The sequence below is a fragment of the Mycobacterium sp. SP-6446 genome (assembly GCF_001954045.1).
Taxonomy (GTDB): Bacteria; Actinomycetota; Actinomycetes; order Mycobacteriales; family Mycobacteriaceae; genus Mycobacterium.
This window is the reverse complement of sequence record NZ_MBEM01000259.1, coordinates 1-50,427: the sequence shown is the minus strand read 5'-3', so window position 1 is coordinate 50,427 and position 50,427 is coordinate 1. Positions and strand designations below refer to the sequence as shown.

Annotated in this window: 53 protein-coding genes and 1 pseudogene; 36 read left to right on the top strand and 18 right to left on the bottom strand. The window is 64.9% G+C overall.

Annotation, left to right across the window (positions count from 1 at the left end; genetic code table 11):
- Together A5736_RS23455 and A5736_RS27145 are read right to left on the bottom strand one after the other, a co-directional pair.
- Positions 1-231 (bottom strand): DUF1942 domain-containing protein (locus A5736_RS23455; protein ID WP_254848444.1); only part of this gene is annotated, 231 nt, incomplete at its 3' end.
- Positions 232-455: 224 nt separating this feature from the next.
- Positions 456-2,174, bottom strand: coding sequence for a serine/threonine-protein kinase (locus A5736_RS27145; protein WP_076248925.1), 1,719 nt, complete (start codon positions 2,172-2,174; stop codon positions 456-458).
- 576 nt (positions 2,175-2,750) lie between these two features.
- On the opposite strand from A5736_RS27145, the gene A5736_RS23445 reads away from it, so the two are divergent.
- From A5736_RS23445 to A5736_RS23435, 3 genes are all read left to right on the top strand, one after another.
- Entirely contained in the window at positions 2,751-3,029 is a 279-nt protein-coding gene (locus A5736_RS23445) for a hypothetical protein (protein ID WP_217695775.1), read from the top strand.
- Positions 3,030-3,399: 370 nt separating this feature from the next.
- Positions 3,400-4,626: an amidohydrolase family protein gene (locus tag A5736_RS23440; protein WP_076248931.1), complete on the top strand. Its 1,227-nt coding sequence runs from the start codon at positions 3,400-3,402 to the stop codon at positions 4,624-4,626.
- Positions 4,627-4,685: 59 nt separating this feature from the next.
- On the top strand, positions 4,686-5,453 hold the full coding sequence (locus A5736_RS23435) for a class II aldolase/adducin family protein (RefSeq protein WP_076248921.1): 768 nt from the start codon (positions 4,686-4,688) through the stop codon (positions 5,451-5,453).
- A 288-nt stretch (positions 5,454-5,741) separates the two neighbouring features.
- Here the strand turns inward: A5736_RS23435 and A5736_RS23430 are convergent, their stop codons facing one another.
- Positions 5,742-6,344, bottom strand: coding sequence for a TetR family transcriptional regulator (locus tag A5736_RS23430; protein ID WP_076248919.1), 603 nt, complete (start codon positions 6,342-6,344; stop codon positions 5,742-5,744).
- A gap of 79 nt (positions 6,345-6,423) precedes the next feature.
- Here A5736_RS23430 and A5736_RS23425 point away from each other — a divergent pair, with 79 nt between their 5' ends.
- The 4 genes from A5736_RS23425 to A5736_RS23410 are packed head-to-tail and all read left to right on the top strand — an operon-like array spanning position 6,424 to position 10,357.
- A complete protein-coding gene (locus A5736_RS23425) occupies positions 6,424-7,254 on the top strand; it encodes a mycofactocin-coupled SDR family oxidoreductase (RefSeq protein ID WP_076248917.1) in 831 nt (276 codons plus the stop codon).
- Complete coding sequence (locus A5736_RS23420) at positions 7,251-8,072, top strand: mycofactocin-coupled SDR family oxidoreductase (protein ID WP_076248915.1); 822 nt, start codon at positions 7,251-7,253, stop codon at positions 8,070-8,072. Before A5736_RS23425 ends, A5736_RS23420 begins: the two co-directional genes overlap by 4 nt.
- Positions 8,073-8,082: 10 nt before the next feature.
- On the top strand, positions 8,083-8,880 hold the full coding sequence (locus A5736_RS23415) for a carboxymuconolactone decarboxylase family protein (protein WP_076248913.1): 798 nt from the start codon (positions 8,083-8,085) through the stop codon (positions 8,878-8,880).
- Positions 8,873-10,357, top strand: coding sequence for an aldehyde dehydrogenase (locus tag A5736_RS23410; RefSeq protein ID WP_371328407.1), 1,485 nt, complete (start codon positions 8,873-8,875; stop codon positions 10,355-10,357). The genes A5736_RS23415 and A5736_RS23410 overlap by 8 nt, the downstream gene beginning before the upstream one ends.
- 32 nt (positions 10,358-10,389) lie before the next feature.
- On the opposite strand, the pseudogene A5736_RS25755 reads toward A5736_RS23410, so the two are convergent.
- A pseudogene (locus A5736_RS25755) lies at positions 10,390-10,594 on the bottom strand (SDR family NAD(P)-dependent oxidoreductase); the annotation flags it as partial.
- Positions 10,595-10,691: 97 nt separating this feature from the next.
- On the opposite strand from A5736_RS25755, the gene A5736_RS23400 reads away from it, so the two are divergent.
- Positions 10,692-11,393, top strand: coding sequence for a M15 family metallopeptidase (locus tag A5736_RS23400; protein ID WP_371328406.1), 702 nt, complete (start codon positions 10,692-10,694; stop codon positions 11,391-11,393).
- Positions 11,394-11,453: 60 nt separating this feature from the next.
- A complete protein-coding gene (locus tag A5736_RS23395) occupies positions 11,454-12,263 on the top strand; it encodes a class I SAM-dependent methyltransferase (protein WP_076248910.1) in 810 nt (269 codons plus the stop codon).
- Positions 12,264-12,266: 3 nt separating this feature from the next.
- Here the strand turns inward: A5736_RS23395 and A5736_RS23390 are convergent, their stop codons facing one another.
- Entirely contained in the window at positions 12,267-13,799 is a 1,533-nt protein-coding gene (locus A5736_RS23390) for an amidase (protein WP_076248908.1), read from the bottom strand.
- 105 nt (positions 13,800-13,904) lie between these two features.
- On the opposite strand from A5736_RS23390, the gene A5736_RS23385 reads away from it, so the two are divergent.
- From A5736_RS23385 to A5736_RS23370, 4 genes are read left to right on the top strand one after another with little or no spacing between them, the layout of a single operon-like run.
- Complete coding sequence (locus tag A5736_RS23385; RefSeq protein WP_076248906.1) at positions 13,905-15,482, top strand: methylmalonyl-CoA mutase family protein; 1,578 nt, start codon at positions 13,905-13,907, stop codon at positions 15,480-15,482.
- Positions 15,483-15,908, top strand: coding sequence for a cobalamin-dependent protein (locus A5736_RS23380; RefSeq protein ID WP_076248903.1), 426 nt, complete (start codon positions 15,483-15,485; stop codon positions 15,906-15,908). It abuts the gene before it with no gap.
- Positions 15,893-16,849, top strand: coding sequence for an LLM class F420-dependent oxidoreductase (locus A5736_RS23375; protein WP_076248901.1), 957 nt, complete (start codon positions 15,893-15,895; stop codon positions 16,847-16,849). The genes A5736_RS23380 and A5736_RS23375 overlap by 16 nt, the downstream gene beginning before the upstream one ends.
- Positions 16,846-17,871: a CaiB/BaiF CoA-transferase family protein gene (locus tag A5736_RS23370; RefSeq protein ID WP_076248895.1), complete on the top strand. Its 1,026-nt coding sequence runs from the start codon at positions 16,846-16,848 to the stop codon at positions 17,869-17,871. The genes A5736_RS23375 and A5736_RS23370 overlap by 4 nt, the downstream gene beginning before the upstream one ends.
- Positions 17,872-17,945: 74 nt before the next feature.
- On the opposite strand, the gene A5736_RS23365 is transcribed toward A5736_RS23370, so the two are convergent.
- Both A5736_RS23365 and A5736_RS23360 read right to left on the bottom strand, forming a co-directional pair.
- Complete coding sequence (locus tag A5736_RS23365; protein ID WP_076248893.1) at positions 17,946-18,248, bottom strand: DUF4286 family protein; 303 nt, start codon at positions 18,246-18,248, stop codon at positions 17,946-17,948.
- A gap of 20 nt (positions 18,249-18,268) precedes the next feature.
- Entirely contained in the window at positions 18,269-18,601 is a 333-nt protein-coding gene (locus A5736_RS23360; RefSeq protein ID WP_076248891.1) for a 2Fe-2S iron-sulfur cluster-binding protein, read from the bottom strand.
- A gap of 101 nt (positions 18,602-18,702) precedes the next feature.
- Between A5736_RS23360 and A5736_RS23355 the strand changes: the two genes are divergently transcribed.
- From A5736_RS23355 to A5736_RS23340, 4 genes are read left to right on the top strand one after another with little or no spacing between them, the layout of a single operon-like run.
- Complete coding sequence (locus A5736_RS23355; RefSeq protein WP_076248888.1) at positions 18,703-20,109, top strand: class I adenylate-forming enzyme family protein; 1,407 nt, start codon at positions 18,703-18,705, stop codon at positions 20,107-20,109.
- Positions 20,087-20,992: an acyl-CoA dehydrogenase family protein gene (locus A5736_RS23350; RefSeq protein WP_076122592.1), complete on the top strand. Its 906-nt coding sequence runs from the start codon at positions 20,087-20,089 to the stop codon at positions 20,990-20,992. The genes A5736_RS23355 and A5736_RS23350 overlap by 23 nt, the downstream gene beginning before the upstream one ends.
- Entirely contained in the window at positions 20,979-22,067 is a 1,089-nt protein-coding gene (locus tag A5736_RS23345) for an acyl-CoA dehydrogenase family protein (protein ID WP_076248886.1), read from the top strand. Before A5736_RS23350 ends, A5736_RS23345 begins: the two co-directional genes overlap by 14 nt.
- Positions 22,068-22,835: an enoyl-CoA hydratase/isomerase family protein gene (locus tag A5736_RS23340; RefSeq protein ID WP_076248885.1), complete on the top strand. Its 768-nt coding sequence runs from the start codon at positions 22,068-22,070 to the stop codon at positions 22,833-22,835.
- A 17-nt stretch (positions 22,836-22,852) separates the two neighbouring features.
- On the opposite strand, the gene A5736_RS23335 is transcribed toward A5736_RS23340, so the two are convergent.
- Positions 22,853-23,701, bottom strand: a complete 849-nt coding sequence (locus A5736_RS23335) for a proline iminopeptidase-family hydrolase (RefSeq protein ID WP_083667690.1) — start codon at positions 23,699-23,701, stop codon at positions 22,853-22,855.
- Positions 23,702-23,789: 88 nt separating this feature from the next.
- On the opposite strand from A5736_RS23335, the gene A5736_RS23330 reads away from it, so the two are divergent.
- The 4 genes from A5736_RS23330 to A5736_RS23315 all read left to right on the top strand — a co-directional run bounded on the left by A5736_RS23330 (position 23,790) and on the right by A5736_RS23315 (position 27,474).
- Positions 23,790-24,308, top strand: coding sequence for a phenolic acid decarboxylase (locus tag A5736_RS23330; RefSeq protein WP_076122588.1), 519 nt, complete (start codon positions 23,790-23,792; stop codon positions 24,306-24,308).
- A gap of 89 nt (positions 24,309-24,397) precedes the next feature.
- The gene (locus A5736_RS23325; RefSeq protein ID WP_076248927.1) at positions 24,398-25,537 is read left to right on the top strand and encodes a thiolase family protein; all 1,140 of its coding nucleotides are present in this window, start codon (positions 24,398-24,400) and stop codon (positions 25,535-25,537) included.
- Between the two features lie 7 nt (positions 25,538-25,544).
- On the top strand, positions 25,545-26,432 hold the full coding sequence (meaB, locus tag A5736_RS23320) for a methylmalonyl Co-A mutase-associated GTPase MeaB (RefSeq protein WP_076122586.1): 888 nt from the start codon (positions 25,545-25,547) through the stop codon (positions 26,430-26,432).
- A 148-nt stretch (positions 26,433-26,580) separates the two neighbouring features.
- Positions 26,581-27,474 carry a thiamine pyrophosphate-dependent enzyme gene (locus tag A5736_RS23315; protein ID WP_076248881.1) on the top strand — a complete coding sequence of 298 codons (894 nt, stop codon included), beginning with the start codon at positions 26,581-26,583 and terminating at the stop codon, positions 27,472-27,474.
- A 24-nt stretch (positions 27,475-27,498) separates the two neighbouring features.
- Here A5736_RS23315 and A5736_RS23310 read toward each other — a convergent pair whose 3' ends face one another.
- Complete coding sequence (locus tag A5736_RS23310) at positions 27,499-28,152, bottom strand: response regulator transcription factor (RefSeq protein ID WP_076122584.1); 654 nt, start codon at positions 28,150-28,152, stop codon at positions 27,499-27,501.
- Between the two features lie 112 nt (positions 28,153-28,264).
- Between A5736_RS23310 and A5736_RS23305 the strand changes: the two genes are divergently transcribed.
- Positions 28,265-29,485 carry a sensor histidine kinase gene (locus tag A5736_RS23305; RefSeq protein ID WP_217695774.1) on the top strand — a complete coding sequence of 407 codons (1,221 nt, stop codon included), beginning with the start codon at positions 28,265-28,267 and terminating at the stop codon, positions 29,483-29,485.
- 11 nt (positions 29,486-29,496) lie between these two features.
- Here A5736_RS23305 and A5736_RS23300 read toward each other — a convergent pair whose 3' ends face one another.
- Complete coding sequence (locus tag A5736_RS23300) at positions 29,497-29,913, bottom strand: PPOX class F420-dependent oxidoreductase (protein ID WP_076248877.1); 417 nt, start codon at positions 29,911-29,913, stop codon at positions 29,497-29,499.
- Complete coding sequence (locus A5736_RS23295) at positions 29,910-30,323, bottom strand: helix-turn-helix domain-containing protein (protein WP_076248875.1); 414 nt, start codon at positions 30,321-30,323, stop codon at positions 29,910-29,912. Before A5736_RS23295 ends, A5736_RS23300 begins: the two co-directional genes overlap by 4 nt.
- Before the next feature lie 194 nt (positions 30,324-30,517).
- Between A5736_RS23295 and A5736_RS23290 the strand changes: the two genes are divergently transcribed.
- Complete coding sequence (locus A5736_RS23290) at positions 30,518-31,189, top strand: enoyl-CoA hydratase-related protein (protein WP_076248874.1); 672 nt, start codon at positions 30,518-30,520, stop codon at positions 31,187-31,189.
- 53 nt (positions 31,190-31,242) lie between these two features.
- The gene (locus A5736_RS23285) at positions 31,243-31,671 is read left to right on the top strand and encodes a PaaI family thioesterase (RefSeq protein WP_175611370.1); all 429 of its coding nucleotides are present in this window, start codon (positions 31,243-31,245) and stop codon (positions 31,669-31,671) included.
- Here A5736_RS23285 and A5736_RS27300 read toward each other — a convergent pair.
- Positions 31,668-32,297: a TetR/AcrR family transcriptional regulator gene (locus A5736_RS27300; protein WP_076248870.1), complete on the bottom strand. Its 630-nt coding sequence runs from the start codon at positions 32,295-32,297 to the stop codon at positions 31,668-31,670. The genes A5736_RS23285 and A5736_RS27300 overlap by 4 nt on opposite strands.
- Positions 32,298-32,383: 86 nt before the next feature.
- On the opposite strand from A5736_RS27300, the gene A5736_RS23275 reads away from it, so the two are divergent.
- Positions 32,384-32,857 carry a hypothetical protein gene (locus tag A5736_RS23275; protein WP_076122578.1) on the top strand — a complete coding sequence of 158 codons (474 nt, stop codon included), beginning with the start codon at positions 32,384-32,386 and terminating at the stop codon, positions 32,855-32,857.
- Between the two features lie 13 nt (positions 32,858-32,870).
- On the opposite strand, the gene A5736_RS23270 is transcribed toward A5736_RS23275, so the two are convergent.
- On the bottom strand, positions 32,871-33,515 hold the full coding sequence (locus A5736_RS23270; protein WP_076122577.1) for an NUDIX hydrolase N-terminal domain-containing protein: 645 nt from the start codon (positions 33,513-33,515) through the stop codon (positions 32,871-32,873).
- Between the two features lie 218 nt (positions 33,516-33,733).
- Between A5736_RS23270 and A5736_RS23265 the strand changes: the two genes are divergently transcribed.
- Together A5736_RS23265 and A5736_RS23260 are read left to right on the top strand one after the other, a co-directional pair.
- Complete coding sequence (locus A5736_RS23265) at positions 33,734-34,090, top strand: nuclear transport factor 2 family protein (RefSeq protein ID WP_076248868.1); 357 nt, start codon at positions 33,734-33,736, stop codon at positions 34,088-34,090.
- Between the two features lie 36 nt (positions 34,091-34,126).
- Entirely contained in the window at positions 34,127-34,828 is a 702-nt protein-coding gene (locus tag A5736_RS23260) for a CTP synthase (RefSeq protein WP_076248867.1), read from the top strand.
- A gap of 83 nt (positions 34,829-34,911) precedes the next feature.
- On the opposite strand, the gene A5736_RS23255 is transcribed toward A5736_RS23260, so the two are convergent.
- Together A5736_RS23255 and A5736_RS23250 are read right to left on the bottom strand one after the other, a co-directional pair.
- A complete protein-coding gene (locus tag A5736_RS23255) occupies positions 34,912-36,525 on the bottom strand; it encodes an FAD-dependent oxidoreductase (RefSeq protein WP_076248865.1) in 1,614 nt (537 codons plus the stop codon).
- 14 nt (positions 36,526-36,539) lie between these two features.
- A complete protein-coding gene (locus A5736_RS23250) occupies positions 36,540-37,217 on the bottom strand; it encodes an IclR family transcriptional regulator (protein ID WP_076248863.1) in 678 nt (225 codons plus the stop codon).
- 127 nt (positions 37,218-37,344) lie between these two features.
- Here A5736_RS23250 and A5736_RS23245 point away from each other — a divergent pair, with 127 nt between their 5' ends.
- From A5736_RS23245 to A5736_RS23210, 8 genes are read left to right on the top strand one after another with little or no spacing between them, the layout of a single operon-like run.
- Positions 37,345-38,208: an alpha/beta fold hydrolase gene (locus A5736_RS23245; protein ID WP_076248861.1), complete on the top strand. Its 864-nt coding sequence runs from the start codon at positions 37,345-37,347 to the stop codon at positions 38,206-38,208.
- Positions 38,208-39,932 (top strand): bifunctional 3-(3-hydroxy-phenyl)propionate/3-hydroxycinnamic acid hydroxylase, encoded by a 1,725-nt coding sequence (locus tag A5736_RS23240; RefSeq protein WP_076248859.1) that lies wholly within the window; start codon positions 38,208-38,210, stop codon positions 39,930-39,932. Before A5736_RS23245 ends, A5736_RS23240 begins: the two co-directional genes overlap by 1 nt.
- Positions 39,880-40,797, top strand: a complete 918-nt coding sequence (locus tag A5736_RS23235; RefSeq protein ID WP_254848442.1) for a 3-carboxyethylcatechol 2,3-dioxygenase — start codon at positions 39,880-39,882, stop codon at positions 40,795-40,797. The genes A5736_RS23240 and A5736_RS23235 overlap by 53 nt, the downstream gene beginning before the upstream one ends.
- Positions 40,794-42,527: an FAD-binding protein gene (locus tag A5736_RS23230; RefSeq protein ID WP_076248855.1), complete on the top strand. Its 1,734-nt coding sequence runs from the start codon at positions 40,794-40,796 to the stop codon at positions 42,525-42,527. The genes A5736_RS23235 and A5736_RS23230 overlap by 4 nt, the downstream gene beginning before the upstream one ends.
- A gap of 2 nt (positions 42,528-42,529) precedes the next feature.
- Positions 42,530-43,837: an LLM class flavin-dependent oxidoreductase gene (locus A5736_RS23225; RefSeq protein ID WP_076122568.1), complete on the top strand. Its 1,308-nt coding sequence runs from the start codon at positions 42,530-42,532 to the stop codon at positions 43,835-43,837.
- Positions 43,834-44,664 (top strand): coniferyl-alcohol dehydrogenase, encoded by an 831-nt coding sequence (locus A5736_RS23220; RefSeq protein ID WP_076248853.1) that lies wholly within the window; start codon positions 43,834-43,836, stop codon positions 44,662-44,664. The genes A5736_RS23225 and A5736_RS23220 overlap by 4 nt, the downstream gene beginning before the upstream one ends.
- A complete protein-coding gene (locus A5736_RS23215; protein WP_076248851.1) occupies positions 44,652-45,641 on the top strand; it encodes a cyclase family protein in 990 nt (329 codons plus the stop codon). Before A5736_RS23220 ends, A5736_RS23215 begins: the two co-directional genes overlap by 13 nt.
- Positions 45,641-46,471: an alpha/beta fold hydrolase gene (locus A5736_RS23210; protein WP_076248849.1), complete on the top strand. Its 831-nt coding sequence runs from the start codon at positions 45,641-45,643 to the stop codon at positions 46,469-46,471. The genes A5736_RS23215 and A5736_RS23210 overlap by 1 nt, the downstream gene beginning before the upstream one ends.
- Here the strand turns inward: A5736_RS23210 and A5736_RS23205 are convergent.
- Positions 46,459-48,123: a multicopper oxidase family protein gene (locus A5736_RS23205; RefSeq protein ID WP_076248847.1), complete on the bottom strand. Its 1,665-nt coding sequence runs from the start codon at positions 48,121-48,123 to the stop codon at positions 46,459-46,461. The genes A5736_RS23210 and A5736_RS23205 overlap by 13 nt on opposite strands.
- 14 nt (positions 48,124-48,137) lie before the next feature.
- The gene (locus A5736_RS23200; RefSeq protein WP_076248845.1) at positions 48,138-48,905 is read right to left on the bottom strand and encodes an SDR family oxidoreductase; all 768 of its coding nucleotides are present in this window, start codon (positions 48,903-48,905) and stop codon (positions 48,138-48,140) included.
- Between the two features lie 139 nt (positions 48,906-49,044).
- Here A5736_RS23200 and A5736_RS23195 point away from each other — a divergent pair, with 139 nt between their 5' ends.
- Complete coding sequence (locus A5736_RS23195; RefSeq protein WP_076248843.1) at positions 49,045-49,851, top strand: SDR family NAD(P)-dependent oxidoreductase; 807 nt, start codon at positions 49,045-49,047, stop codon at positions 49,849-49,851.
- 2 nt (positions 49,852-49,853) lie between these two features.
- Here the strand turns inward: A5736_RS23195 and A5736_RS23190 are convergent, their stop codons facing one another.
- Positions 49,854-50,279, bottom strand: coding sequence for a PPOX class F420-dependent oxidoreductase (locus tag A5736_RS23190; RefSeq protein WP_076122559.1), 426 nt, complete (start codon positions 50,277-50,279; stop codon positions 49,854-49,856).
- Between the last annotated feature and the right edge of the window lie 148 nt (positions 50,280-50,427).

Below are 50,427 nucleotides of genomic sequence, written 5' to 3'. Positions count from 1 at the left end.
GCCCTGTACCAGATAGGGGATGGCGTCGGTGCTTGACTTAAGGTCGCTGACAGTCCACCCCTGAACGACGTCGCCGTTGATCAGGGTCGCCTGGGTGCCCAATCCGGACGTACCCGCGTCAGTGGTCAGGTCGGCAGAAGCGGTCGAAGCGCTGTCGATGCCGAAGAATCCTGCGGCAGCGAAGGCAGCAGTGGCGATTGCGGTAGTTCTGGTCGGAGAGCAGATCTTCACCGTCTTGGCTCCTTGCGGCTGTATCACCCAGTGGGCCTGAGGCTCACGCGATACAGACTGTATCACACCGCTGCCGATTTCGGGGCGGAATGCGTAGCGGACTTAGCGGCGTGTAGCCGTGCAAGCGCCATGCCGGCCGCAGCAACTTCGAATGCCTGGTGTCGACCATTGATCCATCTAACTTCAGATCGCTTGGCCGACGCCGTGATGCTGCGGCCGAACCGTCATGAGTGGGACATCCACCACGCGTATAGCTGCTCGATGGTGGGTCCGGTTGGTTCTACTGTGACGAGGCCGATCAACAATTCGGCGTCATTGGTCCACGCCACGGTTGGGTTTGCCTGTCGGGTCGAGCAAAGCAGCGTGCCGCTGGTCCTGTCCGGGGAGGCGTTGCGGTGCCATGGACCGGGTGATTGGATTCGCCCTGGGCATTCAATGATGGTGGATTCCTGAACTATTCGGGTGAAGGCGCTGCGCAGTGAGTTTGCATCCGGAAATAGTAGGTAGGCCGCAGAGGTCGGACCGCCGGGGTCCGAGCTGTTGCCGCACGAGACATACGCCACCGCATCGGTTGGCGGGGTAAGCAGTTGGCATGTGCCAGGCGGGTATCCGGGTGGCAGCAGGCTGAGCAGTCGGGCCCCGGTTTGCGGTGTCGGCGTTGATGCGGCTGGTGTGGTGCTCTGGGCGGCGATATTGGTAGGTGCCCGGTGTGACGAATGCTGCAGCCAGACAGCCATCCCGGTAAGGGCGAGCGAGGCGACCACGGCAGCCGCGCCCAGGAGTATGCGCCGGCTAGGTTTGCGAAGCGTTGACGATGGCGGGTCGGGTGCTGGCGGGGATATGCGAAATTCACAGGGTCCGCCACTGTTCAGGCCAAACCGGGGAATGGCTCGCGGCGTCTGCAGGGGGGCGGCGGGTGATGACGGTTCGGGTACTAGCGCTACGACGCTGGGCTGATGGCACGGCGGGTCAGCTATCGGGGGCGATCCACGCACTAATCGTTTGGAGGGCACTGGAGTGGCGGACGGCGGTTCGGATCCGGTCGTGGTCCCGGCGGGTTGCAGGCTTAGTTCGGGCCGCTCAGTCGCGGCATTGCGGTTGGCTGCATTGAGTGCCTGGTGGGCGGCCAGCGCCAGGTCACCGGCGCTGGCATAGCGTTGCGCGGGGTCTTTGGCCATACCGCGCGCGATCACGTCGTCGAATGCATGTGGGATTGCTTGTTGCGACTGGCTGGGCCCTGGGACCGGCTCGATTAGGTGGGCGCTGATCAATTCCCCGACGCTATCGGCGCAATATGGTGGCGATCCGGTCAAGCATTCATACAGCACGCACGTCAACGCATAGATGTCGACTTTGTGGTTTACCACGGTGGTGGTGAATCGCTCTGGCGCTGCGTATTTCCAGGTCGCAACGGCGCTTCCTATCACCCGGCTCACACCTTTGTGGGGTGCTGCGTCGCTGATGCCGAAATCAACTAGGTACGCGACATCATCGCCACTGATCAGAATGTTCTCGGGTTTGACGTCGGCATGGATGATTCCGACGGCATGGGCCGCGTCCAATGCCGACGCGATCTGACGCACGATAGTGACCGCACGAGATGTCGCCAGCGGCCCCACCCGTTTGAGCCGCTTGGCCAAGTCGATCCCGTCAACCAAGCGCATGTCCACAAATTGCTGCCCATCGATCTCGCCGTAGTCGTGGATCTGCACGATGTGCGGCTCGTCGAGTTGACCGATGATGCGCGCTACTCGCTGCAAGCGTGCGCAAAACACCAAGTCGTGGCTAAACACTGGCGGTAACACCTTCAGCGCGACCATCCGCCGCCTGGCAGTGTCCTGGGCCTCGTATACGTCGCCCATGCCGCCACGGCCCAATCTCCGCTTGAGCTCATAGGGCCCGAAGCGGGATCCTTCCCGCGAACTCCGCGGGGTGTCGTTCATCGCGGACTCCTTTTTCAACCCTTATCCCGCGTCGGCCGGTTCACACGCCGTAACCCGCAGTGATGTGGTGGCCGTTAGGGTAGGTATGCTTGGACTCGATGATACGCTCTGTATCATCATCTGGTTGGGTTCGCATATCGCGGTATTCGCGTGGTCGGGTCAACGCAAACGCGCTGACGCCAGATTTCCACGAGAATGCCCCAACCTCAGTCAGGTACGGATACGCGCGGCATCGGCTCCCCGTTACAGCTCGAACTTGCTATGTGATACACTGTGTATCACATAGCAAGTCACACGGGGGCAAAGCAGATGAGGCAGGTTTGGGTAACCGTGCAGCTGGCAATCGGGTTACTGATCTACTGGCTCGCTTCAGTGATTAGCTGGGCGATACTACGTCCCCGCAGAAACCGCATGAAATGCTCTACCTGCCAACGATTCCGCGGCAGGATCGACCGAGGCGCGACGTAATTTTGGTGGAAGTTTCGACCTAGGTATCCCAGAACAAGTGCCTTACCCGAATTGTCTCGACGTAACCGGGTTCCTGCGGCGATCGCAGCGACGACGGGCGGCCCTGTGTTGATCAACACCGCCACCCTGGTCAACATGTTGCGGAGGCCGATGACCGCGGTGGACCGGCTGCCTGCCACCGACAGGCGGACCATAGTCACGGAATTATTGGCGGCCTGTACGCGGTTGTTGCTGCTGTTCGTGTTGACTGTGGTGGCGATTCTGACCGATGCCAACGCTGCCCGCGGCTACTGGCCGCTTCAGGTCGTCACCATCGCGACTGCACTTGCCGCTCTGCTGGCTAACGTCCGGGTGATTTCGATCCTGCGGCGATTGCTAAGCGAGTAGGGGCCGGCAGGTCCTGTGGGACGACGTGGCCCGACGAAACGCCATCTGCAGCATCCGTTGTGGAACTCGCGGCGAAGGTCTCCGGTTAACATCTCGTGCACCGCGTCGGCAGGCCGTTGATACCACGGGACCTTTTGCCGCGCAGGGTAATTCCGGCCGTCGGCAGCCAGAATTCGACGTCGTCCGTCACTACAAACCATCCACCTGGGCGGGCAGCTGTGGAACAGGTGCAACGGCGCGACCGTCTTTGGCACGTGCGCCGAGATTCTGCCCCAAACAGCACCGATGACTTCGAGAACCCGTGAGAGCGTTGCGACCCGTGGATACGGCCTGTATCGTCCCAGTCACAGAATCCGACGGGGGCCTACTCATGTCATCGCTGCCCAAGATCATCTCCGTTGACGACCACGTCGTCGAGCCGCCAGACCTCTGGACCGCGCGTATGGCAGGTCGGCACCATGAGTGGGTGCCCCACGTTGTCCGCCAGAAGGGCATCATTGACGTCGACGCGACGGGTAGACTCCGCCTCCTCGAGGGAGACACGCCAAACGCGCGCTGGTGCGACATCTGGGTCTATGACGATATGGTGTGGCCGTTTACGGTTGGTTACGCCAATGTGGGCAGATCCCGCGAAGAACGCCGCACGGTCACCGAGTTGACCAATTATGACGAGATGCTTCCCGGGTGCTACGACCAGGCCGCCCGACTTGCGGACATGGACGCCAACCACACCGAGGCCTCGATGTGCTTCCCGACTGTGCCTCGGTTCTGTGGGCAGGCCTTCTTGGAGCGCAAGGATAAGCATCTCGCGCTCGAATGTTTAAAGGTCTACAACGACTGGATCATCGATGAGTGGTGCGGGGGACAAGCGCATGGTCGACTCATTCCAAATACGGTGATCCCGCTGTGGGACGCCGGGCTGGCCGCCGAAGAGGTAAAGCGTTGCGCGAGCAAGGGCTCCCATGCCGTGGCCTTCTCCGAAGCCCCTTACGCGTTGGGCCTCCCCAGCATTCACTCGGGAGCCTGGGAGCCACTCTTTCGCGCGTGCGACGAGACTGAGACGGTCATAAATATGCACATCGGGTCTTCATCCAAGCTGCCGAGCACGTCGTCGGACGCGCCGTTTTCCGTTACTGCCGCGCTGATCTGGAGTAACGCTATGCTGTCGGTTACCGACTGGCTACTTTCCGGCGTGCTCGCGCGCCACCCGACGTTGAAGATCGCAATGAGCGAGGGTCAGATCGGCTGGATGCCATTCCTGCTACAGCGTATTGATGACGTGTGGGAGCGTGGCGAGATGTTTGAATCGGACGTGCACGACCGCGTGCGCGACCTGCCCAGCTCCTACATCAAGGGCCGGGTTTACGGCTGTATTTTTGATGACGTGATCGGTCTGAAGGACCGTGGCGCGGTAGGGATAGATCAGATCATGTTCGAGGTTGATTACCCCCATGGCGACTCCACATTTCCGAACTCGGCCAAAGTCGTCGAGAAGCTGGCGGCGGCTGCTGAACTTAGTGAGCACGAGACCTGGAAGGTCGTGCGCGGCAACGCCATCGAGTGTTACGGCCTGACTCGCTACGGCATCAGCGATTAGAGCCGATTGCTGTCCGCCGATTCGCGCTCAGGGTTTCACGGTGACATAGGGAGGGCCCGATGACAGCAACTATCCGCACGCCGTCGAAATTGGTGTTGCAGACCCCACCGCAGCCATTCGCTCCGGCACTGAAACTAACACCAGCACAGGAACTGGCGCTGCTTGCCCGCGTGCTGTTCCGCGAAGGTTATGACGACCATCTGGCCGGCCATATTACGTATAAGCAGCAGGATGGAACATTCCTGGTGAACCCATTCGGCCTGCCGTGGGACGAGGTGTGTGCCAGCGATGTGATGCGGATGGACGCCGAGGGAACCCGCCTCGACGGGCCGTGGACCATCACGCAGGCCATCCCGTTGCACGTCGAGTTGCACCGCGCAAGGCCCGACGTGACCGTCGCGGTCCATAACCATCCGAGGTGGTCAACTGTTTGGGCTGGCCTGGCTAGGGTGCCGGCGATCTACGATCAGACAAGCGCCTTCTATACCGGAGAGGTTGCCGTCCTCAAGGAATACTGGGGAGCCGTGGACGCGATCGACAATGCTCGCGACGTGGTCGGCGCAATGGGCTCGGCCGGTGTGGCGCTGCTGTCTAACCACGGCATCCTCGTTGTGGCCAAGGACATCGACCAAGCGTATCTACGTGCGATGTCGTTCGAGTGGAGGGCACGACAGGCCTGGCACATCGAAGCTCTGGGCGGAGGCCAAGCAGTGCATCCCGACGTGGTCGAGGCCTTCGGGGGCTCCTTCAATACCAATACATTTCCTGGTTTGTTCCCAGCCATGGTGCGGCGCGAGATACGCCGCGATCCATCCGTCCTGAGCTGAGGCGAAGCCTGACCACAACGCCGATGGCGAGATTTCGCGGTGCGCGCTGTGCCGATGGCGTGTGTTCGGCGGCGGGATGGCGTGAAAAGTCATGGGGCCAAAATGGGGCCAACGAGTCAGACGAACTGATCCAAGGGGTCTGAATGCCGGCTACGAGTCCAGCCTGACCAGCGCATACAACTTCTGCACGAGTGCAAGTCCGCCTGAAAAGCGGAAGGTCGGCGGTTCGATCCCGCTCCTGGCCACCAGCCATCGAACGAAAAACGCTGTGCCGAAACCGGTTTCGGGCTACCGGTCGCCGTAGACGTTTTCGTGGGCCTTGGTGAGCCAGTACACGGTGCGTTCGATCGTGGGCACGATGTCGGTGATCGCGATGGCGCCGGAGGCGAACTGGCCCAATGTTCCATAGACGATGCCCGTCAGGATGACGCCCACGTCCTCGGCGAACCGGTCGTCGCAGTTGCTCAGCACGGCCAATGCGGCGGGCACGACGACGTCGAACCCATGCTGCGTGAGCGCGGCACCGCCCGGGCCGGCCTTGGCCCGCACGTAGGCCTGCAGCATGTTCGGGTGCTTTTCCCAGGGTTCGAAGATCTCCCGGAAGATCCACATGAGGCCGTCGTAGATCGATTCCTCGGCCGACGGGGAGCGGTCGGAGGTCAAGGCGGCATAGCGATGGGTGTCCATCCACCATCGCAGGGCGGCGACGATGAGTTCGTCTCGCGTCGGGTACCGCTTGTAGATCGTGGTGAGCGACATCCGCGCTCGACGTGCGACTTCGCGGAGCTGGACCGCGTCATAGCCTTGCGTGTCGATCAGGTCGACCACGATATCGATGAGGGGATCGGACGCGACCTCCGACGCCGCTGGTGATGCCTCGCTGTCTCGCATTGCCGCTTTACCGACCACGATAACGATGTTACTGTCCTAGGCAGAGTAACGCGGTTACTCACGGCGAAGCGAGGGGCTAGTGGGTGGTCTAGACGGCAAGGTGGCATTCGTCACCGGGGCGGCGCGTGGGCAGGGCCGCAGTCATGCGGTGCGGTTGGCCCGGGAGGGTGCCGACATCATCGGGATCGACATCTGCGCCGACATTCCGGCGAACGGATACGCGATGGCCACTCGCGATGAGCTCGAGGAAACGATCGGTCTCGTGGAAGCCGAGGGCGGCAAGATGGTCGGCACGGTGGCCGATGTGCGTGATTTTCTGCAGGTCAAGAGTGCGCTGAACGCCGGGGTCGAGCATTTCGGGCGGCTCGACATCGTATGTGCCAACGCGGGGATCGCGCCGGTCGCGTTTCGTCAGCTGAGCATCGAGGAGGAGCTGGCGCAGTGGCGGGCGGCGATCGGGGTCAACCTGGACGGCGCCTATCACACCGCGTGGGCCGCGATCCCGCACCTGCTCGCCGGGCAACGGGGCGGGGCGATGGTGTTCACCAGTTCGACGGCCGGGCTGCGGGGCTTCGGCGGCCTGCAGGGCGGCGGGCTGGGGTATGCCGCGTCGAAGCACGGGGTAGTGGGATTGATGCGGGTGCTGGCGAACACGTTGGCGCCCTTCAACATTCGGGTCAACACCGTTCATCCCACGGCGGTACGGACGATGATGTCCGTCAATCCGGCGATGACCGAATTCTTGGCGAGCTTCCCCGAAGGCGGTGCGCACCTGCAGAATCCGATGCCGGTCGAGATGCTCGAGCCGGAAGACATCAGCGCGGCGATCGCGTACCTCGTCTCCGACGAGGCCAAATACGTCACCGGGGTGACCTTCCCCGTGGACGCCGGGTTCTGCAACAAGCTATGACCTCCGCCGTCACGCCGGGCCGGGTGGCCGGTAAGCGAGTTTTGATCACCGGCGCGGCCCGCGGAATGGGCCGCAGCCACGCGGTGCGGTTGGCCGAAGAGGGCGCGGACTGCCTGCTGGTAGACATCTGCGCTACTCCCGACGGTTTGGAATATGTGTTATCGACTGAGGACGACCTGCGCCAGACGGCGAAACTCGTTGCCCAATTTGGTCGATCGGTTATCACGAACGTCGTCGACGTGCGGGACGCGGCGGCGCTCAAGGCGGCCGTCGACGAGGGGGCCGCCGAACTCGGTGGGCTGGACGCCGCGGTGGCCAATGCCGGCGTGTTGACCGTGGGCACCTGGGACACCACCACGCCCGAGCAGTGGCGGCTGGTGGTGGACATCAACCTCATCGGCGCGTGGAACACGTGCGCGGCGGCGCTGCCGCATCTAGTCGCCGCGGGTGGCGGCAGCTTGGTCAACATCAGTTCGTCGGCCGGCATCAAGGGCACTCCGCTCCACACGCCGTACACCGCCGCCAAGCACGGCATCGTCGGGATGAGTCTGGCATTGGCCAACGAGCTTGCCGCACAGAGCATTCGGGTCAACACTGTGCATCCGACCGGTGTGCCCACCGGAATGGCGCCGCCGTCGATGCACCGGCTCATCGTCGAACAGCGACCCGATCTGGGTCCGCTGTTCATGAACGCGCTACCGGTATTGATGACGGAAGCTATCGACGTCAGCAACGCGGTGTTGTTCCTCGTCTCCGACGAGGCTCGCCACGTGACGGGGTTACAGTTCACCGTCGATGCCGGCGTGACGATCAGATAGCGGAGCGCAGATGAGCAGCCAAAGTCAGCGGCGCGAGCGAGGACGCCGTGAATTCGCCGAGGTGATGACGGTCGACGTACCCGACGACACCAGCCCGGCGATCGTCGGCGGGCTGATCGATTTCGTGTTCGCCGAGGTCTGGACCCGCCCGGGCCTGAGTCGCCGCGACCGCCGGTTCGTCACGCTGGCCTGCGTCGCCGGCGCCGACGTCACTTCCGTGCTGGAGCAGCACGTGTATGCCGCGCTACGAAGCGGTGATCTCACGATCACCGAAATGCGGGAAGCGGTGCTGCATTTCGCGGTATATGCGGGGTGGCCGAAAGCCTCGCTGTTCAACATGGTCGTTGATACGCAGTGGGAACGGATTGTGCGCGAGCGCGGCGATGACGTCCCGTCGCCGCCACCGTTACTCCCGCTGGTTACCTCCAGCGACCCCGAGGCGCGCCTGGCCGGCGGCGAGGACGCGTTTCGCCAGATCAACTGCTTGCCGTTCGCGCCGTCGCGGGACAACCCGTATTCGGGCGCGGGGATCCTCAATTTTGTCTTCGGGGAGATGTGGCTGCGGCCGGGCCTTGGCATGAAGGAGCGGCGCCTGATCACGTTGGCGTGTGTGGGTTTTCAGGACGCCCAATACCCGATCATGTCGCATGTCTACGCCGCCTTGAAGAGCGGCGACGTTTCGTTCGACGAGATGGACGAATTCGCATTGCATTTCGCCGCCTACTACGGATGGCCGAAAGCTTCCTACCTGAGCCAGGTCGTCGCCGAGCAGAAACAACGTGTTCTCGATGAGGCATCCCATGGGTGATATGGCGACCAACGTCATCGATGCCGAGGCGCTGCCGTCCGGCGCACTGCTGATCGCGGACGAGCGGGTCACGGGCGCCTCCGGCGGGATTCACGAGCACATCTATCCGGGAAGCGGCCAACCGAACGCCGCCATCGAGCTTGCCGGCCGCGCCGAGATCGATCGAGCAATCGGCGCCGCCCGCGATGCGCAACGCCAATGGGCCGGCTTTCCGGTCGACCGGCGCCGCGACCTGCTGATGGGGTTGGCGGACTTGGTGGCGCAGCACGCCGCCGAGCTGGCGGCCATCAACGCCTGCGACTATGGGGTGCCGCTGGCAATGGCCGCAAACTCGATACTCACGGAGCGATTTCTGCGCTACTACGCCGGTTATGTGGACAAAGCCCACGGGCTGAGCACTCCCGTCAGCGGCAGCTTCGACGTCAACCTCGTCGAACGCGAACCCTACGGGGTAGTCGCGGTGATCACGCCATGGAATGGCCCGCTGGTGGTCATCGGCTTAGCCGTCGCGCCGGCATTGGCCGCCGGCAACGCCGTCATCCTCAAGCCCTCCGAGCTAGCTCCGTTGGCGCCGTTGCGATTCGGCGAGCTGTGCCTCGAGGCCGGACTCCCACCGGGACTGGTCAACGTGCTGCCGGCGAAGGCGGATGGCGGACAAGCGTTGGTCGCGCATCCGGGGATTGCAAAGATCCATTTCACTGGCGGCCACGCGACGGCTCGCGAGGTATTGCGCACCGCCGCGGGCAATCTGACGCCGGTGATCGCCGAACTCGGCGGAAAATCCGCGAACATCGTGTTCGCCGACGCCGATCTCGATGCCGCGGCCACCTTGGCCGCCTTCCAGGGGCCGTTGACTCAGTCCGGCCAAAGCTGCGCCTGCGCGAGCCGAATCCTTGTGCAGGACAGCATCTACGACGCCTTCCTCGACAAATTCCTGGCTGCCGTCCGATCCGCTCCGGTCGGTGATCCGTTGCGGTCCGACGTCTTATTCGGTCCGGTGATCAGCCAAAGCGCAACGGACCGGATCATGGCCGTCATAGACGACACGATCGCCACCAAGAGTGGAGAACTTATTCTGGGTGGGCACCGGATCGGCGGCGAACTCGCCGACGGTTTCTACATCGAACCCACCGTTTTCGCCGAGGTTGACAACGCTGCCGCAGTCGCCCAACACGAGACGTTCGGCCCGGTGGTCTCCGTGATGCGGTTCCGCGACGAAGACCATGCCGTCAGCCTGGCCAACGACACTCAGTTCGGGCTCAACGCTTTCCTACAGACAACCGACCTGCAGCGCGCGCACCGCGTCGCCCGCAATCTCGACGCCGGTTCGGTGTGGATCAACACCCACAGCGACATCGAACCTCAGGGGCCCTACGGCGGCTACAAGCACAGCGGCTTCGGCCGCAGCGGCGGCCCCGACGGGCTCTACGAATTCCTCCAAGCCAAAAACATCCGCATCGGCATGCCCGCGCGTTGAAATTGCCGCGAGGCTACTTGATCATGCTTCCCGGGCCGAAAAAGTTTAATCGTCCCCTCATTCATGAACATTTGGGTGTTCACGTTGGTGGGATGGACGGAGTTGACCCGGATGAAGTGCTGGCCAAGTTCGGCGGCGAAGGTGCGCATCAAGCCGACGACACCCGTGTTTGGCGGCGATGTAGTGACCGGTGTGCGTGTAGGCCTTGAGCCCGCCGACCGAGCTTGTCAGCATGACACATTCCTGCTGTGTGGACTTACCGAGCTGCACGTCGAGTTCGCCCAGGCGGACTGATAGCGGCGATATCGCCTCGCGGACGCGCGACAATGGCTGCGTGTCTCCTACGTCGCGTGCGTTTGGGCTCCTGCTAACCGCTGGACTGCTTCCGGTTTTCCCTGCGACGACGGCGCACGCCGGCCCTGACGTGCCGCCCGTCAGCGACGCGGCGCGTGCGGCCGGATTCGTCGACGTCCGGACCGTGGTTCCCGACGCCGTAATCAACCTGCGCTACGCGACCACCAACAATTTCACCGGCACCCAGCTGTACCCGTCCGACGCCCGGTGCCTGGTGCACCAATCCATGGCTCAGGGCCTCGCGACGGCCGCGTCGGCGCTGCGCCCACAGGGCCACCTGATGGTGTTCTGGGACTGCTACCGGCCACACGACGTTCAGGTCAGGATGTTCAACGTGGTCCCCAACCCGGCCTGGGTGGCCCGCCCCGGGCAGTACGCGCGCAGCCATGAGTCCGGACGTTCCGTCGACGTGACCTTCACCAGCGTGCAGTCGCAATGTCCGCCCGAACGGCAGGCCGACGGGCTTTGCCTGGCCGATATGGGCACCGACTTCGACGACTTCTCGCCGCGCGCAACGGCATTCGCCACCCAGGGAGTTAGCGCCGACGCCCAGGCGAACCGGGCCCGACTGCGGGACGCCATGAAATACGGCGGGCTGACGCCGTACTCCGGGGAGTGGTGGCATTTCGACGGTCCGGGCGCCGATGTTGACCGGCCGATCCTCAATGTGCCGGTGGACTGAGCTCTCATATATTGAGACGATTATTTCATGATGTGAGTGACAGTCGTAAGCTTTCACCCCATGGGCGAACGTTCGGCCACCTACACGCATGGCCACCACGAATCGGTGCTGCGCAGCCACCAGCGGCGCACCGCGGAAGACTCGGCGGCCTACCTGCTGCCGCACCTGGCGCCCGGGGCGTCGGTGCTCGACATCGGATGCGGGCCAGGGACGATCACCGCCGATCTCGCCGCCCGGGTCGCGCCAGGAGGAGTGAGGGCCGTCGACCAATCCGCCGACGTTCTCGACGTGGCGCGCGCTGAGGTCGAGCGGCGCAACCTGTCCAACGTCTCGTTCGCCACCGCCGACGTGCACAACCTCAACATCGCCGACGACACATTCGACGTCGTCCACGCCCACCAGGTGCTGCAGCATGTGGCCGATCCGGTGCGGGCGATGCGCGAGATGCGCCGCGTGTGCCGCCCGGGTGGAATCGTGGCGGCCCGAGATGCGGCCTACGCGGGGTTCATCTGGTTCCCGCGGCTCCCGGAACTCGATCTTTGGCGCGACCTCTACCAACGCGCGGCCCGCGCCAACGGCGGCGAACCCGATGCGGGCAGGCGCCTGCTCTCGTGGGCGCTTGAGGCGGGATTCGACGACGTCACGCCGACGGGCAGCCTGTGGTGCTACGCCACGGCCGAGATCCGCGAATGGTGGGGCGGGATGTGGGCGGACCGGATACTTCACTCCGATGTGGCGCGTGACCTGTTGCGCCTAGGCCTGGCCACTTCGGGACAGCTTGCGGAGATCTCCGCGGCGTGGCGGGCCTGGGCCGCCGCCCCGGACGGCTGGCTGGCGATCCCGCACGGCGAAATCCTGTGCCGGGCATAACTTTCAAGCCCTGGGGGCGGCGGGAAAACCGCCGCAGAGGGATTCGAACGCGTCGGCGACTTTGAGCACGGTAGCGTCGTCGAATCGCTTGCCCACGACCATCATTCCCGCGGGCAGGCCATCGATCAGGCCGGCGGGCACCGAGATCGCGGGGTGGCCGGTGATGTCAATGGGTGCGACGTTGAAAGCCTTGCCGACCGCTCGTCCGTACAGCGCGACATCCTGAGGGCTGCCCGTCGGCAGCGTATCGGCCGTGCCGGGCACGGTCGGCATCACAAGCACGTCGTATTGCGCGAGCGCCGCGTCGTAGGCGGCGCGCACGTGCGGCACCAGATTGCGTGCCTTGGCATAAGACGCACCACCAAGCGTGCTCAGCCCGTAGTGTCCGCACAGCGCCGTCGCCTTGATGATGCTGGCGAGTTGGTCGGCCTCGACTGCTCGCTGTCTTGCGAAGTGCGCCATGAGCTCTGGGTCGTAGCGTCCTTCCACGCCGAGTCCGTATCCGTTGCCGCCCAACATCTGATACGTGGCACCGTCGGTGAAAAGAACGGCAAACACATGAATGGCGGTGCGGTGCCACGGCACGCTGATTTCGCCTACGGTGCAGCCGATTTCGGTGAACTGTCGCGCCGCCGACCGGACCAGGTCGTCGACCTCCGGCCGTGCGCCGGGTTGCCCGAAGCCCTCGACGACAATGCCTACCCGAAGACCGGCCACGTCGCCCGTCAGCGCGGCGCTGTAGTCGACCGCCGCTATCTCCTCGGGCTGGCGCGGGTCCCGGCCGTCGGGTCCGGCGAGCAGTGTGAGCAGAAGCGCGGCGTCGGCGACCGTCCGCGTCATAGGACCGAGGTGATCGAGCGTCCGCTCGATCGGGAACGCACCCGTGTAAGGAATTAGTCCATACGTCGGCTTGTGCCCGACAACGCCGCACAGCGATGCCGGGATCCGAATCGATCCGCCTTGGTCGCCGCCGAGGGCCAGATCGACCGCACCGGCGGCGACGAGTGCGGCACTGCCACTGGATGATCCGCCCGCTTCGCGAGTGGTGTCCCACGGGTTGCGCACCGGGCCGGAGGCGGAGGTGAAACTCGACCCCGAAGCGCAAAGGTCCTCGCACACGCTTTTGCCCGCGATCGTTGCCCCGGCGGCAAGCAACCGCTCGACAACGGTCGCATCGCGGCCGGGGATGAAGCCCTCCACCGCGCGTGAGCCGTTCATCATCGGAATGCCGGCGACGGCGATGTTGTCCTTGATGGCCACCGTCCGGCCCGATAGCGGTCCCTGGGCGCCGGACGAGATTTCAGCCCGGACATACCAGGCGCCCAGTGGGTTGGCGTCAGGGGTTGGGAACTTGTAGCCGCGTTCGGGGGGCCGCGGGCGCGCGAACTCGTCGTACAGCTTGTCGACGATGTCGTAAGACCTCAGCGTGTACTCCGCGATCGCCCGGTAGGCCCGCTTGTCGTCCCCGTCGAGGTGGAAGCCGAAATGGTTCGCCGCGGCCTCGATATCGGCCGCCGATGGCCTGGAAACCGTCATGTCGACCTCCGTTGTCGTTTCCCCTCGCGCCCAGCAGCTTAGTGTTTGCCCAGGTCAACACTGTGGTATTGGCATTCTCTTTTTTTGCAAGTACGTTATTCATCGATGGATAACGAGTCCCAGACCCCATCGGGCATCCCGCTGCAACCCGTCTACGGACCAGCGGATAGAAGCGCGGAACCTCCGCCGCCCGGGGAGTTTCCGTTCACGCGGGGCAACTTCGCGTCCGGGTACCGCGGCAAGTTGTGGACGTTTCGGCAATACTCCGGCTTCGGCACGGCCGAGGAATCCAATCGGCGATACCGCTACCTGCTGGATCAGGGCGGGACGGGCCTGTCGGTTGCGCTCGATCTGCCGACTCAGTGTGGATACGACTCCGACGATCCCGAGTTCGGTGAAGAGGTCGGCCGGGTCGGCGTCGCGGTGGACACGCTGGCCGACTTCGAGATCCTGTTCGACGGCATCCCGCTGGACAAGCTCAGCACCAGCATGACGATCAACGGCACCGCGGCGATCCTGCTGGCCTTCTACGTCGCCGCCGCCGAGAAAAAGGGGATACCGCGGGCCAAGCTCACCGGGACCATCCAGAACGACATCCTCAAGGAGTACGCGTCGCGCGGAACGTGGATCTGGCCGCCGGAGCCGTCATTGCGGCTGATCGCCGACACCATCGAGTTCTGCGCCGCGGAGGTCCCAAGATTCAACGCGATCTCGGTGGCCGGGGCGCACTTCCGTGATGCCGGGGCCAACGCGGTGCAGGAGATGGCATTCACCCTGGCCGACGGGGTGACCTACTGCGACACGGTGGTGGAGCGGGGCCGGATGACCATCGACCAGTTCGCGCCGCAGATCTCGTTCTTCTTCTACACCCATGGCGACTTCTTCGAAGAGATCGCCAAATACCGTGCGGGACGGCGCCGTTGGGCGACCATCGTGCGGGAACGCTACGGGGCGACGACGGAGAAGGCGTCGATGTTCCGCTTCGGCTGCGTCTGCGGTGGCGCGTCGCTGTACGCGCCGCAGGCCCACAACAACATCGTCCGGGTGGCCTACGAGGCGATGGCGGCGGTGCTGGGCGGCGTCCAGTCGATGTTCACCGCGGCCTGGGACGAACCGTTTGCCCTGCCGACGGAGGAAACCACCACGCTGGCGCTGCGCACTCAGCAGATCCTGGCGCACGAAACCGGCGTCGCCAGCGTCGCCGACCCGCTCGGCGGCTCGTACTTCGTCGAGGCGCTCACCGATTCCACCGAAGCCCGCATCATCGAGATCATGGATGACCTCGAGCGGCACGGCGGTATGGTTCATGCCATCGAGGACGGCTATCTGCAGGGCCTGATCGCCGACGAAGCCTTCCGGGTGCACCAGGACATCGAGGCCGGCACCCGACCCGTCGTCGGGGTCAACCGCTTCGTGACCGAGGAGCCGGAACACGATGTCGTTACCTACGAGCTTGACGCCGAGGGCCGCGATCTGCAGCTCAAGCGGCTCGCTAAGGTCAAGGCCGAAAGGGATTCGGCCGCAGTGAAATCCAGCCTCGCGGCCCTGTCGCATGCGGCCGAAGGAACCGACAACCTGATGCACAAGCTAGTCGACTGCGCCAACGCCTACTGCACGGTCGGTGAGATGGTCTCCGCGCTCAAAGCGGTGTGGGGCGAATTCCAGCAACCGGTGGTGTTCTAGATGGCCGTTCGGATTCTCGTTGCCAAACCCGGCCTTGACGGGCACGACCGAGGAGCCAAGATCGTTGCCCGCACTCTGCGCGATGCAGGCTTCGAGGTCATCTACACCGGCATCCGGCAGCGCATCGAAGACATCGCGTCGATCGCGGTCCAGGAGGACGTCGCCGTCGTTGGTCTGAGCATCCTGTCCGGTGCGCACCTGGCGCTGACCACACGCACTGTCGAGGCGTTGCGCGCCGCCGACGCCGCCGACATCGCCGTGGTCGTCGGTGGAACGATTCCACACGCGGACGTACCCAAACTGCTATCGGCCGGCGCCGCGGCCGTATTCCCCACTGGGACACCGCTCGACACGCTGGTGCGCGAGATCCGCGCGCTGACTGGGACCCCGCAGCCCGCCGTGGAGGAACCGTGCGCATCGGAGTAATGATCGGCGCCGAGCGCGGCGATATGGCCCGCAAGGTGGGCAAGCTGGCCTCCGATATCGAATGGGCCGAATCCGCCGGCCTGGACACCGCCTGGATGCCGCAGGTGCCCGACGACTTCGACTGCCTGACCATGGTGTCGCTGATGGCCGCGCACAGCTCGCGCATCGAGCTGGGCACCGCGGTGGTGCCGCTGCAGGCCCAGCATCCGATTGCCCTTGCCCGCCAAGCGCTTTCGACGCACGCGGTGACCGGTGGGCGGCTGGCGCTGGGCATCGGGCCGTCACACCACTGGATCATCCGAGACATGCTCGGCTTGTCCTATGAGAAGCCGGCCGCCTACACCCGCGACTACCTGCAGGTGCTCAACGCCGCGATTGCCGGGCCGGGTCATGTTGACGTCGAGAATGATTCGTTCGCGGTGCACAATCCGATGGCGATCGGGGCCGACACCCCGATGCCGGTCCTGGTCGCCGCTCTCGGCCCGGTGATGCTGCAGCTTGCCGGTGAACTCGCCGACGGCACCGTGTTGTGGATGGCCGACGAGCGCGCGATCGGTGATCACATCGCGCCCAAGATCACCAAGGCCGCCGCGGATGCCGGGCGGAACGCCCCGCGGATCGTCGCGGGTATTCCCGTATGCCTGTGTGCGCCTGCACAAGTCGACCAGGCCAAGGAGCGCGCCAACCGCATCCTGGGCGAGGCCGAGGTGTCGCCGAACTACCAGCGCCTGCTCGAACGCGGCGATGCCCGCGACGTCGGCGATCTGTGCGCGGCCGGCGACGAGAATGCCATCCTGGCGCGGATGCGGCGATTCGCCGACGCGGGAGTGACGGACCTGTCGGTGCGCCTGTTGCCGATCGGCGAGAACCGGGACGAGCTCGTCGCCTCCAAGCGCCGCACCCGCGAGATGATCGCCGCGCTCGCAACGGAGTTGCAGTGACGGCCGGCGGGCCGCTGGCGGGGATTCGGATCCTCGAAGTTGGCACCATGCTCGCCGGTCCCTATGCCACCATGCTGCTCGCCGACCTGGGCGCCGAAGTCACCAAGATCGAACCGAGCGGCGGCGAGATCTCCCGCGGCGTCGGACCCACCTACTTCGCCAGCCTGAACCGCAACAAGTCCAGCCTCTGTTTAGACCTGAATTCCGAAGCGGGACAGCAGCATTTGGGCGAACTCGTGTCGCAGTCGCACGCGCTGCTGGTGAACCTGAAACCGTCGGCCATCCGCCGCCTGGGCCTCACCTACGAACATCTGCGCCGGCACAACGAGCGCATCGTCTGCGTGGCGATCACCGGCTTCGGCCTGCACGGCGGTGACGACCCGGCCTTCGACTATGTGGTTCAGGCGGGCGTCGGCACTGCAGCGCTGACCGGCGATCCCGACGGCCCGCCGACGCTGCCGGGGTACTCGTCGGCCGACAACTCGACCGGTATGTGTGCGGCGCTCGGGCTGCTGGCCAAGATCATCTCCGGCACCGGGGGGCAAGTGGACGTGTCGCTGCGCGACGTGATGCTGTCGCAGCTCAACTATCACGCCTCCGCTTACCTCAACGACGGCATCGAGCCGCAGCGACGGCCGCACGGCGCTCACTCGTATTACGTTCCGGCGCAGCTGTTTCCGACGTCAGATGGGTATCTGGCGCTGTTCATCACCCACGATGGCTTCTGGAAATCCTTCGCCGCCGAGGCGGGTATCGGCGGTTTCGAAACCATGGCCGAACGGGTGGCCCGCCGCGACGAGGTGCTGGCCGTCGTCACGGCGATGCTGGCGACCGACTCTGCGGCCGGTTGGGAACGGCGGCTGCGCCCCCTCGGAGTTCCCGTGGCGGCCGTCAGGACGCTTCCCGAAGCACTCGAAGCGACTCCGGAAGTCGTCGTGTCGGCGGGCGATTTCCGCCTCGTCGGAAGCCCGATCAACGTCACGGGTTACCAACCCGAGTACCGCCCGCCGCCGGAGCTCTAGCCGGGGCCGGCCGAACGTGACGGTGCAGTCACGCTGGAGGCCGAATGTGACTGCACCGTCACGTTCGAGGCCGGCTAGGGAAGGTACTCGAGCAGTCGCGGGATCGGCGCCGGGTCGAGCTGCAGCGCGTCGGACATGTGTAGCTGACCGGCGTTGGCGATCATGTTGTCCAGGATGGCCTGCAGGTCATCGCCCTCGAGTTCGTAGATGGCGACATACGGGCCCTGTCCGTCGACCGGACGCAGCCGGCGCGCCGCGACAATTCCGTCGAGCGCCAGCAGCTCTGGGATATGCACTTCGTCGTACCAGGTGTTGTACTCGTCCTCGCGATCGGGCGCACTGGGCACACTCTCCACGAGCATGATTCCCTTGGCCATCGTCGCCGCCTCTCCTGTGACTACTCGTAGCGCACCGTAATCGAGTCCGTGTCGGGCACGCCCTGGCACGTCAGAATGTAGCCCTCGGCCACTTCGTCCTCTTCGAGAGCGTCGTTGACCCGCATGGTCGCGCGGCCCGCCTCGAGCTTGGCCATGCAGGTTCCGCAGTTGCCGGCCTCACAGCTGAACGGCGGCTCCAGGCCGGCCCGCCGCGCGGTTTCCAGCAGCGTCTCGCCCGGGACCAGCGGTACCGACACCTTCTTGCGATCGAGATAGATCGTCACTGTGCCGGCCTCGGCGCCGTTTGAATCGGGATCTGACACAGTCTCCTCGATGATGCGGGCCGTCACCATGGCCGCCCTCCCATATTTGCATTCTTCAGTATAGAGAATACTATTCTCCCTAAGCGATAGGATCTTCTCAAGTCGGGCTGGACAGCTGGAAGGAACGAGACGTGACCGAGCCGGCCGCGCTCGTGTTCGAGGAACGGCGATTCACCCTGCCCCAGCTCGATGCGCTGGCCAACGGGCTGGTCCGGGCCCTGGCCACAAGCAATGTCGCCGCGGGTCAGCGGGTCGCGCTCATGGCCTCCAATCGGCCGGAATTCGTCGCCGCCCTGCTCGCGATCTGGCGTCTTGGTGCCGCCGCGGTGCTGCTCAGTCCGGCGTGGAAGCGCCAGGAGGTCGACCACGCGCTGGCGCTGACCAATCCGGGCCACGCCGTCGGGGACCATCCCGTGCTGGCCGAGTTGATGCCGATGTTGCATCTGGACGAACCGATCACCCCCGCGGAACTGACGTCCTCATGTTCGCTGCCGCCGGAGGGCGACGCGGTGCTTGCCTTCAGTTCGGGTACCACCGGCCTGCCGAAGGCGGTCCGGCACACTCACGCTTCGTTGAGTATGGCCGTTCAGCACTGGCGCGAAGCGCTGCAGCTGACACAGCGTGACCGCATTCAAATCGCCACGCCCCCTTCACATATCCTCGGCCTGCTCAATATCCTGACGGCGCTGCAGATCCGAGCGTGGACGCGGCTGCATCGCCGCTTCGACATCGACCAGATGCTGCGTCATATCGAAAACGACCGCATCACAGTCGAGATGGCGGTGGCCCCCATCGCGCTGGCCATCGCCTCGCACCCAGACCTCGAGTCCTACGACCTATCGTCGCTGCGCTTCATCATGTGGGGCGCGACGCCGGTCAGCGCCGACATCGCCGAAACGGTGACCCGACGTACCGGCGTCGGTTGGGTGCCCGCGTACGGCACCACGGAACTGCCCGTCATCGCGTGCAATCCACTCGACGGGCCCCGACTGGACGCGGTCGGTCGCCCCGTGCCGGGTGTGGACCTGCGGGTGGTCTCGCTCGAGACCGGCCAACCGGTCAACCCGGGCGAGGTCGGTGAGATCCAGGCGCGGTCGACGTCGCTGATGGCCGGCTACTTACCGGCCGAGGCGACCGAGGACGCGATGTGCGACGGCTGGTACCGGACCGGGGATGTGGGCTGGCTCGACGCCGACGGTTGGCTGCGGATCACCGACCGCCTCAAAGAAATGATCAAAGTGCGCGGCTTTCAGGTCGCGCCGGCCGAAATCGAGATGGTGCTGCACGGCCATCCGGCCGTCAAGGATTGTGCGGTGTTCGGCGTTCCCGACGGGATCAACGGCGAGGCAATCGTGGCCGCCGTCGCGGTGCATGGCCGGGTTGACACCGCGGACCTGATCGCCCGAGTGGATGAGAAGCTGGCGTCCTACAAACGCCTGAACCGGATCGTGTTCGTACCCGATATCCCTCGCCTGCCCTCGGGCAAGGTGCTGCGCCGAGTCCTAAAGGAGCGCTATGGATGTACGTCTGACAGCTGAACAGCAGCAACTGCGTGACGCCGCCGCCAAGCTGGCCGACGATCTGGGCCCCGGAGCGGTAAACGACCTGGCCGACGAGGAGCGAATTGCCCGGCTGGACAAGCAGGTTACGACGACGGGTTGGCGATCGCTGCGTTCCGATGGGGCCACCGGCGTCGAGGTGGCCATCGTCGCCGAGGAATTCGGGCGCCGACTGGTCGACGCACCGTTTCTGGGTCCGGTGCTGGCCGATGATCTCGCCTGCCATATCGATGCAGACGCGTCGGGCGCGACCATCGCTGTCGATGGCCGGGTGATCGACGCGCGCGGCGCTCGACGAGCCCTGTTCCTTTCCGGTACCACGGTTTTGGCGACGGAGGTGGGCGACGCTCGGACCGTCGCCGATTTGACCCGGGCCGAAGCGGCCGCGGTCGGATCGCCGACGGTTCTCGGCGAGGTGTCCGCGGACGTGGCCACGCGGTGGCGGGCACTCGCGTTGGTGACCACGACGGCGGACCTGGTGGGAACCGCCCGCGGCGCTCAGGCCGTCGCGGTCGACTACGCGAAAATCCGCGAACAGTACGGCAAAGCGATCGGCTCCTACCAGGCGATCGCCCACATGTTGGCCGAAAGCCTTGCGCTGATCGAAGGTTCGGTGAGCGTGTTGCGCCATGCTGCGTGGGCGGTTGACGAACTGACGCCCGCCGAGGCCGTCCGAGCCGCCCAAGTTGCGAAGATCTACTGCGCCCGCGCCGCCCGAACGGTCTGCGAGAACGCGGTGCAGGTGCATGGCGGCATCGGCAATACGTGGGAGTGCGTGGTGCATGTCTACCTGCGGCGCGCGCTGACATCGACCGAGTTGTGGCCAGTAATGTTAAAGGAGATCGACCTTGGACTTTCGTGATTCAGCTCAGGAGGCCGAATTCCGCGAGCGGCTGCGATCGTGGCTTTCGGTGCACGCCAAGGAGTTCTCCGGCTCGGGTGACGAGTATTGGGAGCGCATGGCCGACTGGCATCGGGCCTTGTACGACAACGGCTTTTTCGGCCTGTCCTGGCCGCACGACTACGGCGGGCAAGACCTGCCCGCCGTGTACGACGTGATTGTCGACGAAGAACTGGTGCGCGCCGGCGCTCCGCCGCGCCCCAGCGTCGGCTACCTGGTCCACGGCATCGGCAGGCACGGCAGCGACGAACTGCGCAAGCGCTTCCTGCCCGGCATCATCAGTGGCACCGAGCGTTGGTGTCAGGGTTTCAGCGAGCCCGGCGCCGGTTCGGACCTGGCGTCGCTGACCACCACCGCCACCCGCGAGGGCGACAACTACGTTGTGCATGGACACAAGATTTGGACGAGCTACTCCGACGTCGCGGACTGGTGCCTGCTGCTGGCCCGCACCGACCCCGGCGCCAAGCGCCACCGCGGCCTTTCGGCGTTCGTCATCGCCATGAAACAGCCTGGCGTGCAACAGCGCCCGCTGCGCATGATGAACGGGGTCACCAACGAATTCGGTCAGGTGTTCTTCGACGGCGCGATCGTGCCGGCGGACCGGATAGTCGGCGCTCCGGGCGACGGCTGGGCGGTCGCCATGACCGTCGTGGGACACGAGCGCGAACCGTCCACGCTGGGTTATGCGGCCAGATACGGCAAGCTTGTCCGAGAGCTGTTGGCGCGCAATGACGGTCCGATATCCGAAGAGTTGGCGTGGGCGGCCGTCCAGTCGGAAATGCTGACCCACCACGTCCGGCGGCGGCTGTCCGAACAGCTGGACGGGGTGTCGCACGGGCCCGAGGGTTCGCTCGACAAGCTGCTGATGACCTGGGTCGAGCAATCGGTCGGCCACGCTGCACTGGCCGTCACCGGAACCCGCGATCCCGGTCTGCTCGGCGCCTATTTGTACAGCCGTGCGCAGAGCGTCATGGGTGGGACATCACAGATACAGAAGAACATCATCGCTTCGCGAATCTTGGGATTGGGAGTCTGAATGTACGATATGCCTGCCGAAGTCGATGTCCGTGCCGAAGGCCCATTGCGGATCATCACCCTGAACCGGCCGGAGTCCCTCAACTCGGTCAACGACAACCTGCACGTCGGGCTCGCGCGGCTGTGGCAACGATTGACCGACGACCCCTCGGCCCGCGCGGCGGTGATCACCGGGGCGGGCAGGGCGTTTTCGGCGGGCGGAGATTTCTCGTATCTCAAGGAGCTGTCGGGGGATGCCGAGCTGCGCGCCAAGACCATCCGCGATGGCCGCGAGATCGTGCTGGGCATGGCGCGGTGCCGAATCCCGGTGGTGGCGGCCGTAAATGGCCCAGCCGTCGGACTCGGCTGCAGCCTGGTCGCGCTCAGCGACATCGTCTACATCGCCGAAGATGCCTACCTCGCCGACCCGCATGTGCAGGTCGGGCTGGTCGCTGCCGATGGGGGACCGCTGACCTGGCCGCTGCACATCAGCCTGCTGCTGGCCAAGGAGTACGCGCTGACGGGTACCCGCATCAGCGCGCAGCGCGCCGTCGAACTGGGTCTCGCCAACCACGTGGCGTCCGATCCGGTCGCGGAGGCAATCGGTTGCGCCAAAAAGATTTTGGAGTTGCCCCAGCAGGCGGTCGAGAGCACCAAGCGGGTGCTCAACATCCATCTGGAGCGGGCCGTCCTGGCCAGTCTGGACTATGCGCTGTCGGCCGAAAGCCAGTCCTTCGTAACCGAGGACTTCCGGACGATCGTCACCAGGCTGGCGGCGGGCAAGAACTGACTCGCTGAGACCGCGATTCAGTCGTTATGCCGCAGGAACTTACGCATCACCTGATCGAACCGGTCCGGCTCCTCGATGAACGGCATATGAGAGCTCGACTCGAATAACTCAAACCGCGAGCCCGGGATGCGCGCGTGCATGTCCCACATGTGTTCGGGCACGCATTCGTCGTACCTGCCGGCGAGGATGAGCGTCGGTGGCGAGATTTCGGCCAATCGGTCGAACACGTCCCAATCCCGAATGGTTCCGACGATGCGAAAGTTGCTCAGCCCGAACATGGTTCCGTAGACCTCGTTGTTCATAGTCCGGAACGACTCTTCGAGCTCCGCCGGCCACGGACGAACGCGGCACAGATGCGTTTCGTTCCACGTGCGGATCGCGGCGTGATATTCGGGCGCGTATGTCGTGCCGGCGGCTTCGTGCCGGTCGATGCTGGATTGTGTTGCCGGATCAAGCTCGGATTTCAAGCGCGCCACCATCTTCGAGAATTCGGGTATCGACGCGAAGCTGTTGGAGATCGTCAGACTCGCAGCCCCGGACGCGACGTCAAGCACGTACTGTTGTGCCAACATTCCGCCCCACGAATTGCCGAAGATGTGAAAGCGGTTCAGCCCCAGCGCCTGTACCACGGCATCCATTTCGGCCACCGAGCGTTCCATCGTCCAAAGCCTGCGGTCGGATGGGCGTTCGGACTTGCCACACCCGAGCTGATCCCAGAAGATGACTTCGCGCTCGTCGGCCAGACGTTCCAGCGAGCTCATGTAGGTGTGCGGCATACCCGGACCTCCATGAACCGCGAGCAGCGGATAACCCGCCCCGCCGCCAACCCGAGTGAACCAGACGTTCCCGCCCGGGACCGCGATCATTCCCTGAGTCATCCGTCCACCATCGCAAATCCGCGCGTTTCCCGCAGCCTGCCCACAAGTGCCGCCGCAGTCCTGGCAGGATAGGGCAATGACCAGCGTCGCTAACCCGGTTCCGCCGCAGGATCTTTCGGGGATCGTCGGCCACCGCTTCATCTACACCTATGCAAACGGGTGGCAGTACGAGATGTATGTCAAGAACGCCTCTACCATCGACTACCGCATCCACTCCGGGCATGTCGGAGGCCGTTGGGTCAAAGACCAGAAAGTCAACCTCGTCCAACTCGACGACGACAGTTTCAAAGTGTCCTGGAGCGAACCCACGGGCACTTGCGTGGCGGTTAACATCCTCCCCGCCAAACGCCGCATCCACGGCGTCATCTTCTTCCCGCAGTGGGTCCGCACGCATGGCGAGCGCACGGTCTGCTTCCAGAACGAACACCTGGATGAGATGCGCGCGTACCGCGACGACGGCCCGACCTACCCCATCTACGAAGTCCCGGAGTTCGCCTACATCACGTGGTTCGAATACGTCGGAACGGACGACGAGACCGTTATCGACACCGGTCCCGAAAACCTGCCGTCGGGATGGTCCAACCGCACCAACTAGCCAGGCCACCAGCGCCCTCCTTGCAACTCGGACTCTCAAAATGCGAGAATATGGTTCTCGCAAGCTGCGCCGCTGAACTGGAGAAGACCGTGCCCGAAGCCGTCATCGTTTCCGCCCTGCGCACCCCGATCGGCACCGCGCGCAAGGGAACGCTGCGCGACACCAGCGCATTCGACCTCGCGCACCATGTCGTCTCCGAGGCCGCCGCGGACCTCGATCCCGCGCAGGTCGACGACGTGATCCTGGGCGAGGGCCTTTACGGTGGCGGCGTGCTGGCTCGGCACGCGGCCATCACGAGCGGCCTGACCCAGGTGCCCGGTCTGGCCAACAACCGGCACTGCGCGGCGGGTCAGGCGGCGGTGCAGAGCGCGGCGGCCAGCGTGCGGGCCGGGATGGACCAGCTCGTCATCGCCGGGGGTGTGAACTCCGCGTCCACGTCGCCGCGGTCACGCATGCAAGTGGACGGCGAGTGGGTCGACTGGTTTCCGCCGACCCACCCCGACCGTCCCGATGCGCCCAACCTCGACATGTCGATCACGGTGGGATGGAACGCCGCGGTCAAGGCGGGCGTGAGTCGCGAAGAGATGGATGCCTGGGCGCTGCGCTCCCACCGCAATGCCATCGCCGCAATCGACGAGGGCCGCTTCAAAGAAGAGATCGTTCCCATCGAGACGCCGCACGGGCTGTTTTCGGTCGACGAGCATCCCCGCCGTGACACCAGCATGGAGAAGCTGGCCGCACTCAAGCCGCTGCATCCCGAGATCGAGGGCTTCTCGATCACCGCCGGGAATGCCTGCGGAGCCAACGACGGTGCCGCAGTGTTGACCATCGCGAGCGAGCGGCTCGGGCTGCCCGCGCTGGCCACCGTGCGGTCCTGGGCGTCCGTCGGCGTCGACCCGGCGATCACCGGCTTGGCTCCGGTGGAAGCGATCCCGAAAGCCCTTGGCCGCGCGGGGCTTTCGATCTCCACCGTGGATCTGTTCGAAATCAACGAGGCATTCGCGGCCATGTGCGTGGCTACCGTCAAGATTCTCGATCTCGACCCGGACAAGGTCAACGTCAGCGGCAGCGGCTGCTCGCTGGGACACCCCGTCGCGGCAACCGGGGCCCGGATGCTCGTCACGCTGGTGCACGAATTGCGCCGCCGCGGCGGGGGAATCGGCGTCGCGGCCATGTGCGCAGGCGGCGGGATGGGCTCGGCGACGGTCATCGAGGTCGCTGCGCCATAATGCGCAAATGACCATCGCCGACCTAATTGCCGGTGCGCGCAACGGGTCTCCGCGGGCGGCGGGTCGGCTGCTGAGTCTGGTCGAGGGTGACCGGCGCGACGAGGTGTTGGCGAGCATCGAGCCCTCGTCGGCATGCGCGGGCGCGATCATCGGCATCACCGGACCGCCGGGCGCGGGCAAGTCGACGACGATCGCGGCGCTGGTCGGGGCCTATCGCGAGCGTGGGTGCCGGGTGGCCGTATTGGCCGTGGACCCGACGTCGCCGTTCAGTGGAGGCGCGCTGCTGGGCGATCGAATTCGAATGGCCGCGCATATCAACGACTCCGATGTGCTGATTCGGTCGGTGGCAACGCGTGGCCATCTCGGGGGGCTGGCCGCCGCGGTTCCGGCCGCCATCCGCCTGCTGGGCGCGATTGGTTACGACGTGGTCATGCTCGAGACGGTGGGTGTGGGGCAGTCCGAGATCGAGATCGCCGCCGTCGCCGACCCAACCGTCGTCATCCTGAATCCCGGGGCGGGCGACGCGGTGCAGGCCGCCAAGGCGGGTGTGCTCGAGGTCGCCGACATCGTGGTCGTCAACAAGGCCGACCGCGACGGTGCCGAACAGACCGTGCGGGATCTGCGCGCCGAAACCAAGGCCCCGATCGTCAGCCTCGTTGCCGCCCAGGGTGAAGGCGTCGCTGACCTGGTCGCGGCTATCGACGACCACCGCCGCACCGACAGCCGCGACCGTCGACTGGCCCGGGCGCGGGCGCAGATCCTCTCGCTGGCCCAAACACGGCTGCGCGGCCGCCCGGACCTCGACCGGCTCGCCGAGTCAGTGGTCGACGGCCACGATGATCCGTACACGGCGGCCGAAAAGCTGCTGGCCCCCGGCACTCAACGCCCGGACTGAACGTCGCCGTGTCCCCCAATCGGGGGAATGTGCGTTCATCACTTTTGCGAACCGATCGGCGGAGGTGCGCCCACCCATACCGATCTACGTTGAGCTTGTGTCTAAGAAGGCGGTCAAACGCCCAAACGATCGGTTAGGAGACCGGGACATGGCTCGCACCTCGAAACTGTCGGCGAAACCCTCGGCCGCGCCTGTCGGTGAGCAGCTGGAGCTGTACCGCCGGATGTGGGCACTGCGTCTGCTCGACATGGCATTGGAGGAGTCGCGCATCGACGGTCTGCTCAACGGACCCATGGTGGCCGCATTCGGTCAGGAAGCCGTGGCCGTGGGCGCTACCGCAGCGCTTCGACCGGGCGACATCATCAGCACCGCCATCCCCCATTTCCAACACGCACAGCAGATCGGTCTGTCGCTCCCGCTGGGTCCGGCCATCGCCGAAATATTCGCCCCGAGCCGGGAGGTGGGCGGCGCGTCCAACGAAGACCCGTTCGCCGCCGAATGGAAGCTGATATTCGCCGGCTCAAGCCCGTTGAAGCAATCGGTCATGTTCGCGCTTGGCGATGCCTACGCGCAGCAAGTCGCCGGCGCAGGCAAAGTCACACTGTGTGTCATCGGCGATGAGGACTCGAACTCCGTCGAGTTCGAAACCGCCGCGCGCATAGCCGTGTCGTGGCGGCTTCCCGTGGTGTTCGTCGTCGAGGACATTCGCACCGGATCGGGGGTGCGCCGCGGTGCACGCGAGAGCCACGGAATGCCCGTGCTCCTTGCCGACGGTAGAGACGTTGCGGCGGTGCATAAATCGGTCGCCCACGCGGTAGAACGAGCGAGCGTCGGCGGCGGCCCCACCGTGGTCAAGGCGGTCACCTACCGCACTAATCACCCCTCTAGCGTCGATCCCTTGGTCTTCGCCCGGCGGCAGCTGACCGGCGCCGGCGTCAGCGACGACCACCTTTACGAGGTCGAACGACGGGCTCGCCAAATGATGGCGGAGGCCATGTCATCCGCGAACGCACTGTTGGGCGCGGAGGATCCGGCTTCGTGAGTGAGCGGCACCCGCCGTCGCCCGCTAGCTGAGCAGACCTTGCCGCATGGCTTCCGCCACGGCGGCCGCGCGATCGCCGACCCCGAGCTTTTCGTAGAGGCGTTGCACATGGGTCTTGACCGTCGACGGCGCGACGTAGAGCTCGGCTGCGATCGCGGGGATGCTTTGGCCGCGGGCAATCCGATTGAGCACCTCGCGCTCTCGCGCGCTGAGCACGGGTGCCGTGGGTGCTGCACGCTGGCGGATTTCCGCGGCGAGGCCCCCGACGAGTCCGGGTGCGACGACGTCGCGACCCTCCGCGCAATCGAGGACCGCCTTGACGATTTCGGCGCGGGTCGAGTCCTTCAGCAAGAAGCCGGCGGCGCCCTGCTGCAGTGCCTGAAACACGATCGCCGGCTCGTCGTGTGCCGAGAGAAGCAACACGCGGGTCGGCAATTGCTGACTTCGCACCGCCGCCGCGACCTCGGAGCCATCCATGCCGGGCATTCGGTAGTCGAGCAACGCGACATCCGGGAGGTGCGTCTTGATCAATTCGAGTGCGGCCGATCCGTCATCGGCCTCGCCGACCACGTTCACCGAACCGCTCGAGGCAAGTGCGCGCACTACTCCCTCGCGAAAGAGCGGGTGGTCGTCACCAACGACCACACGCACTTCGGCGGGCGTAGCCGCGTCGGCCATGGCGATGAGTGTAGCGGTTTATCGAAAGCATTCGTTCGCGATTTCGGGTGCTCTTATGCGTTTTCGCGCGATTTGCCACGGGCGCGCCGGCGCGGATGAGTACGGTGATCGGGTGGCGGTGGCCAGCGACGCAGAACTGAACCGGGTGCGCAGGATCCACCAGCTGCGCTCGTATCGAATCGCGTCGGTCCTTCGGATCGGCGTGGTGGGCTTGATGATCGCTGCGATGCTCAGCGACACGCGCCGGTCCGAATGGCCCCAGCAAACCGTGCTGATCATCGGGTACGGCTTGATGGCGCTGTGCGCGCTGACGCTGGCCTTCTCCGGCAGCCGACGATGGCTCGCACGCGGCCGGTTGGCCGGCGTCGGCCGCGTGGAGCCGTTTGCGTTCACCGTCATCGACGTGATCGTGCTGACCGTCTTCCAGGTGCTGTCCACCAACGGACTGCACCCGCTGCTCATCATGACGGCGTTGCCGATCCTCATCGGGCTCGACGTCTCCTCCCGGCGAGCGGCGGTGGTGTTGATCTTCTCGATGGTGGGGTTCGCGATCGCGGTGCTCGAGGACCCGGAAATGGTCGGCTCGATCGGCATCACCGAGGCCACGTTCCGGTTCCTGCTCTACGGGTTCCTGTGTGTCACAGCGTTTGTCGCTGTACGCGTCGAAGAACGGCATACCCGGTCGGTGGCCGGGCTCAGCACACTACGCGAGGAACTGCTGGCGCAGACAATGACTGCGTCGGATGTGGAGCAGCGCCGGATTTCGGAATCCATCCACGACGGACCGCTGCAAGACATCCTGGCCGTGCGCCAAGAGCTCGTCGAGTTGGATACGGCGTTTCCTGGTGACGAGCGAGTCGGTCGCGCGATGGCCGGGCTGCAGGCTGCCTCGGACCGATTGCGGCAGGCGACGTTTGAGCTGCATCCGGCCGTCCTCGAGCAGGTCGGATTGGGTGCGGCGCTGCAGCAGCTAGCCGCACACACCGCCCAGCGTTCTGGTATCGACGTCTCGACGGACATCGATTACCCGCTTCGCAACGAGATCGACCCCATCGTCTTCGGGGTGGCGCGGGAGCTGCTGTCCAACCTGGTGCAACATTCTCAGGCCGGCAATGCTTCAGTTCGCCTTGGGATCAACGAAGGCAGCTGCGTTTTGGACGTGGTCGACGACGGCGCGGGATTCACCGACGACGCGATGGCGCGCCGCCTGGGCGAGGGACACATCGGGCTAGCCTCGCACCGGGCCCGGGTCGAAGCGGCGGGCGGAACGTTCGTCTTTCTCGATGTTCCGGTGGGCACTCACATATGCGTCGAACTACCGCTGAAGCAGTAATCGAGTCGGCCCTAAGCGCCGGCGCCGCCGACCTTTTCGATGCGGATTCTGGTGAGTAGCCCCGATGGGGAACCCGGCGGCGGAAAATGCTCGCTGGAGCCCAGCATGACCTCGGCCAGCTCGGTCAACAATTCGGGTGCGCCGCCCTCGACGATGCGGGCGGACCCAGTGACGGACAGATACGGTGTGGGCTGCCCGGGATGGGGCTCCTTGGAAAGGATTGTCAGAGCCACGCGGGGGTCCCGGCGAATGTTGCGGGTCTTTCGGTACTCGCTCAGATGCGCGCTCACTAGCTCGTCGCCTTCTGGCGTGGATTGGAGCGCAACCCATACGACCGACACATGGGGACTACCGTCGGGGTTGATCGTAACCAGGGTGGCGTCTGCGCCGTCCCCGAGAAATTTGCGCATGCCGTCATCGAGTTTCATTTTGTCCCTTTCATTTTGGCGGTAGTGGATCGTGCGCGGCGGGTTACTCGCGTTTTCGTCGCTGGTTGACGGGCGGACAGGTCAATCCATTTCAGCGCCCACAGATTGATGTCGAGCAGGATGTCACCGAGCTCGGCGCCCTTCTCTGTCAACCGATACTCGACGCGCGCCGGACGGCCGTCGCCGAGAAAGCGCTCGATCAAGCCCTCGTCTTCAAGGTCCTTGAGTCGCTGGGACAGCAGCTTGTCCGTCATATCGGGGATAGACGCGGCTATCTCGCCGAACCGCTTCGGGCCGGTGACCAGTGCGCGCAGCACCATCGGTGCCCAGCGGCGGGTCAAGATGTCGCCGGCCGCGGCGTAATACGGGCAATACGGCAGCCACGCCGTGGGTTCGCGGCTGTGGTCCATGTCTCACCCGCTTCCTATCCTATAGATAGCTCGCTATTCTGCAGATAGTAACATGAACGGCCACCATGTGGCGGTGTATCGGGACGAGAGGGACCGATCGATAGCAATACCCCTCGGAGCCGCGAAAGCCCTGCGGCGCCAGCGCTTTTCGTCGCTCCGGATGGTGAATTGACGAATGAAAGGTAGGGTTTCGCATGCCCACGCTCGATCGCCACGACAACGTCTTCGTTCTCGACCTCGGCGACGGTGAGAACCGCTTTCACCCCGACTGGATCTCTTCCGTCGACGCCGGGCTGGAAGAGGTGGAGAAGGCCCACGGACCCCGGGCCCTCGTTACCGCCGCCACCGGGAAGTTCTACTCCAACGGTTTGGACCTGGACTGGCTATCCGCCCACGCCGACCAACACATCGACTACGTCGTTTCCGTTCACCAACTCTTCGCGCGAGTGCTGTCCCTGCCGGTGATCACCGTGGCCTCCGTGCAGGGACACGCCTTCGCCGCGGGCGCGATGTTCACCCTGGCGCACGACTTTCGCGTCATGCGCGCCGACCGCGGCTTCTGGTGTTTGCCCGAGGTGGACATCAACATCCCGTTCACCCCTGGCATGGCCGCGCTCATTCAGGCCCGGTTGGCGCCGCAAACCGCGCATCAGGCCATGCTCAGCGGACACCGCTACGGCGGGACGGACGCCGTCGCGGCCAGCATCGTTGACGACGCGGTGGCAGAGGATGTGGTGCGCGCCAAGGCCATCGAACTCGCCGGCGCGCAGGCGAACAAGGCCGGCGACACTCTGGGCGCCATCAAGGCCCGCATGTATGCCCCGGTCCTTGTCACCTTGCGCGACACCGTCACCCCGTTGGGCTGACCCCGGCGTCGACACCACCAAGGAGAACGATCGTGACCACAGAAATCGCTGCCATGACCGGCCTGGAACTGATGCGCTGGGTGCAAAGCGAACGCCCCACCGATATACCGTGGATCGGCCGCCTGCTCGGCCTGCGCTTCGACGAGCTCGACCGCGGACGTGTCGTGATGTCCCTTGACACCCGTCCCGACTTCGCCAACCCCCTTGGCACCGTCCACGGCGGTATCGCCGCTACCCTCCTCGACTCAGTCATGGGCTGCGCGGTCCATACCACCCTGCCCGCCGGCGTCAGCTATACCACCTTGGAAATCAAGGTCAACTACATCCGTGCCGCCAGCACCGATGGCCAAACCCTCACGGCCACAGGCACCGTCGTTCATTCCGGACGCCGCACTGCGACGGCTGAGGGCCGGGTCGTGGACCAAGACGGCAAGCTTGTCGCCCACGCCACCACCACGTGCATCATCCTTCCGGCGGCCTAATCGGCGCCGGAATCGTTGTGTGGCTGCAGATATCCGGTGAGCAGAAGGACGATTTCATCTTCGAGCTGTTGGAAGTCAACGGGGCTCGGCGAGGTGACGAGCCGGTGAACGAGCGATTCGATCGTCGCCACCACGATTTGGGCGTTCAGTCTGCTGGCACGCACGTCCGGGTGCTGCTCGAGTAATCGGGTGGTCGCATCCACCGTCAGCTGCTCCAAGTCGTGCAGCCGCGCCAGGAACTCCGGCGCACGAGGGGCCTCTTCGAACAGCACGCGATGCAGGCGCGGATTGTCGCGGTGGTTGTCGATGGTCGCGCGCACAAATAGCCGCAGCGCATCGTCGAGCCGTTGCGGCATACCATTCGCCAACCGCTCACCGAGCAACCTGGCGCCGGCATCGACGTGCGAGTCCATCAAGGCTCGCAGCACGGCGTCCTTGTTCGGAAAGTATTGATACAGCGAGCCGATCGAGATCCCGGCGCATTCGGCGATTCGATTGGTGGTGCCGGCGGTGTAGCCGTGGTCGGCGAAAACGCGAGCCGCAGCATCCAGAATCCGTTGCCTGGTCTGGGCGGCCCGCTCCTGTTTGGGCTGCTTACGCTCCCTAAATCGGTTCGTTGGCGCGATCGCGGATCTCCTGGGAAATGCGAGTAGTCAAACGGCGCTTTCACCAGCAGAATTAGGGTACCCTAACTACCGCCGAAGGAGTACCGGTGCGAACCGTCCACCTCGAAACAATCCTGCCGACCGACGCCGACAGGGTGTGGTCGGCGATGCTGTCCCCGGTCACGTTCCTGTACGTCTGTAAGGGCCTTCTGGGGTTTCCGGCGCTGGCGGGACGCTCGGACGTACTGCGCGTGGGCGAGCGCGGAACCGGATGGTTGCTCGCATTCCATGTGATACCGGCCTACCGGCACACGATTGAAATCGTCGAGGTGGACCCGGCGCGCAGAACGGTGCGCACCCACGAGAACGGCGGACTCCTCAAGGCGTGGAACCACACGCTGCATGTCGAACCGATCGATGCACGCTCGAGCCGATACAGCGACACCGTCGACGTAGACGCGGGAGTTGCGACCGCGTTCGTCGCCGCGCTCGCGAAGGGGATTTATCGCTATCGGCACCGGCGCTGGCGCAAACTCGTGCGCAAGCACCTGTTGCCGGAAGGCCCCTCGTACGCGAGTTAGGCCACCGGCAGCGTCAGTCGAACGCGGTGGGCAGAGCCGGGTTCAGCCAGTGGGTGTGCATGAGACGTAGTTGGGATTCGAGTACTCGTGATGTGGACAGCGGGGGCAGCTCGTCAAGAGCGAACCAGTCGATCGCCGCGGTTTCGGTGGGATCGGGTGGGACTCGGGACTGTTCGGTGCAAAGGAAAAATAGCTTGTAGACGTGAAATGGGAGATGCGGCCGGTGGCCCTGTTTGTCGCGGTCCAGCACCGCAACAAGCTTGTCCACACTGACGTTCACGCCAGCTTCTTCCTGTACCTCCCTGACGATGGCCTCCGCGGGGCTCTCCAAAACGTCGCACCAGCCGCCCGGCAAGGTCCAGCGACCGTCCGAGCGTTCCTGGACTAGAAGCACTTTGGCCTTCGAATCAAAGACGCCGGCTCGCGCATCGACCTTGGGCGTCATGTAGCCGGAGTCGAGGGCAACGATCGCACGCAGCTGCTCAAGCTCGCTCTCGCAAATGAGGCCCATCAGCGCTTCGCCGCACCGGCGTACCTGCTCATACCGTTGCCTGTCATACGGGTCGCCGGCGAAGGTGAGCCCGTTTTGCGCCACGGCAAGGAGGGTTAGGGCCTGTCGGCGAATCTGGTCGGCGGCATCCGAATCCGACGAAGTCATGTTGTCCAGTTTCCACCCTCACTGGGGTCGCTTATCAGTAAGCGGTAGCCGGCGTCGAAATGCTCTTGCCCGAGCAGATCGGCGTGTCGCGAGATAGCTACCGCCGATCTGGTCATAGGCAACCATCGATTCAGCATGACGCAAGCTGAATCCGCTGCGCCAGGTTCCCCGTAAAAATGCTTGGACCATCGGCCGCACCGGCGACTACCGTCTCCACCGTGAACCTTGACGCCGTCACCTTTAGCAAGCAGTGGGAACGGGCATGGAATGCCCACGACGTGGAGTCGGTTCTCGAGCACTTTCACCAGGACGTGGTGTTTACCTCGCCAGTGGCAGCCAAGCTTCTGCCGGACACAGCGGGGATCGTGCTTGGCAAGGCGTCCCTGCGCCATTACTGGACCAAGGCATTGCAGCGAATTCCCAACCTTCGGTTCGTCGTCGAGGACGTCTACCAGGGAATCGAGACCATCGCCTTCGTGTACCGGAATCAAGACAATACGCGGGTTTGCGAAGTTTTACGGTTCGGCGATGGTCTGGTGATCGAAGGGCACGGAATGTATCTCGTTGCACCGTAAAGGCATCCAAGACAGCCGAGGCGAAGGAAAGCGGTGATGACGGATCTGTTGAATGTTGCGATCATCGGCGATTTCGATAGCTCGTATGCGCCTCACGTAGCCACCAACGAAGCGATTCGCCATTCCGCGAGTGCGCTCGGATTGGATGTCTCCGTGGCCTGGGTGGCCACTGAATCACTCGAGACCGACCTGAGTTCGCTGACGACTGCGGATGCGCTCTGGTGTGCACCCGGCAGCCCATATCGCAGTTTGCCGGGGGCGCTGGCCGCGCTGCGTTTCGGGCGAGAAAACGCCGTGCCCACTCTAGGTACGTGCGGCGGGTGTCAGCACATCATTTTGGAGTACGCCCGTAACGTGCTGGGCTTCGAAGATGCTCAGCATGCCGAGTACGATCCGTACGCTTCCCGGCTATTCATCTCGGCGTTGACTTGCTCATTGGCAGGCCGGACCATGCCCGTCAACCTCGAACCGGAATCCATTGCCGCCCAGTGCTATGGCATGCGGAGGGTCAACGAAGAGTACTACTGCAACTTTGGACTCAATCCGGACTTCCGTCAGGTACTTGAAGAAGGCGGACTGCGTGTCACCGGACAGGACGACGACGATGAAGCTCGGGTGTTTGAACTACCCGAGCATCCGTTTTACGTCGCCACATTGTTTGTGCCGCAGAACCGCTCGACTATCGAGAGCCCGCACCCGCTCGTGACGAGGCTTCTGTCTGCAGCCGCAACACGCTAACGTATGCCACCTGCAGCGCCGAACGTGTACTCAGTGCGAGATTTGCACGGGTTTTTCGCACTCAGTACACGTTCGGCGCAAGGCTAAAGGTCGACGGACTTGCCGGTAGCGGCTGCATGGCCGGCGCGATAGCCGAAAACCATTGCCGGACCAATGGTTCCGCCGGCGCCGCCATAGGCCCGGCCGGTTACGCCGGCCATTGCATTGCCGGCGGCAAAGAGCCCGGTTATCGGCTCACCACTAACGTGGAGCACACGGCCGTCAGGATCGGTACGCGGCCCGCCCTTGGTACCCATCGAACCGATGCACACCGGCACCGCGTAATAGGGGGCGGTGTCGATCGGGCCGAGCGTCTTTCCGGCCAGAGTGGTGGCGCTGTCGTCGCCCCAGTAGCCGTCGTATGCGCTCGAGCCGCGGCCGAAATCGGGATCCGCGCCCGCGGCGACCTGACGGTTCCATTCCTGAACCGTCCGGTTGAGACCTTCCGCGTCGATACCGGTCTTCGCAGCCAACTCCGCAAGATCCGCCGACTCGCAGAACCAGTCCGGAACCGGTTGTCCGGGAGCGATACCCAGAAATCCGTAGCGCTGCAGGTGCTCCGAATCGAAGACGATCCAGCCGCGATCATTCACGTACCCACCGCGGGGATCGAGGTAGTGAAATGCGCCGGCCATCGAGTTGTAATCGCATGCCTCGTTGACGAACCGGCGGCCGGCCGCATTGACGATGATGCTCCTCGGCCGGGTTCGCTCCAGACGGACGCTGCGGCTGCGCGGCCTGCCGTCGATGGTGTCGCCCGGGATTTGCACGATCGGTACCCACCACGCTTCGCCCATGTTGCCCAGATCCGCGCCGTGCGCCATCGCCATGCGCAGCCCGTCGCCGGTGTTGTTCGGCGGCGAGACGGCACCGTGCATCGGGCCCCGCAAAAAGGCCTGCGCTAGAACCGGATCCCATTCGAATCCGCCGGTTCCCAGGATGACACCGCGTCGAGCGCGCACGCTCAGGTTTCCTCCGGGAACGGTCACCCGTACGCCGGTGACTTCACCACCCTCGGCGAGTAGTTGTTCGGCCCGCGCATTCACCCGCGGCGTCACTCCGACATCGAGCAACCCCTTCAGGAGTCCCGCGATCAGCGCGGTGCCGGCGACGCAGAGATGGCTCGTTCGTTCATCGATGGCGGCGTGCAGCCGGGCTCGGGTCTCGGCATCGAAACCGACGTTGGACCAATCGGCGGGGAAAGACATGATTTGGGTTGCCCACTCGCCCAATTGGGCGAGATCGAAGGGGGCCGCGCTCAGCGATCGCCCTCCCGTCGGTTGGCCCCCCGGCAGCTCCGGCTGGTAATCGGGGAAGCCTTCGGCGATTTCGAAACGCAGGCCGCTGTGTGCTTCCACGAAGTCAAGCATCGCCGGGCCGGTTCGCACAAACGTCTCGACCAGGGCGTCGTCCATCGAGCCAAAGGACTGCGCGCGCAGGTACCGCAATGCGTCCGCGACCGTCAATTCCCCATCGGGAGAACGGTTATGGGCAGGGATCCACACGATGCCACCCGACACCGCGGTGGTCCCGCCGACGGTCGGGGCCTTCTCGAAGACCGCAACGGATGCGCCGGCGGTAGCGGCCGATAGAGCGGCCGTGAGCCCGGCCGCGCCGCTGCCAAGCACGACGACATCGACTTCGGAGTCCCAAGGCATGGACCGATATCCCTTCAGCTCAGTAGGTCGGACAACTGCTTCGCGGCCCGGATGACCGCGTCCTTCCCGCGCATCACGACATCTTCTCGATGGGAGATGAGGTTGATACACGTTGGCGGGGAGGGTGCTTGGCGGCGGACGGGGACGGCGAGGCCGTACGTGTTGGGCTCGATCTCGGCATACGTCGTCACCCAGCCGCGTTCACGAGCGCGGGCGACCAGATCCCGTTCGCCGGGGCGCGGGGGCATGCTCGCGAGCAGGGCGATCCCGGCGGCACCGCGGTCCAACGGATATCGGCTGCCTTCGTGGAAGGCGAGTTGGTAGGCGACGTGGCTCGGCACGATCACCGCGACGGCCACCTGTTGGTCTCCCTCGGCAACGAGCAATGACACCGTGGTGCCGAGATCGTCGGCCAGTGCGCGCAGTATCGGCAGACTGACCTGGCGCACGTTGCGGTCGAACGACGCGCCGAGCACGGCCAGGCCGGCCCCGGGCCGGTACCGCCCGTCCTCTCCCTTGGCGACCAATCGGAACTGAGCCAACGTCGAAAGCAAGCGGTACGCGATCGTCCGGTGCACCCCGACCTGGTCGGCGAGTTGCTGCACGGTGAGCCCGGCCGGGGAGGCCGCCACCATCTGCAGCGCCGTCAGGCCCCTGGCCAGGGTCTGCGAGCCGGTCCCCGAACTTGTCACAGCCTTGACAGACCTCCATGCGAGAGCGAAGCTCTAATATATAGCGCACGCTAGTGTGCGATATTCGCACACCGCACAAGTCTAAAACGACAACCAGATTTCCACCAGAGGTAGGCAGAGAGGAACCGTGGCGGAGTTCGAGAGCATATGGAGCGACCTCCAGGGCGTTGCGTTTGAACAGGGTTACCTCGACGCCGGCGGAGTCCGGACGCGCTTTTTGCGTGCCGGTGACCCGGGCAAACCGGTGCTGTTGCTGCTGCACGGCTCCGGCGGCCACGCCGAGGCCTACGTCCGCAACCTGGCGGCCCACGCCGAGCATTTCTGGACCTGGTCGATCGACATGCTGGGGCACGGGTACACCGACAAGCCGGGCCACCCGCTGGAGGTCGGTCACTACGTCGAGCACCTGATGGCGGTGCTGCGCACCATCGGCGCCGATCGCGCCTGCCTCAGCGGCGAATCGCTCGGCGGCTGGGTGGCCGCCCGCACCGCGGTCGACCATCCCGACGTGGTTGACCGGCTGGTCCTCAATACCGCCGGGGGCTCCCAAGCGGATCCCGTGGTGATGCAACGGATCATCACGCTGTCCATGGCCGCCGCCGAGGACCCCGCGTGGGAGACGGTTGCGGCCCGGATCAAATGGCTGATGGCCGACAAATCCAAGGATTACGACGACCTCGTGGCCAGCCGCCAGCGGATCTATCGCCAACCGGGATTCGTAGCGGCCATGCGCGACATTATGGCCCTGCAAGACACCGAGATTCGGGCGCGCAACATCCTCGGGCCGGACGAATACGGGTCGATCACCGCTCCGACGCTGGTGCTGTGGACAAGTGACGATCCGACCGCCGACGTAACCGAAGGGCGCCGCATCGCGTCGATGATCCCCAACGCACGCTTCGAGCTGATGCCGGGCTGTGGCCACTGGCCCCAGTACGAGGACGCCAAGACCTTCAATCGCCTGCATCTCGACTTCCTGCTGGGGCGCTGATGAACAGCGACGGGCACCAGGCAAATGCCGTCGATGTCGACGTCGTGGTCGTCGGCGCCGGCCCAGTCGGGTTGACGTTGGCCAATATCCTTGGTCTGCAAGGCATCCGAACGCTGGTGGTCGAAGAACGAGACACACTCATCGACTACCCACGCGGCGTGGGGCTGGACGACGAGTCGTTGCGCACGTTCCAGTCGATCGGGCTGGTCGACCGGGTCCTGCCGCACACCGTGCCCAACCAGATTCTGCGTTTCGTCGACGCCAAGCGCCGGGTGCTTGCCGAAATGGCCCCGCCCGACGCGCGTTTCGGCTGGCCCAAGCGCAACGGCTTCGTGCAACCGCTCGTCGACGCCGAATTGCTCGCCGGGTTGGACAGATTCGAACACGTCGCGGTGTGGTGGGGCCGCCCGATGGCGTCGTGCGCCCAAGATGACAACGGGGTGACCGTCGAACTCGGCGGTGACGGCGACGCGGCCGGTGTGCGCGCACGTTACGTCGTCGGGTGCGACGGCGGGCGCAGCCAGACGCGACGGATGATGGACGTTTCCTTCGACGGGACCACATCGTCGACGCGGTGGCTGGTGGTCGATGTCGCCAACGACCCGCTGGGCCACCCCAACAGCGAGGTCGGCGCCGACCCCGAACGCCCCTATGCCTCGATCTCTATCGCACACGGAATTCGCCGCTTCGAGTTCATGATTCACGCCGACGAGACCGACGAGCAAGCGGAGGACCCGGCGTTTCTGACTCGGATGCTGGCGCGCATGGTGCCCCACCCCGACCGTGTCGACGTGATTCGGCGCCGGGTCTACACCCACCATTCGCGGATCGCCGGTGCGTTCCGCAGTGGCCGGTTGTTGTTGGCCGGCGACGCCGCCCACCTGATGCCGGTGTGGCAGGGCCAGGGCTACAACAGCGGGATCCGCGACGCAGCCAATCTGGGCTGGAAGCTCGCCGCGGTGGTGAACGGTCAGGCAACCGACAAGCTGCTGGACACCTACGACGTGGAGCGCCGCAAGCACGCGCGCGCGATGATCGACCTGTCCACCATGGTCGGCCGCGTCATCTCACCGACAAACCGTCGGGTGGCGACCGCGCGGGACCTCCTCGTGCGATCCGCGTCAATTGTGCCCTCGCTCAAGCGCTATGTGCTGGAGATGCGGTTCAAGCCGATGCCGCGCTACGAGCAGGGCGCCGTGGTGCATTCGGCGGGTCCCAACGGGCCAGCTCGCGCGGACTCGCCGGTCGGCACGCTGTTCATCCAGCCCCGGGTCGACACCCGCGTCCAGCAAGACATCCTGTTGGACGACGTCCTCGGCGACTGGTTCGCGGTGCTGTGCTGGAACAACAACCCCCGCAAGATCCTCGGCGATGAGGCCTTCGAGGCATGGAAAGCCTTGGGCGCGCGGTTCATCGCGCTGCGCCCCGCCACGCAGCTGCACTGGACCGGGCACGACGATCCCGATGTTGTGGTCGTCGGCGACCGGGGCGGCGGCGTCAAATCCTGGTTCGACACGCACCCTGAATCGGTCGTGTTCCTGCGCCCAGATCGGTGTATCGCGGGTGCCTGCATCGCACAGCGCGCGCCGGAGCTGAGCGCCGCGCTCCTCGATGCCCTCACGCTCACCCCGGGAGGGGGTGATCACCGAAGTGCCTCTGGCTCTGTGCTGTATGTCCCACAGCCCGCTCCTGAATCTTCCGGGGCCGTCGCGGGACCTGCTTGACGACATCGAAGGCGCGATCGCTGAGGCGCGCGCATTCGTCGAAGATTACAACCCGGAACTCGTAGTCATCTTCTCGCCGGATCACTACAACGGATTCTTCTACAAGGTGATGCCGCCGTTCTGTATCGGCATGAGTGCTACCGGGATTGGCGACTATGGCACCCACGCCGGCCCGCTCGATGTTCCCGAGGAGCTGGCCACCGAATGCGCGAAGGCTGTACTCGCCGCCGGTGTCGACGTCGCGGTGTCGGCCAATATGGACGTGGACCACGGCACCGTTCAGCCGCTGGAGAAACTCTTCGGGGACGCCACCGCACGCCCGGTGATACCGGTTTTCGTCAACGCGATCGCGGTTCCGCTGGGGCCGTTGCAGCGCTGCCGTGCACTCGGTGCCGCCGTGGGCGGCTTCCTCGCCACTCTGGACAAGCGGGTGCTGGTGATCGGATCCGGTGGACTCTCGCACAGCCCTCCGGTTCCGACGCTGGCGACCGCGACTGCCGCAGTGCGCGAACGCATCGTGGACGGTCGGCCGATGACGCCCGAGCAGCGGCGGGCTCGGCAAGCGGCGACGGCAGACGCGGCCAAGAGCTTTGCCGCCGGCGAAAATGACCTGCAACCGCTCAACCCTGCGTGGGATCATCGCTTCCTCGAAATCGTCGACGCGGGACGGCTGGACGATCTCGATCAGTGGTCGAACTCGTTCGTGGTCCACGAAGGCGGCAGCTCGGCGCACGAAATCAGAACCTGGGTAGCGGCTTTCGCCGCACTCGAATCGGCCGGGCCGTACCGGACGGTGATGCGCTACTACCGGCCGGCGCCGGAACTGATCGCCGGATTCGCCATCAGAACGGCGACACCGGCATGACCGCCGAGGGTTTCGATCACGTGGTCGACGTGCTCATCGTCGGGTCCGGCGGTGGCGGCATGGCGGCCGCCCTCACCGCGGACGCTTCCGGGCTGGACACGTTGGTGGTGGAAAAGTCCTCTCATTTCGGCGGTTCCACCGCCCTCTCCGGTGGCGGCATCTGGGTGCCCGGGGCACCCGCACAACGCAGGGAGGGCTATGTCCCGGACCCCGAAGGTGTCGTCGAATACCTACGCAAGATCACCGACGGCTTGGTCAGCGAGGCGCGCATACGCCAGTACGTGGAGTCTGCGCCGCAGATGCTCGAATTCCTCGAACGGCTGTCGGGATGGTTGGAGTTCGTCTGGAAGCCCGGCTACGCCGACTATTATCCGGAATTGCCCGGCGGCTCCGAACTCGGTAGCACTATCAACGTGCCGCCCGTCGACCTGCGCACATTGGGCCCCGACGAGGGGAAACTGCTCCAGCCGCTGACGCTCGCTCCCAAGGGAATCTGGTTGGGTCCCAAGGAGCTTCGAACCTTCTACCGGATCAGGCAGTCATGGGCAGGCAAGGGCGTGCTGCTGAAGCTGATCTGGCGCATGGTCAAAGCCAGAGCGTTCAACGAGCGGATGGCGGCGATCGGGCAGTCACTGATGGCACGGCTGTTTCTGGCGATGCGCGAGCGTGGCATCCCGTTGTGGCTGGACTCGCCGATGGTCGAGTTGCTCACCGACAGCGACGGATCGGTGACCGGGGCGGTGCTGGAGCGCGACGGCGGCAAGCAGCGAATCGGTGCACGCCGCGGCGTCATCCTGGCTTCCGGGGGTTTCGATCACGATCTCGCCTGGCGCAAGGAGCAGCTGCCCATCTTGGAGAGTGTGGGGTCCCGGGACTGGAGCTTCGGCAATCCCGCCGCCATGGGCGACGGCATTCGGGCGGGCCAGAAGGTGGGTGCCGGAACCGACCTGCTCGACGAGGCCTGGTGGTTCCCGGCAATCCAATGGCCGGACGGCCGAATGCAATTCATGCTGAACGAACGGATGATGCCGGCGCAGTTCATCGTCAATGGCGACGGTAAGCGCTTCATCAACGAGGCAGCGCCCTACATGGATTTCGGCCACGCCGTGATCGACGGCCAGAAATCCGGCATCACGCACATACCGTGCTGGCTCATCACCGACCACCGGTCTTGGAATCGCTATGTGATCGGCGGCCATCTGCCGATACCCAAAATCCCTGGGGCCCCGGTGCCCACGGGCCGCAAGATGCCGTCCGCGTGGCTGGAGTCCGGCGTCGTCAAAGCCGCCACGAGTTGGGAAGACATGGCGACCAAGATCGGGGTGCCGGCGCGCCAGCTTAGCGAAACCGCAACACGTTTCAACGAACTCGCTCACCGGGGACACGACGACGATTTCAACCGCGGGGACAGCGTCTACGACAACTACTACGGCGATCCGACACTGCCAAACCCGAATCTGTATCCGCTGGGCGATCCCCCGTATTACGCGTTTCGAATCGTGCTCGGCGACCTCGGGACGTCGGGCGGTCTGCGTACCGACGAATACGCGCGAGTACTACGGTCCGACGACACCGTCGTGCGGGGACTGTACGCGGTGGGCAATACCGCCGCGCCGGTGATGGGCCGCAGCTACGCCGGAGCCGGGGCGACCATCGGCCCGGCGATGACCTTTGGCTTTGTCGCGGCCAAACACCTTGCGAGCCAGACCCTTAGTTCTCATAGGAGGTAACAATGAAAATCTCGCTGTTCTACGAGTTCGCCCTTCCCCGTCCGTGGGCACCCGACGACGAACACGTCTTGTTGCAGGACTGCCTGGACGAGGTCGAGGCGGCCGACAAAGCGGGGTTCTCCACGGTCTGGCTGACCGAGCACCACTTCCTCGAGGAATACTGTCATTCCACCGCGCCGGAAATATTCTTGGCCGCGGCCAGCCAGCGGACCAAGAACATCCGGCTGGGGTTCGGCATCATGCACCTTCCGCCCGCGGTGAATCATCCCGCGCGGGTCGCCGAACGCATCGCCACCCTCGACCTGCTGTCCAACGGGCGCGTCGAGTTCGGCACCGGGGAATCGTCCTCGGTTGGTGAGCTCGGCGGATTCAACATCGATCCCGCCGACAAACGCGCGCAATGGGAAGAGGCCCTCGAGGTATCCATTCGCTGCATGATCGAGGAGCCCTTCGCGGGATTCGATGGCGAGCACATCCAGATGCCGGCCCGCAACGTGATCCCCAAGCCGCTGCAAAAGCCCCATCCGCCGGTCTGGGTAGCCTGCACGCGGCCGGCGAGCGTACAGATGGCCGCCCAAAAGGCCATCGGCGCATTGAGTTTCGCCTACACCGGCCCGGGTCCGCTGACCGAGCGGGTCAACGGCTACTACAAGGAATTCGAGGAGAACGGTGTGCCGGTCACACCGCGGATCAACCCGAACATTCTCGCCATCGGCGGCGACCTGTCGATGATGGTCGCCAAGTCCGACGACGAGGCGCTCAAACGCCTCGGCCAGGGCGGCGGATTCTTCTCGTTCGGCATCATGCACTTCTATATGACCGGCGTGCACACGCCCGGGCGGACCGGGGTGTGGAAGCGGTACCTGGAAGAGGTCGAGAAGGACCCGACACTGGCCTACGGCCCCGGACGCGGCGCGATCGGTTCCCCGGCCACCGTGCGCGAGTTCCTGCGCGGCTACGAGGAAAGCGGTGTCGACGAGATCATCCTGCTGCTCAATCCGCGCAGCCACGAGGGGACCATGGAGTCGATCGAGCTGATGGGCAAGGAGGTGCTGCCCGAGTTCATCGAGCGCGACAAAAAGGCGGTGGCCGACAAAGCCGTCCGGCTCGCACCCGTGATCGAGAAGGTCGAGGCGCGACGGCCGGAATCGACTGCACCGAAGTTCGACGAAAAGTACTCCTTCGGTGGCCTGCCGACCGGGCGCGGCGGTAAGTTCACCGCCAGCGAGATCCCCGAAGCCATGGCGGAGATCAACGAGGGTCGTGTCCAGGCGGCGCAGCGCGCGAAGGAGGAGCAGCAGGGCACGTGACGGGCATCGACGAGCTTTGGCGCTACGACGGCCGCCGTGCGGTGGTGACCGGGTGTGCGTCGGGCATCGGCGAACACGTGGTGCGGCAACTTACCGAGCTCGGAGCCGACGTCGTGGGCCTGGACAAGCGCCCGCCGACCGTCGAGCTCAACAATTTTCATGAAGTCGACCTCGCCGACCCGGAATCAATCGACGATGCGGTAGCCGCCATCGGCGGGCAGGTCGATGCGCTATTCAACGTCGCCGGTGTCTCCTCCGGAATCGGTGACCCGCCGCTGGTTGTCGCGATCAACTTCCTCGGCTTGCGGCATGCCACCGAGGCACTGATCCCGAAGATGGTCGACGGGGCGTCCATTGTCAGCGTGTCGTCGCTGGCCGCAGCCGGATACCGGGAACACCTGCACGACGTGGCGCCGCTGCTGAATACCGCGACGATGCAAGAGGGCATCGACTGGTGCCATACCCATCCCGAAGAGCTGACCGGCGGCGGCTACCAATTGTCGAAAGAAGCGATCATCCTCTACACCATGCGGAGCGCTACGCCGCTGGGGGCGCGGGGCATCCGCATCAACTGCACCGGCCCCGGGGTGACCGAAACGCCTATCCTTGACCAGCTACGGACGGCCTACGGGCAGGGCTATCTCGACGACATCCCCAAGCCGCTGGCGCGCGTCGCCGGTCCGGACGAGCAGGCCTCGGTTCTACTGTTTCTGAATAGTCGTGCAGCCAGCTATATCTCGGGCCAGGTCGTATGGGTCGACGGCGGCAACGTCGGCGCGGCGATCGCCCGGGAACTCGAGGAAGGACGGGCTCCGTGGCCAGCCTGACTGATTTTCGGCGGGTCGCTCGCGACGTCTCCAACTGGGGGCGATGGGGAAGCGACGACGAGCTGGGCACCCTGAACTTCATCACCGAGGACAAAGTTGCTCAAGCGGCAAGCCTGGTCCGGCACGGCAAGGTCTTTCCTCTCGGTGTGGACTTCGGCGCGTCAGGACCGCAGGGCGCCTTCGAGTTCCGCCACAACCCGGTGCATGTCATGACTATCGACGGCGGCGACGTGAACACGCTGGCCCAATACGGGCCCGAGTGGGCGCGTAACCCGTTGGCGCAGCAGCTGAGCCAATACATGGCGGCCAATCCGTTCCGCTTCAACGACGACATGATCATCATGCCGCTCCAAGCCGCCAGCCAGTGGGATGCGTTGTCTCACGTCTACTACGACGACAAGCTCTACAACGGCTTCCCGGCGGGTTCGGTGACGAGCATGGGTGCCTATCACTGCGGCATCGACAAGGTCGACGGCAAGGGCATCACCTCGCGCGGTGTGCTGCTGGACCTGGTTCGCCACCGCGGCGCGGACGTCTACCTCGAACCCGGAAACCCGATCACTCCCGAAGAACTCGACGACGTGGTCCGCGCCCAGGGCGTGACGGTCGGCCGGGGTGACATCGTGCTGATCCGAACCGGTTGGTGGACAAGGTTTCTGGAGACCGGCAACAAGATGGAAGGCTACTCCGGGCTGGACTGGCGCTGCGCATCGTGGCTGCATGATCGTGAGGTCGCGGCGGTCGCCGCCGACAACCTGCAAGTCGAAGACCTGGTGTCCGGGGTGGACGGAGTTTTCCTGCCCCTGCATCTGCTGTGCCTGCGCGACATGGGGCTGATGTTCGGCGAGTACTGGGACCTCGGCGCCCTAGCGGACGACTGTTCCGCCGACGGAGTATACGAATTCCAGCTGATCGCGCCGCCGTTGAGAGTTGTTGGCGCCGTGGGCTCCCCGGTGAATCCGATCGCGATCAAGTGATGAAAGTTCAGCGTAAGTCCACGCTGGTCGATGGGCTGGCCACCAGCTACCTGGAGGCCGGCGAGGGCGATCCGGTGGTCCTGCTGCACGGCGGCGAATTCGGTGCCAGCGCCGAGCTCGGCTGGGAACGCAACATCACCGCCCTCGCCGCTCGACATCGCGTGCTGGCGCCCGACCAGCTGGGATTCGGTCAGTCGGCGAAGGTCATCGATTTCGTCAATGGCCGTGGCATGCGGATTCGGCATGTGGCCCGCTTCTGCGAAACGCTTGGCATCGACTCGGCGCATTTCGTCGGCAACTCGATGGGAGCCATCAACCTGCTCACCGACGCGACCTCGGATGCACCGCTGCTACCGATCCGCAGCCTGGTGATCATCTGCGGTGGGGGAGAAATCCAACAGAACCGGCACTTCGAGGCGCTCCAGCAATACGACGCCACGCTGCCCGCGATGCGCCGCATCGTCGAAGCGTTGTTCTACGACGCCGGCTATCCCGCCGACGACGACTACGTGCGGCGCCGCTACGAGTCGAGTATCGCGCCTGGCGCATGGGAGGCCGTGGCCGCGGCCAGGTTTCGTCGCCCGGATGCCGCACCGCCGCCGACCCCGTCGACGGCGCGGGCCTACGAGCGCATCGACGTGCCGACCCTTGTCGTCGAAGGCGGAGACGACAAACTGTTGCCATCGGGCTGGGCGGCCCAGATCGCCAAACAGATCGACGGTGCCCGCCCGGTAGTGGTCGACAAGGCCGGTCACTGCCCGCAAATTGAGCAGCCGGAGGCGGTCAACGAGCTGCTACTGGACTTTCTGGCGAAAAGTCAGAAGACATAGTCCAGACGGGTCTGCATCCCGGCCTCTTGGTGGTATGTGTTGTGGCAGTGCAGCACCCACAAGCCGGGGTTGTCGGCGACGAGGACCGCGAGGATCTTCTGCTTGGGCAAGACGATCACTGTGTCCTTGCGCGCGCCGGGGCTGCCGTCAGCCTTGATCAGCTGGAATGTGTGGCCGTGCAGGTGAATTGGGTGATACATCATCGTGGGGTTGTCGAACGTGATGGTGGGCCGTTGGCCCTGCCGGACGTGCAGCGGATTGGTGCTGCGGTAGGGCTGCCCGTTGATCGTCCAGTTGTATTGCATCATGTTGCCGCCCAGTACGACCGGGAGGTTGAGGCCGGCTTCGGGGCGACCGAGGTTGACCGGTGTGGTGGCGGTGAACATGTCGATGGTGCCCACGCGTTTGGTCAGTTCGGCCGGTTGAAAACCCGGGTCGGGTTGGCTGCCGGATCCGGTGGCGAGCAGGGCCCGCGCCAGGGCACCCTTTCCTTCCGCCAGCGCCACCAGTGGGAAGACCCCGTCGGCTGCGGTCACGATGACGTCGTAGCGTTCGGCCATGCCGACGAGCAGAGCATCGACCTGTCTGGGCACGACGGGGTAACCATCGGTGTGGGTGACCGTCATCGAATGGCCAGCCAGCGCGACGCGAAATGCGGTGTCGGAGCCGGTGTTGATGAAGCGGATCCGGATTCGCTGACCTGGCTTTGCGTTGAAAGTGGTGGGGGCCGCAGGAATTCGGCCATTGATGAGGTAGTACGGGTAGGCGATGTCGCCGGCGTCGCCGCCGAGCAGGTCGCTTTTGCCGGCACTGCCCCGTGGTGTCTCGGCCATCGAGCTCGGCGGCGTGGCGGTCGTCGTGGTCGTCGTCCCCGTCGACGTTGTCGAGGTCGTCGTCTCCGTCGACGTTGTCGAGGTTGTCGGGCTCGTCGTGGTCGTGGTCGTGGTCGTGGTCGACGTCGGCTCGGTCGTCGTGGGCATGTTCGACATTGGGGGCTTATTCGGGCTGGTGAGTTCGTTGTACAACTGTTGTGGGGACCTGCCGATCCCATCGGTCCAATCATCAAGGACGACAATCCATTCGGCGTCGTAGTTGCCCTCGGTCGGATCGTCGACGATGACCGGCAGATAGAGTCCCTTGTCGGCGTCCAGGCCGGTGTGCGGATGGGCCCAATATGTGCCCGGATTCGGGACGGAGAACCTGTAGGTAAAGTCTTGGCCCGCTGCGATGTTTGGGGTGGCCGGCGCGGCACCGTCCATGTCGTTGCGCATCGCGATACCGTGCCAATGCACCGACGTGGGACGGTCGAGCCGGTTTGAAACGGTGACGGCCAGCTCGTCGCCGATGCTGGCCCGGATCAGCGGTCCGGGAATGGAATTGCCGTAGGCGAACGTATGGACGATCGGCCCACCGAGATCGATCTGGGCCGGCTGTGGGGTTAGGGCGGCGGTCACGGTCCGCCCGCTATGTGGCCGAGCGGCCTCGACCTCGGCTATGGCTGCGGTCATTTGTGCGGCGCTGCCGGTCACCTGAGATTTCGATTGGCTGCACGCGGCCAGCGTCAATCCACCGGCGATGCCGGCGACCATGAAGCCGCGCCTGGTGATAACCGTGCGGTCGAAGGGGGCTCCGCTTGTTGGCAGCTCGGGCATTGATCGCTCCTTGCTTACTGCGATCCGCTGGGAGTCCGGGAGGCCTTCCAGTCGCTGAAGCGGGTGGGATAGATCGTCGGGTTTTCGCCGTCGGTGGGGACGATGGTGCGCTCGTCGAGCTGGGTACCGAAATAGCGGGCCTTGGGGTCGCCCACAACTTGGCGTGGATCGCCGGAACCGGCAAGCGCGGTTCGGATGAATTCGTCCATGCCACGCTTTTCGGGTCCGGCGATATTGGTGATGCCGTTGGTCGGATCGGCGGTTGCTGCGCGGGTGACGGCGGTGGCGACGTCCTTCGCGGCGATGGGCTGAAACGCCCCTTCCGGCAGCAGGACGGTGTTGCCGTCGGTCGCCGAATCCGCGATGGCGTCGACGAATTCGAAGAACTGGGTCGCCCGCACGATCGAATACGGACATCCCGATTCCTCGATCAATTTCTCTTGGGCAACCTTGGCCCGCATGTAGCCACTGTCCGGGGCGCGGTCGGCACCCACGATCGAGAGTGCGACGTGGTGCTGCACACCGGCCTCGCGTTCCGCGGCGAGAAGGTTTTTGGTCGACGTGGTGAAGAACTGCAGCACGGGTTCGTCGTCGAAGGACGGGGAGTTGGACACGTCCACCACCGTGTGCACGCCCGCCACCGCTTCGGCGAGACCCTCACCGGTGACACTGTTGACACCGGAGCTTGGCGAGGCCGAGATCGCCTCATGTCCAAGCTCGGTCAGATTGGCGATGACCTGGGAGCCGATCAGCCCGCTGCCGCCGATGACCAAAATCTTCATGGTGAGCCCTCCCGAGGTAGTCAATGAACCGGTGAAGTCAGCCTTCCACTTCTGCAAACGAATTGATATGCGTCCAGTTCGCCGAACCCCTTAAATCAACCGCTTGACTTAACGGGGCCCGCGCCGATTAACTCGTCGTGTGGTTGATGAACTGGCCGGCAAGGTCGCCGTCGTCACCGGCGGTGCTTCCGGCATCGGCCGTGCCACCGTGGAGCGGTTTGTCGCCGAGGGCGCGCGGGTCGTCATTGCCGACATCGACGAGGACAGGGGTGAAGCCCTCGCGGCGGAGCTCGGCGCCGACGCCCTGTTTCGGCGGACCGACGTTTCCGATCCCGAACAGGTTGGCGCGCTGGTAGCGACCGCCGTCGAGAAATTCCGGGGCCTGCACATCATGGTCAACAACGCCGGGGTTTCGAGCACCATGCACAGCCGTTTTCTCGACGACGACCTGGCCGATTTTCACCGCGTCATGGCGGTCAACGTGCTGGGTGTGATGGCGGGTACCCGAGATGCCGCCCGGCACATGGCGACTCACGGCGGTGGATCCATCGTCAACATGACCTCGATCGGCGGAATCCAGGCCGGCGGTGGCGTGATGACTTACCGCGCGTCCAAAGCGGCAGTCATCCAGTTCACCAAGTCCGCGGCAATCGAGTTGGCGTACTACGAGATTCGAGTCAACGCCATTGCGCCGGGCAACATCCCCACCCCCCTCCTCGCTACCACGGTCAACAAGGATCCGGAGGAACTCGAGCGGTATGAGGCGGCAATCCGCGAGACGATGCGAGCCGACCGGCCGTTGAAGCGCGAGGGCACACCCGCGGATATCGCCGAAGCTGCGCTGTACTTCGCCAGCGACCGGTCGCGCTACGTCACCGGAACCGTGCTACCGGTGGATGGGGGGACGGTCGCCGGCAAGGCCATTCGGTCCAAGTCCAAGGGATGACTTCAGGAAACGTCGCGCCGGTCCACCTGCAGCTGATGCGGCTCGCTGACCTGATCGTCGATGCCGAAGCTGATGATGCGCCGCGGCGTGATACGGATGATCGCCGTGTCGAGCTCGTCACCGGCGGCGCCCTGTGCCGACGGTGCCTCGGCTTGCTCGGCGGTTCCGCGTATCTCGAGGCAACGCACCCGCCACGGGTCGCGCGAGGTGATGTCGTCAACGACGAAGGCCACCCTGTTGTCGTGGGCGATGTTGCGGTACTTCTGGCTCTTCGACATCCGGTAGCCGGCGATATCGATGGTGCCCAGTGCCTCGTTGTAGGTGAATCCCACCGGGCTGTTCTGTGGCGCGCCGTCGCGCTGGATGGTGGCCAACCGGCCCAGGTCGGCCTGGCGCAGGAAATCAATTTCATGCGATTTGAAGGTCATGACGGCAGGCTAGGACTTCAAGTGTTGTTGAAGTCAACCCGTGGCGACTGATCTCGTCGGAGGCGCCTCGAGCGGGGGGCGGGCGGGGGCGGGTGGGCCGCCCGGGGGGGGGGCGGGCGCGCCCGGGGGGGGGCGGGGCGCGCACTGT

What these genes read in the sequence shown, in the direction of transcription:
- A5736_RS23310 (WP_076122584.1), bottom strand. Translation starts at nt 28,152, where the DNA reads ATGGCCGACGCGGCTACGCCCGCCGAAGTGCGTGTGGTCGTTGGTGAC.
- A5736_RS23295 (WP_076248875.1), bottom strand. Translation starts at nt 30,323, where the DNA reads ATGGACCACAGCCGCGAACCCACGGCGTGGCTGCCGTATTGCCCGTAT.
- A5736_RS23420 (WP_076248915.1), top strand. Translation starts at nt 7,251, where the DNA reads ATGACCTCCGCCGTCACGCCGGGCCGGGTGGCCGGTAAGCGAGTTTTG.
- A5736_RS23380 (WP_076248903.1), top strand. Translation starts at nt 15,483, where the DNA reads ATGGCCGTTCGGATTCTCGTTGCCAAACCCGGCCTTGACGGGCACGAC.
- A5736_RS23435 (WP_076248921.1), top strand. Translation starts at nt 4,686, where the DNA reads ATGACAGCAACTATCCGCACGCCGTCGAAATTGGTGTTGCAGACCCCA.
- A5736_RS23225 (WP_076122568.1), top strand. Translation starts at nt 42,530, where the DNA reads ATGAAAATCTCGCTGTTCTACGAGTTCGCCCTTCCCCGTCCGTGGGCA.
- A5736_RS23315 (WP_076248881.1), top strand. Translation starts at nt 26,581, where the DNA reads ATGGCTCGCACCTCGAAACTGTCGGCGAAACCCTCGGCCGCGCCTGTC.
- A5736_RS23330 (WP_076122588.1), top strand. Translation starts at nt 23,790, where the DNA reads ATGACCAGCGTCGCTAACCCGGTTCCGCCGCAGGATCTTTCGGGGATC.
- A5736_RS23350 (WP_076122592.1), top strand. Translation starts at nt 20,087, where the DNA reads ATGGATGTACGTCTGACAGCTGAACAGCAGCAACTGCGTGACGCCGCC.
- A5736_RS23200 (WP_076248845.1), bottom strand. Translation starts at nt 48,905, where the DNA reads ATGAAGATTTTGGTCATCGGCGGCAGCGGGCTGATCGGCTCCCAGGTC.
- A5736_RS23415 (WP_076248913.1), top strand. Translation starts at nt 8,083, where the DNA reads ATGAGCAGCCAAAGTCAGCGGCGCGAGCGAGGACGCCGTGAATTCGCC.
- A5736_RS23230 (WP_076248855.1), top strand. Translation starts at nt 40,794, where the DNA reads ATGACCGCCGAGGGTTTCGATCACGTGGTCGACGTGCTCATCGTCGGG.
- meaB (WP_076122586.1), top strand. Translation starts at nt 25,545, where the DNA reads ATGACCATCGCCGACCTAATTGCCGGTGCGCGCAACGGGTCTCCGCGG.
- A5736_RS23300 (WP_076248877.1), bottom strand. Translation starts at nt 29,913, where the DNA reads ATGAAACTCGATGACGGCATGCGCAAATTTCTCGGGGACGGCGCAGAC.
- A5736_RS23410 (WP_371328407.1), top strand. Translation starts at nt 8,873, where the DNA reads ATGGGTGATATGGCGACCAACGTCATCGATGCCGAGGCGCTGCCGTCC.
- A5736_RS23365 (WP_076248893.1), bottom strand. Translation starts at nt 18,248, where the DNA reads ATGGCCAAGGGAATCATGCTCGTGGAGAGTGTGCCCAGTGCGCCCGAT.
- A5736_RS23205 (WP_076248847.1), bottom strand. Translation starts at nt 48,123, where the DNA reads ATGCCCGAGCTGCCAACAAGCGGAGCCCCCTTCGACCGCACGGTTATC.
- A5736_RS23385 (WP_076248906.1), top strand. Translation starts at nt 13,905, where the DNA reads ATGGATAACGAGTCCCAGACCCCATCGGGCATCCCGCTGCAACCCGTC.
- A5736_RS23335 (WP_083667690.1), bottom strand. Translation starts at nt 23,701, where the DNA reads ATGATCGCGGTCCCGGGCGGGAACGTCTGGTTCACTCGGGTTGGCGGC.
- A5736_RS23395 (WP_076248910.1), top strand. Translation starts at nt 11,454, where the DNA reads ATGGGCGAACGTTCGGCCACCTACACGCATGGCCACCACGAATCGGTG.
- A5736_RS23235 (WP_254848442.1), top strand. Translation starts at nt 39,880, where the DNA reads ATGTCCCACAGCCCGCTCCTGAATCTTCCGGGGCCGTCGCGGGACCTG.
- A5736_RS23290 (WP_076248874.1), top strand. Translation starts at nt 30,518, where the DNA reads ATGCCCACGCTCGATCGCCACGACAACGTCTTCGTTCTCGACCTCGGC.
- A5736_RS23440 (WP_076248931.1), top strand. Translation starts at nt 3,400, where the DNA reads ATGTCATCGCTGCCCAAGATCATCTCCGTTGACGACCACGTCGTCGAG.
- A5736_RS23270 (WP_076122577.1), bottom strand. Translation starts at nt 33,515, where the DNA reads ATGACTTCGTCGGATTCGGATGCCGCCGACCAGATTCGCCGACAGGCC.
- A5736_RS27145 (WP_076248925.1), bottom strand. Translation starts at nt 2,174, where the DNA reads ATGAACGACACCCCGCGGAGTTCGCGGGAAGGATCCCGCTTCGGGCCC.
- A5736_RS23340 (WP_076248885.1), top strand. Translation starts at nt 22,068, where the DNA reads ATGTACGATATGCCTGCCGAAGTCGATGTCCGTGCCGAAGGCCCATTG.
- A5736_RS23360 (WP_076248891.1), bottom strand. Translation starts at nt 18,601, where the DNA reads ATGGTGACGGCCCGCATCATCGAGGAGACTGTGTCAGATCCCGATTCA.
- A5736_RS23260 (WP_076248867.1), top strand. Translation starts at nt 34,127, where the DNA reads ATGACGGATCTGTTGAATGTTGCGATCATCGGCGATTTCGATAGCTCG.
- A5736_RS23285 (WP_175611370.1), top strand. Translation starts at nt 31,243, where the DNA reads ATGACCGGCCTGGAACTGATGCGCTGGGTGCAAAGCGAACGCCCCACC.
- A5736_RS23430 (WP_076248919.1), bottom strand. Translation starts at nt 6,344, where the DNA reads ATGCGAGACAGCGAGGCATCACCAGCGGCGTCGGAGGTCGCGTCCGAT.
- A5736_RS23240 (WP_076248859.1), top strand. Translation starts at nt 38,208, where the DNA reads ATGAACAGCGACGGGCACCAGGCAAATGCCGTCGATGTCGACGTCGTG.
- A5736_RS23210 (WP_076248849.1), top strand. Translation starts at nt 45,641, where the DNA reads ATGAAAGTTCAGCGTAAGTCCACGCTGGTCGATGGGCTGGCCACCAGC.
- A5736_RS23390 (WP_076248908.1), bottom strand. Translation starts at nt 13,799, where the DNA reads ATGACGGTTTCCAGGCCATCGGCGGCCGATATCGAGGCCGCGGCGAAC.
- A5736_RS23190 (WP_076122559.1), bottom strand. Translation starts at nt 50,279, where the DNA reads ATGACCTTCAAATCGCATGAAATTGATTTCCTGCGCCAGGCCGACCTG.
- A5736_RS23255 (WP_076248865.1), bottom strand. Translation starts at nt 36,525, where the DNA reads ATGCCTTGGGACTCCGAAGTCGATGTCGTCGTGCTTGGCAGCGGCGCG.